Origin of the sequence: Corynebacterium curieae, assembly GCF_027570035.1 — a bacterium.
GTDB classification, from domain to species: domain Bacteria; phylum Actinomycetota; class Actinomycetes; order Mycobacteriales; family Mycobacteriaceae; genus Corynebacterium; species Corynebacterium curieae.
This window is the reverse complement of the sequence record NZ_JAKMUU010000002.1, coordinates 115,344-171,613: the sequence shown is the minus strand read 5'-3', so window position 1 is coordinate 171,613 and position 56,270 is coordinate 115,344. Positions and strand designations below refer to the sequence as shown.

Genomic DNA, 56,270 nt, shown 5'->3' with positions numbered 1-56,270 from the left:
TTCTACTGCGGCAAGTGTGGTGTCGATCGCTTTCTCCGCATCTTCGGCGGTAATTAAACCTGCGGAAGTTGCGGCCGATAGCTCATCGATGTCGAGCACGCAGATGGGGTCTCCGTGCGTGGCTACGAGGTCTACGTAAAGATCGCGGGTGGTCCACACTGCACCATCGCGCTGGATTTCGGCAACGTCGATATAAAAATCCTGCTGGACGTCGATGCCAGGGCGGAAGTGGAAGATATTAGCGCGCAGGTTGAGATCCGGCAGCAGCCACGATTCTAAGTAGCCAAAGCGCGGGTGATCGGCGCCCCGGGCCATGTAGAGGCCAAAGTCGGTTTCGGTGTAGGTATCGACTTCCCGCAGGTACCCCTTGGGGTCGGTATTCGTATAATTCGCGGTATTAAAGGTCTCGCGCTTGACCGGATGGAGATCTACCGCCATCTACTTCACCTCAAGGAAGGCGGCGGTGGGCGCGAAATTGCAGCGCGACTCTGCGGTATTAACAGACCCACTAAGCAGTGCCACAACCGTGCCCTTGCCGGTCTGTGCGGTGCCGGACAAGGTGGTAGGGCCATCATTGTTGATGCCGTTGTTATTGAGTGGGGTAACACCGCTGCGCAGGGTATCGAGGTTGAACCACTGGACATTCATTCCGCCCTGTTCGCGCGCGGCCGGTGGGGTACCGAGAGCGGTGAAGAGGAAAACGGTTTCGCCAGGCTTTGCGCCCGGTGCCGGCATTTCGGTGGGGCCGGGGACAGCGATAGCGGAGCCCATGGCGTCGCTGGTGCCGCCGATGCAGTGGGCGGAGACGGTGGGCCAGTAGAACTGGCGGAAGTTCGGGTTATTGCCCTCCGGTATGGCCACGCCGCCCTTGCTATCACCGCCGCCGACGAAGAAGGCGAGGCCGGACAGGATGGCGTTGCGGGCGTCCTCCGGGATCCAAGGTTGGGCCGCGAAAGCGCGGATGCGGTCCTGGGTTTCTTGGTTCGGGCGGCCCAACTCGTCTAGTGGGCTATGGGAAGACGCCTGCTGCACCAAGGAAGAAAGATCCGGGGCGGAGGCTTGAGCCGGGGCGACGAGAGGGGACGCGAGTCCGATGAGCGCGGCCGTTGCGGCGGCGATATAACCGGTGCGGCCGGACAGGCGCCAGGTGGTTCGGGCGTTGCTCACGATATCAATTCCTTGGGTGCGGTCTCGGGAAGGGCGGTCAAACCCCATTAGTCACATTTGTAACAATACTACCTACAGTAACGATAGTGATGGTTACGGGAGTGTCAAGTGCTTTCGCAATCTATAAGTTTCTTCGCTCGCCCTATAGGACGCGTTACGGGGTAAAGTCATCCCCAATGCTGCACTTGGCCCTTTAAGGGGGTATCGTGGGAGCTCGTTCAAGATCAATTCCGCGCGCGCAAGCGCTGTAGATCCTCCGAAGGAGAACCCCACTAGTGAGTAATACCGAGTTCCGTAATGTTGCCATTGTCGCGCACGTTGACCATGGCAAGACCACCTTGGTCAACGGCATGCTGGAGCAGTCCGGCGCCTTTGGTGAACACGGTGAACACACGGACCGCGTCATGGACTCCAATGACCAGGAGCGCGAGCGCGGCATTACCATTCTGGCCAAGAATACGGCCATCCACCGCAAAGGCCTTGGCAAAGACGGCCAGGACCTCATCATTAACGTCATTGACACCCCAGGCCACGCCGACTTCGGCGGCGAGGTCGAGCGCGGCATTTCCATGGTGGATGGCGTGGTTCTGCTCGTGGATGCCTCCGAGGGTCCGCTGCCGCAGACGCGCTTCGTTCTTACCAAGGCACTAGAGGCCAAGCTGCCGGTTATCATCTGCGTGAACAAGACCGACCGCCCAGATGCCCGCATCGACGAGGTCGTCTCCGAGTCCCAGGACCTGCTGCTGGAAATCGCCGCTGGCCTGGAGGATGAGGAAGCCGCAGCCGCCGCCGAGGAGCTGCTGGATCTGCCGGTACTTTATGCCTCCGGCCGCGCAGGCATTGCTTCCACTGAAAACCCTGGCGATGGCAATGTCCCAGAGGGCGAGGACCTGCAGCCGCTTTTCGACGTCATCTATAACGTCCTTCCTGAGCCTTCCGCGACCGTTGACGCCCCGCTGCAGGCCCACGTCACCAACTTGGACGCTTCCGACTTCCTGGGCCGTATTGCACTGCTGCGCATCTACGCCGGCCGCATTAAGAAGGGCCAGCAGGTTGCGTGGATTCACTACGACGAAGAAGGAAACCAGCACACCAAGACCGTTAAGGTGGCCGAACTGCTGCGCACCGTGGGCTTCGAGCGCCAGCCCGCGGAGGAGGCCATCGCCGGCGATATCGTGGCCATTTCCGGTATCTCCGATGTCATGATTGGTGACACCATCGCCGATCCGGAAAACCCTGAGGCCCTGCCGCGCATCACCGTGGACGAGCCGGCCATCTCCATGACCATCGGCGTCAATACCTCCCCGATGGCAGGCCAGGGCGGTGGCGATAAGCTTACCGCGCGCATGGTCAAGGCCCGCTTGGAGCAGGAGCTTATCGGTAACGTATCCCTGCGCGTGCTGCCTACCGAGCGTCCCGATGCTTGGGAGGTCCAGGGCCGCGGCGAGATGGCGCTATCCGTGCTCATCGAGTCCATGCGCCGCGAGGGCTTCGAGCTGACCATCGGCAAGCCGCAGGTTGTGACCAAGGAAATCGACGGCAAGACCTACGAGCCATACGAGATCCTTACCATTGACTCCCCGTCCGAGCACCAGGGCGCTATCACCCAGCTGCTGGCTGGCCGCAAGGGGCAGATGCAGGCCATGGACGTTCGCGAGGGCGACTGGGTGCGCATGGTCTTCCGCGTTCCTGCTCGCGGTCTCATTGGCTTCCGCACCCAGTTCATGACCGAAACCCGTGGTGCCGGCATTGCCAACTCCATTTCCGACGGCCTGGATGTATGGGCCGGCGAGATCAAGTCGCGCCCGACCGGCTCTCTCGTGGCTGACCGTTCCGGTCAGATCACTCAGTATGCGCTGATGCAGCTGGCGGACCGAGGCAACTTCTTCGTCGAGCCGGGTGCCGAGGCTTATGAGGGCATGGTCGTTGGTGCCAATAACCGCGACGAGGATATTGACATCAACATCACCAAGGAAAAGAAACTGACCAATATGCGCTCAGCTACCGCGGATGCCACGGTCACCCTGGCCAAGGCGCATACCCTCTCCTTGGAAGAAGCACTGGAATTCTGTGGCAACGACGAGTGCGTTGAGGTCGCCCCAGACGTATTGCGCGTGCGCAAGGTTGAGCTTTCCGCTACCGACCGCAAGCGTGCCGCCGCCCGCGCTAAGCAGATGAATAAGTAGCTAGCCCCCTAGGTAGTGGTGATTGCCGCCGATGTGGCAACCACTGCCGCTAGCGCTGCCGCCTCCTCAACTACGGCCTTGACCGCAGAGGAGGCGGCATTGTCATATTCCACCTCTTTCTTGATCTCCTGGATGCGCGCCCGCATCTCGCGGCGCTTCATCCCGTCCGCGTCATTTTTGAGTAGGGTATAGGCACCGCTGACCTCGCGGAGGATATCGAGGATAATGACGTCATTGACCTCGGCTGGCCGCTGCGCCTCTAGGACTGCAACCAACCGTTCGCGCAGTTCCTTTTCCAGCTCCAGGTCCGTCATGATGTAGCGGTCGCCGCTCAACTGCCACCACTTGGCCTTTTCCACATCCAGCTGACCATTCGCATGGAAGTCCAAAGCGATTATCTCCCTTGGGGTAAACCATGAGGCTTCCAATAGGTTCTTCATGCTGGTGACCTTGTGTTGCTGCAGCTCCTCCCAAGCCCATGCCAAGACGGGGTGTCCGGGGCGCTGTGCGGTGGTTTCCACCTTCTTCTTCCCGGAAAGCTCGATGTGCTCACCCAATAACAGGTCAGCGAGCACGGTGGCTCGCAGAGCAGCTTCATTATTGGCTACCCAATCTTCCTTCTTGCCATTGTCTTTGGTCAGTAGCAGGAACATTTCTTGGCAAATAAGCATTGGGGTCTCCCTATAAGATGTAGTGTGCGTACGAGTTTAGCGCCAAAAATCCTCGTTCCGGCGGGGTAGAAGGACTAAAGTAGTGCGCGATGAAAAAGAAACCGGCTAAACCATGGCGCGCGGCGTCGGCAATGGCGGCGGTGCTCAGTGCAGTGAGCATCGCGTTTTTAAGCGCCTGCGCGGCCAACCCCGGCCCACCTCCAGTGGTGGAGGACAATGACTCCGCGCTGCAGGAAGACCAATCCACCACTACCGCAACCCCGGAAGAAGAGGCACCTCAAGACTCCGATTCCGCGCAGCGCCCCACCATCTCAGTCGGTGTGGATCCCCTGCGCGCGGGCCTCAACCCGCACCTAGTGGCAAATAATTCCGAGCTGGTGGACCAAATAGCCGAGCTGGTTTTGCCCTCTGCCTTCCACAACGGACGTATGGATGCCGATATCCTCGAATCCGCCTCCGAGGTAAAGGCACCCAAGGGCGTGGCGCAGCGGGTGCGCTACGTTATCGCCTCGCCGGCGCAGTGGTCCGATGGCACACCTATTTCCGGTGCGGACTTTAGCTACCTGTGGAAGCAGATGACCACTACCGCTGGCGTGCGGGATCCCGCCGGCTACCACGCAATCTCGGCCGTCAATACCTCCGATGGCGGTCGCGAGGTCACGGTGGACTTTTCCCAAAAAGTCAAGGATTGGCACCTGCTTTTCCATAATCTGCTGCCTTCGCACCTGCTGCAAGACGATAATTTCGGCTCCGCCTTGGCCGATAAAATCCCGGCCTCGGCCGGGCGCTTTCTCGTCGATAGCGTAGACCGCGGCCGCGGAGTCATTACCCTGAATCGCAATGACCGATTCTGGGGCGCAAACCCAGCCCAAGTGGACGTCATCCAGCTGCGGGAGGTCCGCGATAGCACCCAAGCGCTGAATATGCTGCGCTCCGGACAGATCGGCTTCGCGGACTTTACCCCAGGTCAGACCTCGGAGGAAGCGTTGGCACTGTTGGGACACGTCTCCCAAAAGACGCTTACCCGCTCGCGCCAGTTGCGGCTGCACATGTCCACCGCTGAAGGCGCATTGGAAGAAAGAGCGGAGCGCCGCGGATTGGCGTCGCTGATTGATACAGACCAGGTAACTCGCCTAGCCACCGGCCGGGCCTCCAATCTGAAGCCCGGAAACAACCCAGTGGGCAAGAATGCCGATCTCACCGCGTTGCGCACCCGCGCTAGCAAGAAACCCATTCGCTTTGCGGTGGATCCCACCAGCCCCACGGCGTTGGCGGCCGCTAATACTCTCTACGACGTCCTCGAGGCCCATGGGATTGATGCCGAGGTAGTCTCCGAGCGCCTGACCACGATTACCTCCAAGCTCCTGCCAGAAGGCGACGTGGATGCGGTAGTGACCTGGGAGGATATTTCTTTAAATTCGATGGCCGCGGCGAATATTTTCAGCTGTGATGATATGCAACCGTTGGCCGGGGATCTTTCCGGCATCTGCCCAGACAATGCAGATGAAATACGCGCGGAAATTCTATCCGGCACCATGAGCCCTAAAGAAGCGCTCGGTCGCATTCGTGACGTCAATTCCAAGGAAGTGCTTTATGTGCCGTTGGTAGATGAGACGCGAGTCCACGCGCTCGGACAGGGTATTGTAGGCCCCGGCCAAAGCATCGATGATTGGGACGATGGTCTTTTCACCGCGCCCCGCTGGAGGATAGATGAAGACTAAAGACTTAACCGGTTACCGCGTCGTGGCGGTGCATGCCCACCCGGATGATGAAACGCTGTTCATGGGTGGCACGCTGGCGACTTTGGCCGCTCTCGGCGCCGAGGTTACCGTCATTACGCTCACCTTGGGTGAGGACGGCGAGGTCATTGGTGAGCCTTACCAAGGCCTAGCTGATCATGATCAATTGGGAGGCTTCCGCGCCCGCGAATTGGCCAATGCCCTCGATGCGCTGGGCGTCAAGGGAGTTCAATTGGGCGGATTCGGGCATTTCCGCGATTCCGGCATGGCGGGTTCTCCCTCGCACGATAACCCCCGTGCGTTGGTCAACCGCATCGATGAGGCCGCTGAATTTCTCAGCGACGAGCTCGAAGCCATCCAACCCCACGCCATCCTCACCTATGGGCCCGATGGCGGTTACGGCCACCCGGACCATGTGGCGGTGCACAAGGCGGTGAGAAAGGCGGCGTCGGCAAGCATGCGCATCTGGTACGGCATTTTTGAGCGCGCTGCCAACTACGCCGGCCTGGACACCCTCGATGCCCCAGCGGGGTGGAGCAAGCCCGGCCAGGCGTACTTGGACAATTTCACCAACGAAGGCGCGGACGTCACCGTCGCTCTTTCCGGCGCCGCCTTGGACGCCAAGCGAGCCGCCATGAGCGCCCACGCTTCCCAAATCTGGTTGGCCGATGGCTCCACCACCCGCACAAACCCCACGGCCGCCGTGGCCGCCCTGCACGAACCGGAACGGGTGCCGGGCGCCTATGGGCTGTCTAACCTGCTGGTCATGCCGCTATTGCGCGCCGAGTACTTCCAGCTGGGCCAGGGTGAGCCCGCCGATGACCTGCTCGGTGGACTGTAATGCGCACGGATTTTAGCCGCGGCGAGCAGGTAACCGGACTGGTGTGGCTGGCCATCGGCGCGCTGCTGTCGGTCTTCCTCGAGGTCATCTACCTCACCGCGCGCATTCCGCTATCCAATGGCGCGAGCGTGGCTTTTCCCATCACTATCCTGCTTGCGTGGTGGTTTAATTCTGTGCTCACCCGCACTGCTCGCCTGTGGAGCCCCGCGCCGGTGGTCGGCGCCATCCCGCTTATCGTATGGAGCTTGGGCTTTTTCGCCTTCCTGCTGATGGTGCCGATGACCGGAGACATGCTCTTGGCCAATAATATTCTCAGCCTGCTCCTGCTTTTGGCGGGGATAGGCGGCGGCGTTTGGCCATTTTTCAAGCAGAAGTGACATACTGTTAAACATCCCAAATCCGAGAAATCAGGAAGCTTCAAGGAATCTCCATGACTTATACGATCGCACAGCCTTGCGTTGACGTAATGGACCGCGGCTGCGTTGAGGAATGCCCTGTTGACTGCATCTACGAGGGCAAGCGCATGCTCTACATCCACCCAGATGAGTGCGTGGACTGCGGCGCCTGCGAGCCCGCATGCCCGGTTGAGGCCATCTTCTACGAGGACGATGTTCCCGATGAGTGGCTGGACTACAACGACGCCAACGCGGCATTCTTCGATGACCTGGGTTCCCCAGGCGGCGCGGCGGCCCTCGGCCCACAGGACTTTGACGTCCCGATGATTGCCGCGCTTCCGCCACAGAATCAGGAGTAAGACATGGCACGCACACCGCTAGGAAAGACGCTTCCAGACTTCCCCTGGGATTCACTGGCTGGCGCCAAGAAGAAGGCCCAGGCCCACCCGGGTGGAATCGTTGACCTCTCGGTGGGCAACCCCGTTGACCCTGTATCCCCAGGCGTGCAGCTCGCGTTGACCGCAGCCGCGCAGAACCCTGGCTACCCGCAGACAGCCGGCACCCCGGAGCTGCGCGAGGCCATCGCCGCCGCGCTAACGCGCCGCTATAACATGCAGGTTGACCTCGTATTGCCGGTGGTCGGCACCAAGGAGGCCATCGCCTGGCTGCCTACGCTTTTGGGCATGCGCGGCGAGACCGTCGCCTTCCCGTCGGTGGCCTATCCCACCTACGAGGTTGGGGCCCTGCTCGCCGGCGCCAAGCCGCTGCGCGCGGATTCTGATTTCCAGGATGCTTCCCTGGTCTTTTTGAACTCGCCGTCCAATCCCACCGGCCGCGTGCTCGGCGTGGAGGAGCTGCGCCGCATCGTGGCGTGGGCGCGCGAGACCGGCGCCATTATCGCCTCCGATGAGTGCTATATGAGCTTGGGGTGGAACGACGATAACCCGCCGGTCTCCATCCTCGATCCGCGCGTGACCGATGGCGATAACACCGGCCTGATCGCTATGCATTCGCTGTCCAAGACTGCGAATATGGCCTCTTACCGCGCCGGCTTCTTCGCGGGCGATAATGACCTCATCGCCGAACTGCTTCAGCTGCGCAAGCACGCCGGACTCATCGTTCCTGGCCCGGTTCAAGCCGCCATGGTCGCTGCTCTTAACGACGACGACACCGAGGCCCTTCAGCGCAACCGCTACGCCTCTCGGCGCGCGGTGCTTATGCACGCGCTTGTCGACGCCGGCTTTACCATCGACCACTCCGATGCCGGCATGTACCTTTGGGCTACCCGAGGCGAGAACTGCCGTGACACCATCGACTGGCTAGCCGAGCGCGGCATCCTCGCCGCTCCCGGTGATTTTTATGGCCCGGCCGGTGAGAAGCACGTGCGCATCGGCCTCAACGGTACCGATGAACGCATCGATGCCGCTGTTGAGCGCCTCGCCGGTGCCTGATTCCGGCAGACCACCCGCCCGCGCGGGTATCTCCCCGCGCAAAACGGTCCTGCGCGGATATGTGCCCGAGGAAGGGGAGTACTTCGCCGCCCGCGCCGGCGATTCTCCCTTTCCGGCTGACACCGTGTTGCCGGCTGGTGCCGCGCTTCCGCGTCCCGTGCCGGCGTGGTACCACCCCACGGTGCCGCCGGAGCGCCCGATTCCTTTCGACTACTCCGTGGTCCACGCCGACCGCGACCTCATCGTGGCCGATAAGCCACACTTCCTGCCCACGACCACCAACGGTCGCCTCCAGCGCGAAACCCTGCAAACCCGCCTGCGCGTGGACTTCGGTGAAGACGATATCGTGCCCTTGCACCGCCTAGACCGCTTGACCGCCGGGCTTGTCATTTGCTCCCGCAATCCCGATACCCGCGCCGCTTACCAGCGCATCTTTTTGGAGGGGAGTGCGGTGAAGAGATATCGGGGCGTCGTCAAGCAACCGCTTGTTATGGACCGAGAAATCGCCCTGCGCATGCACAAGCCCCGCGGGGCGCGCCAGGTGCTCGTAGCTTCCAATGGTGCGCTCACCTCCACGTACGTGCGCGCTGCCGGCCGTGAGGTGACCTTGTGGCCGCGCACCGGTCATACCCACCAGCTGCGGGTGCTACTCAATCACCTCGGCCACCCGCTGCTCGGCGACGATACCTATCCCACCCCGCGTGAGCTTGACCTCTATGACTTCCGCACTCCGCTCGCGCTCCTTCACGAGGCTATAACTTTTATAGATCCTCTATCACATTCCGAGCGTCAATTTTTCAGTTCGCAGGGCTTAAGAACTACAATCGAGTAGTTATTGATTCACTGGCTAGAAAGGCGGCCCATGGCAGACCTCAGCGTCGCGCGCTTTGTGTCCAATTTTGGGCAGTTTCTCAAATTCGGCATCGTCGGCGGTTCCGGTACCGTTGTCAATCTTTTCGTAGTTTACTTGTGCAGAAAGATTACTTGGTGGTCTGGCGGCATTGATGCGGACGATCCATTTATCAACCTCTTTGGTTCCGTTTTTCATATCCGCTGGTATCACGTGTTCCTGACTATTGCCTTCTTGGTCGCGAACACTTGGAACTACCAACTCAACCGAATGTGGACCTTCCGCTCAGTCACGAAAGTGTCCTGGCTGCGTGGATTCTTCCCATTCCTGCTCGCTGGTATTGGAGCTTTCCTCGTAAGCCAAGTCGTGGCGACATTGTTAATGAACCCGACTTCGCCGCTGCATTTGCCTTCAGACATTCTGGATAATTCAACCGGTCTGCGTACAAAGGTGTACTGGGCATCGGCCATTTCCATCATTGTTGCAATGCCGATCAATTTCATTTTGAATAAGCTGTGGACGTTCCGTTCGAAGCCGAAGACGCCGCAGGTTGTCGAGGAGACTGAGCCCGCCTAGCCTGGCCCCTTTGTCAAGGCTCGCCCCACCCCATCGCCCTTCGCGCGCACCAGCGCTCGGCGGTGGGGCTTTTTCTTGCTCTCGGTGAGCGGCAAGGGGGCGTCGGCAAGCAAAGTGTCCTTAGCGGTCACGGGGATGTCTTCGAAGCTGGTAGCTGCGGCTGCCGGTGAGCGCGAAGGGGAAAGAACTTACCGTCGCGCTCACGGCGGGGGTGAAAACGAGAGGACCCGCCCTCCACGGTGAGCGCGAAGGGTGGGTGAGGGGAGCTGGGAGGTGCTTAGTCCTCCAGCTCGGCATCGAGGCGGGCCTGGTCGCGGCGGTGCTGGCGGCGACGAATGAATGGGGTGAGGATGAGTACGGTGATGGCACCGACGGCGGTGCCGATGAGGTAAGCGACGGGGTTGTGGCCGTCGGCAGGCGCGTAGGCGTTATACGCAATGCCAGCGAACATGGCGATGAGTGGGATGAGGTAGACGGCGATAGCCGTCCAGTTGCGGCTCACCAGCGGGGTAGCGACGCGCTTGCGCATCCAAGCCGTGCCGATGGAATTGCCGATGATAGATGGCGCGAGCGCAAGGAAGCACAGCATGCTCATTTGGCCGGGGAGGACCCAAGCAAGGATTGCAGCGACGATGAGCTCGAGGAATGGGATCGGAGTCATGCCGATTGCGCAGGCTTTGAGGCAAGTATCGCGTTCGAATTCATCGCGAGTCGTGCGCTCGATTTCATTGAGGGAGTAGTTGGCAATGGCGTTAATCATGTTGTTCAGCTCCAAAGATTTCTTCGACGGTTTTTCCAAGTTCGTGGCAAATATCCAGCGCGAGGTGGACGGAAGGTGAATAGTTGCCGCGCTCGATATTGGCGATGGTCTGGCGGGAGACGCCGGCTTTTTCGGCGAGCTCGGCTTGCGAAAGTTCGAGCCAGCGGCGCCATTTGCGGACCATGTTGGGGTGCTCGGCCATCTGGTCTCCTTTACTGTATGTCATGCTTGCATGTCCTAGTGTAAAGAATAATTGTCACGTCGGCAAGGGTTATACGCAACGGTGCCATGTCCAGTAGGGCTGAGTTGCCGAGGACGGGAGCTTAGGCTTGCCGCCTTTTACCACGTCAAGCGTGGCTTTGATGAGCAGGATGGCTTGATTGAGGTGGTGGTTGATGTCATCGGCAGTAAAACGCAAGACCGTATAACCGTGGGCCACGGCCGCGTTCTGTTTGGAACGGTCAGCTTGAAATGTAACGCTGTGCTTGTGGTATTCCCAGCCGTCGACTTCTACAACGAGCTTTCCAATCCTTAGATCAAAGCGGTAGCCCGCAATGAGAACATTGTGCTCAGGGTAGATTCCTTCTGCTCGGAGCTGCCGACTCAGCGTGCGCTCCGGTGGGCTATCTGCGCCGATCGCGGCACGTCGAATCGTGTTTTTCAGAGGCTTCGGGACGCGCCGCATGCGTCGACGGTCTCTTTCTAAGCGGCCGGGGCCGTGCTTTCCCCTGTAGTGTTCTTCCAACAGGGGCCTGCACGCACGCGAAATCTTGCGCGCGGCCCACAACGGTTGCACCACCGGTAGGCCGTTTATCTTGCACGTAGCCCGGAGACGCGAGTGCGAAACATGGAAGTTCTTGCCCTTCAAGGTACGTGGTCCCTCCGCTTCCAGCGGAAACGTCAGCTGGCGGCCAAGGTAAATCTCCTGCGCCGTCTTTCCCGTGAAATGGATGCGGCTGAGTCCATGCGCGAGAGCCCGTGCCACCGCGAGTGGCGTCCATTTATCGGTATATATCCCCCGATGCACGCGAAAGAGCTTCCCCTCGCGCACCTTGTGACGAATCGCATTCTTGCTCAAACCCCGCCCGCGAAGTTCCGCGGTAGTCCATTCCCCCATGGCGGTTAAAGTAGACGGTCTCTAGACGATGTGGCCACGCATGCTACAGCAACCTGTGGATAACTCGGGTCTAGGGCACAGTTTTCGGGAGCGCGAAAGGCGTTGCTGTGGATAACTTCCCTTTGCGCTCACGAGCAGTGCTTTCCGACGCCCCATCGACCTCCCCCGTGAGTGCGAAGGGCAGGGGAGCAGGGTGAGTAGGGGCGAGGAGGAGGCGCGGGGCTAGGTGAGGGGCAGCGTCGAGGTGGGGTCGATGCCGCGAACCTTGGAATTGATGACGCCGGCGAAGGCGAGTACCGCGAACATGGCGGCGGCGGAGAGGAGTTGGATGCGGGCGGTGGCGTCGGTAAGCATGAGCACCGCGATGGCCGCAAAGAGGGCGAGGGCAAACCAGGTGAGGTAGGGGAAGGCCCACATGCGGATGGGCAGCGGGTGGAGGGCCTCGAGTTGGCGGCGCAGGCGCAGCTGGCTGACGGCGATGAAGACCCAGACGATGAGCAGGGAGGCGCCGGCGGCGTTAAGCATGAAGGTAAGAAGCCAGCCTGTATCGGCGTAGTTGAGCACGACCATGACGGCCGAGAGGAGGACGGACAGGCCGATGGCGGTGGTGGGAACGCCGTCCTTATTGGTGGAGGTGAAGATGCGCGGGGCCTCGCCGCGGGAAGCGAGGGAATGCATCATGCGGGAGGAGGCGTAGATCTGGGAGTTGAAAGCGGAGAGTAGAGCGAGGACGATGACGATCTCCATAATGCCGGCCGCACCCGGGATGCCGGCGCGTTCGAGAACCATGGTGAAGGGCGATTCTGCGGCCGTGGAGGCGTCTCCCAGGATGGAATAGGGCAAGAGGAACGTGATGACCAGGACAGAGCCTAGGTAGAAAACGGAGATGCGCAAGATGGTGGAGCGCACGGCGTTGACCAGGGACTTCTCTGGGTCCTCGGATTCGGCGGAGGCGATGGCGACCACCTCGATGCCGCCGAAGGCGAAGGCTACTGCGAGCAGGCCAGCCGCGACGCCGCCGAGGCCATTGGGCATGAAGCCGTCCTCAAGGAAGACGGAGGTTCCGATAAAAGAATGGCCGGGCAGGAGGCCAAGGATGAGCAGCGCGCCGATGATGAGGAAGGCTACGATGACGACTACCTTGATGAGCGCGAACCAGTACTCGAATTCGCCGAAGCTGCGCACGCGCAGCAGATTGATGATTCCGAAGAGGACCACGCAGATAGCGGCGGGGATCCACGGCGAGACGTTGAACCAAGAGCCAATGAAGCCGGCCGCGCCGGTGATTTCGGCGCCCAGGACGGCGACGGTGGCCAGCCAATAAATCCAGCCCTGGGTAAAGCCCGCCCAGCGGCCGATGCCGTGTTCGGCGTATTCGGAAAAGGAGCCGGAGGCGGGGATAACGGTGCCCATCTCGCCCAGCATCTGCATCACCAAAATGGCAAGAAAGCCGGCGATGACGTAGGCGAGGAGCACGGCGGGGCCGGCGGCGGAAATGCCGACGCCGGTGCCCAAGAAAAGTCCGGCACCGATGGTGGAGCCTAGCCCCATCATCGTCAGGTGGCGGACTTTCAGGCCAGAACCGAGGGTGGAGGAGTTATCAGTCACCCCTCCATCCTATTTTGCCCGATTGGGCTATAGGAATCGGGGGTGTTAATTCTTGTGCAGCTCGTCGTTGAGCGCCACGGCCTCGGACTTCCACTCCACGGCTTCCACGGCACCAGAGATGGAGTTGCGGCGGAGCAGCATGCCGGAGGCGCCGGAGAGCTGGGAACCCTTGACGTTCTCGCCATTGTCGACGCCCAGTGCTTCCGCAACCTTGCCAAAGACGGCCACCTTGGTGCCGGCGGTGACGTAGAGGCCGGCCTCGACCACGGCGTCGTCGCCAAGCGAAATGCCGATGCCGGAGTTGGCACCAAGGAGGCAGCGCTCGCCAATGGAAATGACTTCCTTGCCGCCGCCGGACAGGGTGCCCATGATGGACGCGCCGCCACCGATATCGGAGCCATCGCCCACGACGACGCCCGCGGAGATGCGGCCTTCAACCATGGAGGCGCCCAAGGTGCCGGCGTTAAAGTTTACAAAGCCTTCGTGCATGACGGTGGTGCCTTCAGCCAGGTGGGCACCCAGGCGCACGCGGTCCGCGTCACCGATGCGCACGCCGGATGGCACAACGTAGTCCACCATGCGAGGGAACTTGTCCACGGAGTAGACAACGACTGGGCCGCGGGAGGCGAGGCGGCCGCGCACCATCTGGAAATCGGATACAGCACAGGGGCCGTAGTTGGTCCAGACCACGTTATTGAGGTGGCCGAAGATGCCATCCATATTCAGGCCGTGCGGCTTGACCGCGCGGTGGGACAGGAGGTGCAGGCGCAGGTAAGCATCGTAGGTATCGACGGGGGCGTCATCCAGATCCTTGATGGAGGTCTCAACGGCGACGCGGGCCACGCCGCGCTCCTCGTCCGGGCCCGCCAGCGCGGAGAACTGCTGAGGGATCTCCTCTAGGCGCTTGGTCTCGGTGGTCTCTACGGTCTTATCGGTATAAACGGCCGGGAACCATACGTCCAAGACGGTGCCGTCATGGGTAATGGTTGCTAGGCCGCGTGCGGATGCAGAAGTCATGCCCGCTAGCTTAGCAACTACTTCTGCGCATCCGCGCGCTGGCCGGTGGGAAGCACAAAGGACAAGACGACGAGCGCCGCGGCGAGGATGAGAACCGAGATGACCTGGTTGCGCGCGGCCGGATCAAAGAGCATGAGCAGGGTGAGCCCGGCCAAGGCCGCGGCCGTAACCCACGGAAGCCAGGGGAAGCCGGGCACGCGGATCTCAGTCAGCTCGCCATTATCGCGCAGCACGGGGTGCAGCTTGATAAAGGAAGCCACGATGAAGGACCAGATGACAAGTAGGCAGCCGCCGACAGCGTTGAAAAGGAACGCTAGAAGCCCCGGAGGGTTCCAGAACTGCAGGCCTACCGAAGCGAAGGCGAAGACCATGGACAAAATGACCGCGTTGATGGGGGAGCCCGCGCGGTTTTGCTTGAGGAAGAATCCCGGGGCGCAGTGGTCCTTGGCCATATCAAAGACCAAGCGGGAGGTAGCGTAAATCTGCGCGTTGAAGGCAGACAGCAGCGCTAGGGCGATAATGGCCTCCATGAAACCGGCCGCAAAAGGAATCTTGGCGGCCGCGAGCACTAGGGTGAAGGGGGAATCGGCCGCGACATCGGCGTCCTGGATGGAGCTAAACGGCAGCGCCATGGTGATCACCACGATGGAGCCGATGTAGAAGATCAAGATGCGCACGATGATGGCGCGCACCGCGGTGGCCACGTTATGCGCTGGGTCCTCGGATTCGGCTGCCGCGATGGTGACCAGCTCGATGCCGCCAAAGGCAAAGGCAACGGCCAGCAATCCGGCGGCGAAGCCCGGCATGCCATTAGGCAAGAAGTTATCGGTGAAATTGGTGCCGGCCAAGGAAAGATCCATGCCCGGCAGGATGCCAAGGGCCATAAGCACGCCGATGACGAGGAAGGCGACAATAACGCCGACCTTGATAATGGCGAACCAGAACTCGAACTCACCAAATCCACCCACGGCCGCGAAGTTGACTACCGCGAAGAACGCCACGGCGAGAAGCGCCGGAATCCACGGGGCAATATCGAACCAGCTGGAGATGATGGCGGCCGCGCCCGTGATTTCGGCGCCCATGACCATGATCAGCATGAACCAGTAGATCCACCCCATGGTAAAGCGCGCCCAGTGGCCGTAGGCCTGGCCGGCGTAGGTGGAAAATGACCCCAAAGAGGGGCGGGCGGCGGCCATTTCACCAAGCATCCACATCACCAGTGCGATGAGCGCGCCGGCCACGGCATAGGAGATGAGCACGGAGGTGCCGGAAATCTGGATGCCGAGGCCGACGCCGAGGAAAAGACCGGCGCCTACGGCAGAGCCGAGGCCCATCATCGTGAGATGACGGGATTTCAATTGTGTGGCTTCGGCCATTGTTATCACCTTACGGGGGACGAATCATTTGCAGTGAAGTGAACTTTACACAATGCGGTGAGCTGCGCGGGGCGCTAGCATGGCGCTTTGTGACTTTAGATCTTTATGCAGACCCCATCGAACTAACCAAAGCACTCGTGGATATTCCGAGTCCCTCCCACCATGAGGAGGCCATCGCAGACGCCATCGAAGAGGCGCTGCGCGGTTTGGACGTCGAGGTTGCCCGCTACGGCAATACCGTGTGCGCCCGCACGAACCGCGGGCTAGATTCCCGCGTGGTGCTCGCCGGCCACATCGATACCGTTCCGTTGGCAGAAAATGTACCGCATCACATGGAAACCTCTGAAGACGGGGTGGAGATTATGTGGGGCTGCGGCACCGTAGACATGAAGTCCGGTATGGCCGTCTACCTCAATGCTTTTGCGCAGCTGCACGAGTCGGACGAGCTAAAGCATGACCTGACCGTCATCGCCTACGAGGGTGAAGAGGTGGCTACTGAATTTAATGGCTTGGGTCACCTGCAAAAGGAGCACCCAGAGTGGCTCGAGGGTGACTTCGCGCTGTTGGGCGAGCCCTCCGGCGCCATGGTGGAGGCCGGCTGCCAAGGCTCCATCCGCCTGCGCGTTACCGCGCACGGCACCCGCGCGCACTCGGCCCGCGCGTGGCTCGGATCCAATGCTGCGCACAAGCTTGCGCCCATTATGACCCGTATCGCCGCTTATGAGTCCCGCGATGTCACTATCGATGGCTGCACCTATCGCGAGGGTCTCAACATCGTCCACCTGGAATCGGGCGTGGCCACCAATACGCTGCCGGATGAGGCGTGGATGTTTGTGAATTTCCGCTTCGCTCCGGACCGCACGAGCGACGAGGCGCTGGAGTACATGAAGTCCATTATCGGCGAGGAAGAAGATGTCACCATCGAAATCGATGACATCGCCCCCGCCGCCCAGCCTGGTTTGGGCCAGCCAGCTGCCAAGGCGCTTATCGACGCCGTCGGGGGCAACGTCCGCGCCAAGTACGGCTGGACCGACGTCGCCCGCTTCTCCGAGATGGGCACCCCAGCCGTGAACTTTGGCGCCGGCGACCCAGGCTTTGCGCATAAGAAGGACGAGCAGGTGCCTACCGCCCAGATCACCGAAGTATCCACCGCCCTCTTAAGCTACCTGAAGGGATAGACCATGACCCCTGAGCAGATGCGCACCCTGCGCGGCCCGATGCTGCTGCGCACCGAAGGCGAGCAATCTTCCACCTTTGACCAGCGGCTCTTGGAATCCGGAGCGGATCATGAGTGGCAGCATGCCGATCCATGGCGCGTCCTGCGCATCCAAGGCGAGTTCGTCGCCGGTTTCGATGCGCTTTCCAAGCTGCCGAAGGCCGTTACCATCTTTGGATCCGCACGCACCACCCCGGAGGATGCGAGTTACCAGCTGGGCGTCGAGGTCGGCCGCAAGCTGGCTGAGCATTCCTATGCTGTGATCACCGGCGGCGGCCCCGGCATCATGGAAGCAGCTAACCGCGGCGCGCACGAAGCCGGCGGCCTCTCCGTGGGCCTCGGCATCGAGCTCCCACACGAGCAGGGGCTTAACGAGTATGTGGATCTGGGCCTAAATTTCCGTTACTTCTTTGCCCGCAAAACCATGTTCTTGAAGTACTCCCAGGCCTTCATCTGTCTACCGGGCGGCATGGGCACGATGGATGAGTTCTTCGAGGTTATGTGTATGGTCCAGACCGGCAAGGTGACCAATTACCCCATCGTGCTCATGGGCACCGAGTACTGGTCCGGCCTGCTGGAATGGATGGAAAACACGCTCGCGGCCAGCGGCTATATCAACGACAAGGACCGGGAGCTTTTCCTGCTTACCGACGACCCCGATGAGGCCATATCCCACATCATCCAGCGCCACCAAGTCATGAGTGATAAGCGCATTAGGGAGCCGCGTTGAGCCTCGCGCGCGTGATGGCGATTGTCAATCGCACCCCGGATTCCTTCTATGACAAGGGGGCTACCTTTGACCTCGACCCGGCGCTGCGCCGCTGCGATGAGGTGATCGAGGCAGGTGCCTCCATCGTCGATATCGGCGGCGTGAAGGCCGGCCCCGGCAAGGCGGTGGACGCGGCGGAAGAGATCGAGCGCGTGGTGCCGACCATCGAGAAGGTCCATCAGCGCCACCCTGATGTGCTTATCTCCGTCGATACCTGGCGCAGTGAAGTGGCAGAGGCAGCCATTGCCGCCGGCGCCGGGCTGGTCAATGACACCTGGGCCGGCTGGGATCCGGAGCTTATTGAGGTCGCCGGCCACCACCGCGTGGGCTACGTGTGCTCGCACACCGGCGGCATTACGCCGCGCACTAGGCCGCACCGCGTGCATTTCGATGATGTGGTGGCCGATGTCATCGCAGAAACCACCCAGCTGGCCGAGCGCGCCGCATCCCTCGGATGCCCGGAAGAGCTCACCTTTATCGATCCCACGCACGACTTTGGCAAAAACACCTTCCACGGACTCGAGTTATTGCGGCGCATCGATGAGGTCGTGGCCACCGGTTGGCCGGTGCTCATGGCGCTATCGAATAAGGACTTTGTGGGCGAGACCCTAGACCGCGGGGTAGGAGAGCGCGTGGCCGGCACCCTAGCCGCCACCGCCTGGTCCGCCGCCCGCGGAGTGGCCGCTTTCCGCGTCCACGAGGTAGCCGAGACCGCCGACGTCATCCGAATGACCGCCGCCATCCAAGGCGAGGCGCCCCCGCTATCGACCACGCGGGGCCTAGCATGAACGTCTCTGTCATCATCCCAGCACTCGACGAGGAGGACACCGTAGCGGACGTCGTGCGCGCCTGCCTCGCCGATGACCCCTTGGAGGTGCTGGTGATCGACGCCGATTCCACCGATGCCACCGCGTCCCGCGCCGCAGCCGCTGGGGCTGATGTACGCAACTGGCGCGATATCCTCGCAGAAGAACCGCGTCCCGGGAAGGGCGAATCCCTCTGGCGCGGAGTTGCTGCGGCGAAAGGCGATATCGTCGTCTTCGTCGATGCCGATCTCGAATCCGCCGCGCCGGGCATGGTCGCTGCCTTGACCGCGCCTTTTGTGGACCCCGGCGTCGACATGGTGAAGGCCCGCTACCAACGCAGCCTCAATGGCCATCCCACTGGCGGCGGCCGCGTTACCGAGCTAACCGCCAAGCCGCTTATCAAGCAGTTCTTTCCCGAGCTCGCCCATATCGACCAGCCGCTCGGCGGCGAATACGCCCTGCGCCGCGACACCGCCTTGGAACTTCCCTTTGTGGAGGGCTATGGGGTAGAAGCGGGGCTATTGGTGGACGTCGGCAAGCAAGGCACAGTGGCGCAGGTGGACTTGGGAACGCGGGTGCATCGCAATCGGCCGCTGCACGAGCTCGCGCCGATGGCCGAGGTGGTTGCCCGCACGCTGCTCGCCCGCGCCGGAGTCATTGCTCCCGTTGCTCAACGACCACCGCTGAAAGGTAAGATTTAAACCATGTTGTCTTGGATTATGCTCCTCGTAGTCCTAATCGCCCTTGTGATAATCGGTACTTGGGTGTGGGGCTCTATCTTCGGCCGCGGCGAGGTCATGCACCCGCTCGATGAGCCGGAAGATGTGCGCAAGAATAATCGCGCCGCCGTCCGTGAAGGTTGTCTTGACAAGGTAAAATTCGAGGTCGTCCCGCGTGGCTACCGCCAGGACCAAGTGGACGATCTCCTCGCGCAACTGGAAGAACAACTATCTTCTGCGCAGAAAAGGTCTAAACTAGAAAGAAAAGAAATAAACTAAAGGAGACTCACTATGGCAGCAATGAAGCCGCGCACTACGGGCGGAGAGATGGAAGCAGTAGAGGAGTCCCGCAAAATCGTCATGCGTATCCCCTCTGATGGTGGCGGACGCATCGTCATCGAGCTGAGCAAAGACGAGGCCGCAGAGCTGGGTTCCCTGTTGACCGAGGTTTCTAGTTAGTCTAGGTACATGCTTTCTCATATCGTCGACATTCTGGCCGATCCTAATGACGGCACCGCGCTTTCTGGTGCCGATGATTTCTCTCGCCTCGTCTCGGAATCCGGTCACTCTTATGATGTGGCTAAGCAGGGCTACGTTACCCTCGCAGCCGGCGCTGGCCTGAAGCATAAGGGCGATGACATGGACATGGTCACCGCCCGTGAGACCTATCTGGCGATGGGCCATTTCGCGCCCTTCGTAGAAGCCGTGACCGGCGCCGTTCAAGACGCGCTGGATTCCGCTTCGCTGGCCGAATCCACCCCTGCTTCCCTTCTCGAGGTAGGCGCTGGCACCGGTTACTACTTGGCCCACACGCTAGATTCCATTGCGGAGTCCCGCGGCGTTGGACTCGACATTTCCCCGCACGCCGCGAAGCACTTGGCCAAGTGCCACCCGCGCGTGGGTGCCGTGGTGGCCGATGTCTGGGAGCGCCTTCCGCTTCGCGATGAGTCCGTCGATGCCATTTCCGTGGTCTTCGCCCCGCGCAATCCCGCCGAATTCCAGCGCGTGCTTGCCCCAGGCGGCCAAGTCATCGTCTTGACCCCCGGTGCCGGACACTTGGACGAGCTGCGCGAGCCGCTCGGCATCCTCGGCGTGGAAGAAGGCAAGGTGGAGCGCATGTACGAGCAGGCCGAGGGGCACCTTGAGCAGGCGGCCGACCCAGTCGATATCTCGTTCCCCATCGAGCTCGATAGGGCCTCCATCGCCGCACAGGTGGGCATGAGCCCGTCCGCGCGCCATATCAGCGCTGGTGAACTCGCCGAACGCATGGCTGCTTTACCACCGACGCTCACGGTCACCGCACGCGCCCGTTTGGATCGCCTCCGCGCCGTCTAGCCTCAGCAGCGTCACCCGCCTTCCACTGCCCTTCGCGCTCACCAGCAGCACGCGGGGCGGTTCTTTTCGTTTCCCGTGAGCGCGAAGGGCGGGTGGCGAGCCGCGCGGGAAGCGGGGCTGCGTTTAGAACCTAGAGGTTTAGAGCTTGGAGCCGGAGCGCTGCCAGTCCTGCTCGATGACGGCGTCGCCGGAGGTCTCGACACGCAGGCCGGAGCATCCGCCCTCGAAGTAGACGCGAGAGGACATGGCGATGAGCCCGCCGTCGACGAATACCTCCACGGTGGAGCCGTCTTGGATGATGGTGAGGGTATCGGAGTCACCTTCGGCAAGCGCAGCGGTGACGGGCTCGGAATCGGCAAAGCAGTGATCAAACGCCTTGTTCATCGAGCGATCGAGGCTGATGTCATCGCCGGAGTGGCGGATGGTGGCGGCGGGGTCTCCGGCGCCGTCGAGAAGAGTGACGGTAACACTGGAGCCGGAGGGAACTTCCATGACGCCGGTCCAGGAACGGGCGTAATCGGAGAGCTTGACGGCATCGGGAAGGCCGCGGGCAGGGGCCTGGTAAAGAACCCCGCCTTCGAGAGTTACCTTGCGCGGCAGGGAGAGGACATTGGCCCAGCCCTCAGCTGCCCAAGAGGCGTGCTTGGTGGCGTCATCGCCGCGTCCGTTGCCGTTGAGCAAGCCAACGATGACGGCGCGCTCGTAGCGCTGCTCTGGGGTGAGCGTGCCGGTGGTCGTATTGGTATTGCGCGGACGAGAGAAGTCGTGGCCAAAGTCCACGCGGCGGAAGCCGGAGGCCACGGTGAAGGTGGTGCCCTCCAGCCGGCCGACAAGGTAGCCGGAGACGTCGCGGCCGCCGCGCTCCAAAGTGACAAAGAGGACGTCGTAGATATTGCCGTCAACCTCGTCGCGCAGGCGTACGAGGCGCGGGGAGACAACCGGCGGAATGGGGGAGGTAGCGGGGACCTCGCCCTCCAAGAAGCCTGGGTCGCCGTCGAATTTGAGGCCGCCGCGCAGCTTCCAGGACACGCCATCGGCGGATTCGAGGATGACGGGAACCGGGGCGTCGGAGTGGCCGGTTAGGGCCAGCATAAGCCAGCCATCGTGGCCGTCATCGCGGTCATCGGTGGCCCAGTCGGGCACAAAGGAGGGGGAGCGGAAATGGTCAAAGTTGCGGGTATTGCCTGCGACTTCGCCGAACCGTACGACGTTCGCGTCGAGAGCCTGTGGGTCATCGGAGACCTCGCAGATTTCGTCCACATTGGCATAGCGGGCAAGATGGACGGCGATACCGGCGGCGGTCACCGAAGTGAAGTAGAGGTGAATATCCTCAGGGCCTTGGGCCACGGAACCGGCGCGCAAGGAGAGCTCGCCGCCGACGGGTGCGAGGACATCGTCGCAGTCCAGCCAGTCAAAGGGGGTCTCTTCGGAGTAGGTGTGGCCCCAGCGAGCTGGAGAGTCAGCGGTGGGGCGGTACTGGTAGAACAGGTGCCAAGTATCGCCATCGCGCAGGATACCGGCGGGGGCGTCGAGGACGCCGTCTTCGGGGACAAAATGCAGTTCGGGGCGGTGAGTTGTCACGGCTATCCTTCCTTAAATCAAGCTGCGGTAGATATCGACGGTCTGGGCGGCAATCGTAGCCCAAGAAAAATCGCGGATGGCGCGTTCGCGGCCGGCGCGGCCGAAGGCGGCGGCGCGATCCTTATTGTCGGCAACGTCGTTGACGGCGGCGGCGAGGTCGGCTTCGAAGGCGGCGGTATCGGTGTCGTCGTAATGCACCAGCACGCCGGTTTCGCCATCGACCACTACCTCTGGGATGCCGCCGACGTTGGAGGCGACAACGGCGGTGCCGCAGGCCATGGCTTCCAAGTTAACGATGCCCAGCGGCTCGTAGATGGAAGGGCAGACAAAAACATCCGCTCCGGAGTAAATCTGCTGGACCTCGTTGCGTTGGAGCATGTCCTTGACCCAGAAAACACCATCGCGCTGGGAGCGAAGCTCCTTCACCAAGGCTTCGGTCTCGGCCGCGATTTCGGGCGTATCGGGGGCGCCAGCGCACAGGACCAGCTGGATTTCTGGGTCGAATTTCTGCGCCGCCTGCAACAGGTGCCTCACGCCTTTCTGCCGGGTAATGCGCCCGACGAAGGCGGCGATGGGGCGCTGCTTGTCCACGCCCAGCTTGTCCAAGACGTCTCCCTCCCGCGGCTGCCATAGCTCGGTGTCGATGCCGTTGAGGACGACGTGGACTTTAGAGGCGTCGATGCGCGGGTAGGCATCCAGGATGGATTCTTTCATGCCGGCGGAGACGGCGATGACGGCGTCGGCGTATTCCATGGCGTTCTTTTCGGACCAGGAAGAGACGTCATAGCCGCCGCCAAGCTGCTCGCGCTTCCACGGGCGGTGCGGCTCCAGCGAGTGGGCGGTGACCACGTGCGGAATATCGTAAAGCCGGGCGGAAAGATGGCCAGCAAGGCCCGTGTACCAGGTATGGGAATGGGCGATGTCGATATCGGACGCAGCATCGGCCATGCGTAGGCCAGTAGACAAGGTCTTGAGCGCGCCATTGGCACCCTCGAGTGCGGGGTCTACGCCGTGGACAAAGACGTCCTTTTCTTCGCGCGGGGAGCCCATGCAGTGCACGGAGACATCGATGATATCGCGCATAAAACGGGTGAGTTCAGCTACGTGAACTCCGGCCCCGCCGTATATTTCCGGCGGGTATTCTTTGGAAAAGATTCCGGCTCTCATGTTCTCCCAGAATACGTATCTCTGGTGCTGCGTGCAGAAATCTGAGATGGGGGTAAAAATGTGCAACTATCTGCTGCGAAATGTGGGATTTGCGGATAGGTTTGAAAACGTGAGAAGCCTGCCGAATGTCCTAGCCATTGTCCTTGCCGGCGGCGAGGGAAAGCGCCTTTTCCCCCTGACCGAAGACCGCGCAAAACCTGCCGTGCCCTTTGGCGGGTCCTACCGCCTCATCGATTTCGTCCTATCCAATCTGGTCAATGCCGGCTATCTCAAGATTGCGGTGCTGACGCAGTATAAGTCCCACTCTTTGGATCGCCACATTTCCCAGGCGTGGAATTTGGCGGGTCCGACTTCGCAGTACATTGCCTCGGTGCCGGCGCAGCAGCGCCGTGGTAAGCGCTGGTACAACGGTTCGGCGGATGCGATTGTGCAGTCGCTCAACCTCATTTATGACGAGAATCCCGATTACGTCATCGTCTTTGGTGCCGACCACGTCTACCGCATGGATCCGGCGCAGATGGTAGAAGAGCACATTGCCACTGGGCTGGACTGTTCGGTGGCGGGCATCCGGGTGCCGCGCTCGGAGGCGACGGCCTTTGGCTGCATCCAAGCTGATGGCATGGGAACCATCACGGAGTTTGTGGAAAAGCCCGCGGACCCGCCGGCGACGCCGGATGACCCGAATATGAGCTATGCGTCCATGGGCAACTACGTCTTTACGGCGCAGGCGCTTATCGACGCCCTATTGGAGGACGAAAAGAACGAGGACTCCGCCCACGATATGGGTGGCGATATTATCCCGTACTTTGTGGAGCGCGGCCAAGCGCACGTCTATGATTTCATGGCTAACGAGGTGCCGGGCTCTACCGAACGCGACCACGGCTACTGGCGTGATGTAGGCACCATCGATTCCTTCTACGAGGCGCACATGGACATGATTTCTGTGCACCCGATCTTTAATCTCTATAACCGGGACTGGCCGATTCACTCCACGGATGACTCCAACTTCCCGCCGGCGAAATTCGTGCAAAATGGCATTGCGCAGTCCTCGATGGTGGCACCCGGGTGCATCGTCTCCGGCGGTACGGTGCGCAATTCCGTGCTGGCGTCTGATGTCCACGTGGCCGATGGCGCCACCGTTGAGGGATCCGTCATTCTGCCGGGCGTGCGCATCGGGCGAGGCGCGGTGGTGCGCCGCGCGATCCTAGATAAGAACGTCGTCGTGAGCGAAGGCGCCATTATCGGCGTGGACCGCGAGCGCGATGAAGAGCGCTTCAAGGTTTCGGACGGCGGCGTGGTTGTCGTCGGCAAAAACCAGAAGGTCTAGAGCTTCGTTACGAGCGTCAGCCCGGAACCCAGCGGCAGGCGGGTAACGCTCGCGCCTTCGAGCTCGCGCAGGTACTCGTCGGCCTCGCGGGCGGCGGCGGTGTCGCGGTCGGTCCGAGAGGCGTCGGCAAGCGTGCCATCGAGCAAAGAGTTAGCCAAGACCAGGGTGCCGTGCTGGTGCAGCAGGGGCCACGCGGCCTTGATGATGGCGGGCAGCTCCAGCGCGGCAACGTCAGCATAGATGACCTGGTAGGCATCGTTTGCTAGCCGGCCCATGACCTCGAGCGGGCGCGACGGCAAGAAGCGGCCGCGGGACGGCGCATAGCCAGCCTCACGGAAGGCTTCCTTGGCGCTGCGCTGGTGCTCGGCTTCTGGGTCGATGCAGGTCAAGATGCCGTTTTCCGGCATACCAGCAAGCAAGTAGAGGCCTACCACGTTGGCAGCCGGGGTAATCGCCACGGCTTGGGGGCGCTCGGTAGAACCTGCGGAGGCGGCGGTCAGGGTGGTAAGCAGCTGGCCGGTAGATTCATCTGGAACCGGTAGCCCGTACTCCTCGGCGTGATCGCGCGCGCCACGCAGGGCCGCGGAGGGCTCGCTGGTGGACTCGATATAAGAACGCAGTGCTTCGTATGCGGTAGTAGTCACGTAATAAACCATAGGGAAAAGTGGCTGCCAATGTGGCAAAAACGCGGCTAGCCAGCAAGGTTGTGGTCGGTGGGGACGATGTGACGGACTCACAGGATATTATCAGCGCTGTGGCTGGAGTTTCTGTGCTGAGTGTAGAAAGATGACAAGCATGACAAAAACGAAGCGCGATGCCGAATCCCTTCAGCCCGCTACCTCAGAAGCGGAGTTGACCGGTACCGCAGCATTCGATGCTGGCGAAGGTGACATGCCCGCTTGGGGTGACCTCGTGGCTGAACATGCCGATGGCGTTTATCGCTTGGCTTATCGCCTTTCTGGCAATCAGCACGACGCCGAGGACCTCACCCAAGAAACCTTTATGCGCGTATTCCGCTCCCTGGATAAATACCAGGCGGGTACGTTTGAAGGTTGGCTGCACCGCATCACTACCAACCTCTTTTTGGATATGGTCCGCCACCGCTCCAAGATCCGCATGGAAGCCCTGCCGGAGGACTACGAGCGTGTGCCTGGTACGGATATGACGCCGGAGCAGGCCTATTCCGTGGCAAACCTTGACCCGGCGCTGCAGTCCGCGCTTGATGGTTTGGCTCCCGATTTCCGCGTGGCCGTGGTGCTGTGTGATGTCGTTGGCATGAGCTATGACGAGATTGCGGAAACCCTCGGTGTGAAGATGGGTACGGTGCGCTCGCGCATCCACCGCGGCCGCTCCCAGCTGCGTGCGGCGCTAGAAAAAGAAGCGCAAACCAATGCGGAAACCCGCATCCTGCTGCGTACGCGCTAGACTCTAAAGAAACTGCATAGTCCCCGCCGCTGGCGGGGACTTTCCGTGTACATGTGGCCGAGCAATTGCTAGAGGAGGGTGTTGATGGATTCGCTGCGGGGACGCCAGATTTTGTCCACGTTGAATGTGCGCGGCGGATTCGACGCCGCCCAGGCGAAGGCCCGCGATAAGGCGAAGGCCAAGGCTCGGCGCAGCGATACTATTGGACACCTTGGCCCCGAGGCGGTTGTCGCCTTTGTAGACGGCGAGATGGAACCGAAATTCATGCACCGCGTGCGCATCCATTTGGTTCACTGCGCCGAGTGCCGCGCGGATGTGCATCAGCAGCGACACGCCTCCGAATGGGTGCGCCATTGTGCTGATTCCGCAGCGGTCAAGGCACCACAATCTTTGCTGGCGAAGCTCGCGGGTATTGCCACCGAAGAGGTGGCGCCGGGCCCCGATGCAGCGACGCCGGCGCACCGGCCGCAGCAAGATTTCCTAGACAAGGTGGAGATGGTGGTACGCGCAATCAAACACAATCAGCGCGGCACCGAGTGAGGGACTAGTATTTAAGCGTGTTTTCTTCCATTGGTTGGCCCGAGATCTTCGTCATCGTGCTCTTGGGCATTATCGTCATCGGCCCGGAGCGCATGCCCGAGGTGATTAAGGACGTGCGCGCGGCCATCTATGCGGCGCGCAAGGCCATCAATAATGCCAAGGCGGAACTCAACGGCGAGATGGGCTCGATTACCTCAGAGTTCGATGATATCCGCGGCCCGCTTACCCAAGCCGCGCAGTGGACGCGCCTCGGCCCGAAGGGCGCTATTACAAAGGCGCTTTTCGACGGCGACGAATCTGCCTGGGATGATTTCAATCCCCAGAAGATGGCAGACGATATCAAGACCAATACCGCGCCAAAGGAGCCGGAGCAGCAGGCACAGCAGCGCCCGACCTTCGACTACTCGCAAGTGTACGCAGAGCAACCGCAACCACAGCAGCGTACCGATGCCCCGCAGCCACAACAGGCCCCGCAGCCACACCAGGCACCGCATCCTCAGCAACCAGCGGAGCAGCCCGCAGCAGAGAAAAAGCCGCCACGCGGTGGGGACGATTCCACCGGCGGCGGCGTGTGGGGCGATGTCACCTAGGCTGCTAATTCACGCCCAAATTCAGGTTCTTGCCCACTAGGGAATCGGAGCGGATGGCCAGCTTATCGGCCACGGCTTGGATCTGTTGGGCGGCAGGGGACTCGGGGGCGTCGATAACGATCGGCGTGCCAGCATCGCCACCGCTGCGCAGGGTTGGATCGAGCGGCACGGAAGCCAAGAGCGGAACCTCGTGGCCCAAGATGACGCCGAGGCGATCGGCAACGATCTGTCCGCCGCCGGTGCCGAAGACATCCATGGTGGAGCCATCCGGCATGACCATGGCACCCATGTTCTCGATAACGCCGGCCACGCGTTGGCGGGTCTGCTGCGAGATGGAGCCTGCGCGCTCTGCCACCTCGGCGGCTGCAGCCTGCGGGGTGGTGACGATAAGCAGCTCGGCGTTGGGGATGAGCTGGGCAACGGACAAGGCGACGTCGCCAGTGCCCGGAGGCAGGTCCAGAAGCAGCACGTCGAGGTCGCCCCAGAAGACATCGGCCAAGAATTGCTGCAATGCGCGGTGGAGCATGGGCCCACGCCAAACCACTGGGGCGTTGCCCTCGACGAACTGCCCGATGGAAATGTGCTTAATGCCATGGGAAATCGGCGGCAATAGCATCTCATCATCGAGGACGGTCGGACCATCGGTGCAGCCCAGCAGGTTAGGCACGGAGTGGCCGTAAATATCGGCATCCACAATGCCAACCTTCAAGCCTTTTTGCACCAGCGCCGCGGCGATATTTACCGTCATAGAGGACTTGCCGACGCCGCCCTTACCAGACGCCACCGCAAAGACCCGTGTGGTGGAATCCGGCTTGGCAAAGGGGATTTCCGGCTCGGCTTGGCCGCCGCGCAGCTTTTTCTTGAGCTCGCGGCGTTGCTCATCGCTCATGGCTTCCATCGTCACGGTGACGTTTCCAACGCCCTCGATATCCTCTACCGCTGCGCGCGTATTGGACTCGATGGTGGACTTCATGGGGCAGCCAGCGATGGTGAGGTAGATTTCTACGGCGACGTCATTGCCGGTGACAGAAACGGATTTCACCATGTTGAGCTCGGTGATGGGACGGCCGATTTCGGGGTCTTCAACGCGGGAGAGTGCCTCGCGTACGGCGGATTCAGTAATAACGCTAGACATAACCCTTGCTATCTTAGTCACGCCGCAACAGGAGGTAAACACACCCTCGGTGTAGAATCAGCTAGACGCTTAAGCGCCGCCTACCCCAAAGGAGACTAGTATCGCCATGCGCAGCTGTGCCCGCCCCGCCCGCGCCATTGCCGGTGTGGTGTTAACAGCAACGCTGCTTTCCGGCTGCTCTTCCCAATTTGATGCGGATCCTTATGCGGATAACTCCAAGCACGCGCCCATCGACATCATGGTAGATGCCAATGAGGCCGACCAGTTGGTACTAGCGGAGATTTTCCGTCAAGAACTGATAGGGCAGGGGCGGGAGGCCTCCATCATGAAGGAAGACATCTTTCAGGAGACCAAAGCGGGGCGCTCCTTGAACCAGCGTGGCAACTTTTATGTCGGCTGCACTGGGGCCTTTCTAGGCGTTCTCAATCCCGGTGAGGCGCGGGAAATCTCCAAGGACTATAGAAAGGCTCAACAGGCCTCCCAGCCCAGCGGCGAGGACTACCTAGCCCGCACGCACATCGCGCTCATGTCATCGCTTCCTAGCGACTTGGGCACAGTGGAGCCTTCCGGCGCCACCGGTTGTGAAGACGCTACGCCAGAGCTTCCGGAGAACTTTGTGGTGCTCTACCAAGACGAACTCTTCGACCGCGAGGAACGCCAATCTGTAGCCTCCCTGACGAAGTTCATCACGCAAAAAGATATTTCTGAGATGGCGGAAAAGGCAGCGCAAAAAGGCGACGTTGAAAAAGTAGTCCGCACGTGGCTGCATGATTCTGGCATCAAAATCCTTGATGAAGAAGGCGACTCCGATTCCTCCGGTGGGTCTGATCTCACCGGTGGTTCCTAAAAGATTTTCTTTGGCAACTTGGAGCAAGTTTCCGGGCATGCCTATAGCTCGGGGACCCCGAGGCTCAGCCGACCGTCGGGGCACACAGCTCCTGAGTCCGTGACCGCCTCCAAGAGCCTTTCTGGCTCGATACAGAGGCCTATGCCGGTGCCAACTCCCTAGCATTTCAGCACGGCTGGGCTCCTGTGCTGCTGTGAGCACGGTTGCCCATAGCAAATTGCATTCTCACTCCCTCCCTTCGCGTTCACCGGGGCGCACTATGCTCGCGGCGGTCACTTTTCCGTGAGCGCGAAGGGAGGGAAGCATGACAGCAAGAACGTGAGAGGCGAAGAGAGCCGAGAACTGTCGCTCTAAGGAACATTGGCACCGGCAAGAGTAAACCCCAGTGAGAAGCTTCTCACTGGGGTTTATGCGGTGCAGAGGCGACTAGATGTCGAAGGCCTCTTCCAGTAGGTTCTTCTGCTCAATCTGGTGCACCTTGGCGTTACCGGTGGCAGTCGAGGACTGCGCACGGCGGGAAACGCGAACCAGTTCCGGCATATCCGGAATCAACCGGCGCAGGTGCTCGTTGTAGAACGGCCATGGGCCCTGGTTGGCCGGCTCGTCCTGAACAAAGCGAACCTGGGTGGCGTTCGGGTAAGCCTCGAATGCCTCGTGCAGACGGTTGAACGGAATCGGGTGCAGCATCTCCACGCGGACGATGGCGATGTCATCGCGGCCGTCGGCCTCGCGTTTCTTGGCCAAGTCCCAGTACAGCTTGCCAGAGACCAACATGATGGTCTTGACCTTGTCGGTATCGCCGACCTTATCGCCGTCGATATCAACGTAGTTCGGGTCATTGATAACGGACTGGAAGCGCTTGACCTCGGTGAAATCTTCCACAGCGGAGGTAGCCGCCTTGTTTCGCAGCATGGACTTCGGAGTGAAGACGACCAGTGGGCGCTTCATCTCGCCGAGTGCCTGGCGGCGCAGCAGGTGGAAGTGGTTAGCCGGGGTGGAAGGCTGTGCCACGGTCATGGAACCCTCAGCGCATAGCTGCAGGTAGCGTTCAATGCGGGCGGAGGAGTGGTCCGGGCCCTGGCCTTCGTAGCCGTGCGGCAAGAGGAGTACCAGGCTGGACAGCTGGCCCCACTTGGCCTCGCCGGAGGAGATGTATTCGTCGATGACGGTCTGAGCGCCATTGGCAAAGTCACCGAACTGTGCCTCCCAGGCAACGAGGGCGTCTGGGTTGCCCACGGTGTAGCCGTATTCGAAGCCCATGCCGGCGTACTCGGTCAGCGCGGAGTTGTAGACCATGAACTTGCCGCCATTGCCCTTGGAGGTGGCGATGGCGTGCATCGGGTTGTACTCGTTGCCATTGCGTGGGTCGAAGGCCACGGCGTGGCGCTGGGTGAAGGTACCGCGGCGGGAATCCTCACCGGCCAGACGGACGACCTTGCCCTCGCCAGCCAGGGAACCGAAGGCGATGAGCTCGCCCCAGCCCCAGTCGATGCCGCCTTCGCGGGAGGACTTCTCGCGCTCCTTGGCTACCTTGGCCACGCGCTTGTGGTACTCGAAGTCCTCTGGTGGGTTGCCGTATGCGGCACCTAGTTCGGCGAGTTCCTCGGCGGTAATCGAGGTATCCAGGCCGCGGGTGAGCTCCTGGGAAGAGGTAATACCGGTCTGTTCCTTTGGACGAGCCTTGCCAGCTTCCTTGTGCTCGGTAAAGACGGATTCCATCTGGTCATGGAAGTCGCGAGCGGCGGCTTCTGCATCCTCGGCGGAGAGGTCACCACGGCCGATGAGATCGTTGGTGTAGTGCTCGCGCACGGCCTTGTGCTCGTCAATGACGGAGTAGAGCTCCGGCTGGGTCATGGACGGGTCATCGGCCTCGTTGTGGCCGCGCAGACGGTAGACCATGAGGTCAATGAATACGTCCTTGCCAAACTGGCGGCGGTACTCGGCGGCCATCTGGCCTACCCAAACAACTGCCTCTGGGTCATCGCCATTGACGTGGAAGACCGGGCAGTCGAAGCCCTTGGCCAAATCGGTGGCGTAGTGGGTGGAGCGGCCGGAGTCCGGGGTGGTGGTGAAGCCTACCTGGTTATTGACCACGATGTGGACGGTGCCGCCGTTGGTGTAACCGCGCAGCTGGGACAGGTTGATGGTCTCTTGGACAACGCCCAGGCCGGTGAAGGAAGCATCGCCGTGGAGCATGACCGGCACAACGGTGTGCCCCCCCGGGCCCTTGTCCAAAATGTCCTGCTTAGCGCGGGCGATGCCCTCCATGACCGGATCGACGGCCTCGAGGTGGGACGGGTTGGCGGCAAGCGTGACCTTGATTTCGCCATCGCCAAACATCTGCAGGTGGTGGCCCTCGGAGCCCAGGTGGTACTTAACGTCACCGGAGCCGCCGAGCTGGCCGCCCTTGTAGTTGCCATCGAACTCGCCGAAGATATCGGCAAGTGGCTTGCCCACGATATTGAACAAGACGTTGAGGCGGCCGCGGTGCGGCATGCCGATGACGACCTCGTCTAGATCCTGGCCGGCGGCAGTATCGATGATGGAATCCAGCAGCGGGATGAGGGTCTCTGCGCCCTCGAGGGAGAAGCGCTTCTGGCCCACGTACTTAGTCTGCAAGAAGTTCTCGAATGCCTCAGCAGCATTGACCTTCTGCAGGATGTACTTCTGCTCCGCGTTGGTGGGCTTCGGCATGCCCGCTTCCAGGCGGTCCTGCAGCCAGCCGCGCTCATCGCGGTCCAGGATGTGGGTGTACTCGGAGCCAACCTTCAAGGTGTAGGCGGCGCGCAGGCGAGACAGGACCTCGCGCAGGGTCATCTGCTCCTTGCCGCCGAAGCCACCGACGTTGAAGGTGCGGTCCAGATCCCAGATGGTCAGGCCGTGGGTGGCGATGTCAAGGTCGCGGTGGTCCGGGTTAGGCAGGCCCGGCTGCACCCAACCCAGCGGGTTGGTATCTGCCAAGAGGTGGCCGCGGGAGCGGTAGGCCTCGATGAGCTGCATGACGCGGGTGTTCTTATCCACGCCGGAGTTTGGCACATCCTGTGCCCAGCGGAATGGCTCATAAGGCACGCCCATGGAGGAGAAGAGGTCGTCCCAAAAGGCGCCGTCGACAAGCAGCTGGCCAATGGTGCGCAAGAATTCGCCGGACTCTGCACCCTGGATGACGCGGTGGTCATAGGTCGAGGTCAGGGTAACCAAGCGGCCCACGCCTAGGTCAGCCAAGCGGTCCGCGGATGCGCCAGCGAACTCGGCCGGATAATCCATGGAGCCCACTCCGATGATGGAGCCGGCGCCCTTGGTCAGGCGGGCGATGGAGTGGCGGGTGCCAATGCCGCCTGGGTTGGTGAGGTTAATGGTTACACCAGAGAAGTCATCCATGGTGAGCTTGTTCTTGCGAGAACGGGAAACGATGTCCTCATAAGCCTCAACAAACTCGGAAAAGGACTTGTTCTCGCACTCCTTGATGGCGGCGACGACCAAAGCGCGGGAGCCATCCTTTTGCGGCAGGTCAATGGCTAGGCCTAGGTTAATGTGCTCGGGCTGGATGACATAAGGCTTGCCATCCTTTTCCTCGTAGCGCACGTTCATATCTGGGTGCAGCTGCACGGCCTTGACCATGGCGTAGCCAATGATGTGGGTAAAGGAGATCTTGCCACCGCGGGTGCGCTTGAGGTGGTCATTGATCATGGAGCGGTTTTCCCACATGAGCTTGACCGGCATATCGCGCACGGTGGTAGCCGTTGGGATTTCTAGAGACTCATCCATGTTCTTGGCAATGGCCTTGAACATGCCCTTGAGCTGGCGCTCCTCGCCGCCCTTGTACTCCGAAATGCGGTCGAGCGGGGACTCGGGCTTCTTTACGGATTGCTTTGCCTTGGCGGTCTTTTCCTGCGCCTTGGCCACGGACTTTTCTACGTTAGTCTCGCGGGCCTCCTGCTTGCGGGCGGTAGTGGTACCCTCAGTCTTCTTTGCGGCAGGCTTAGACGGCTTCGCTGCCTCCTTGGCCGGGGCCTTAGACTTAGGCGCGCCGTTCGCTTCGAAGTATTCGCGCCACTCCTTATCTACGGAGCTAGGGTCCTTGGAGTACTGCTGGAACTGCTCGTCTATCAGCCACGCATTGGGGCCGAAGATATTCGATGTGCTCACGGCAGGTATTCGCCTCATTTCTCTGCTTTAAAATGGTCGTTTATTCGACTTTAGTGCGGCCTTTGGACGAGCGCATAGGCCACTCGCCAAAGAGTCTGCCTACATGATACGGGTCATACCCCTAAACTCACTATGTTAGGGGTATCTATAGCCCCACTTAGCTGTGCCCGGCTACCCCTAGGCTTGGGTGAGCGGCGAAAGCTGCTCGCCGGCGTGCTCAATTACCTGCTTGGCCAGCTTGCGGTTGGCGGTGGTACCCAGCACCGCACCGATGCCCATCGGCATCAGCTTGCTGACCCAAGCCCACTTCAGGCGCTTGGTGATCTGCTTGGTAAAAAGCTTGGTCAGGCGGCCATTAATACCGGAAAGCGTGGGGCCGGAAAAACGGGACAGGGTAGCGGCCGAGCGCATGCCGGATACGCTATTGAGATCGCCCACAAAGGTATCTACCAAGGCTGAGCCCTTTGAACCGGTGAGCACGATAAGTACAAGGGCGCGGCGGCGCTCGGGGGACTTAATATCATCGCCACGCAGGTAGGCGGAGGCCAAGATATACCACGCAGCGGCCTCTAGAAAGACTACGGATTCCCCGGCAATGGTGGCCGCGCCCGTGACCAGGCCGATGCCCGGAATGGCGGCGGAAGCACCCGCCGCGGCGCCGGTGCCGGAGGTGATATTGAGGAAGTGCTTGTCAATAAGCTCCTGCAGTTCCTGCGGGCTAGCATTCTTATTGCGCTTTTTTAGGTTTTCGACGTACTTGATGATGACGCTGGACTGCACGGAAACTGCGCGATCCAGGGAATTGAGCAGCGCCGAGGTAAAGCGATTGCTATCTTCCGGATCGATGTCATAAGTATCGGCGGTGTCCACCTCGGTGGAGTTGTCTTTCTTGTCCTTAGTAAATAAACCCATGTGTCCTTCTCGTTTGCTGGAACTTATTTGAGCCCAGCATAGTAAAGGCACCGTTAATACGCCGCCGTGCAGCGATTAGATCGCCCAGGGCGTGCAGGCGTTCTAAGCTAGTGAGTATGGTTACGCCGCACGAGAACTACCGCGATTCCGGGGATTTCCCTCCGGAGGAGTCCTCCGCGGCGGCGCGCCTGAAAGCGATGCAAGCACATGAGCGCGCCCGCCGCGCCTTTGAGGAGGCGCAAAACGCCTTAGCGGATGAATTGACGGTGCGTACGACCTCCGGGTGGGTGAGGGGTGGCATCGAAGAGGATTTGCGCACCGATCGGCCAATTAGTGCCGGCCCGGTGCTGACGTGGCGCGGTATTCCCTTTGGGGAGACCACCGCGGGGGATAACCGCTTTCGCGCCCCGCAGCCGGCCCCGCCCTGGGAAGGCGTACGCGATTGCAGCCAGTTCGGCCCGCCGGCCCCGCAGCCCACCTATTCGTGGACCGATCGCATCATCGGCTCCGAGGACTGCCTGCACCTAGATATTGTGCGGCCACGCACCGAAGAGAAGCTTCCCGTGGTGGTCTACTTGCACGGCGGCAGCTTCATTATGGGTTCATCCCATATGCTGATGCTCCGCGGCTTTGAGCTGGCCACCCGAATGGATGTGGTTTACGTATCCATTAACTTTCGCCTCAATTCCCTGGGCTATTTGGACCTGCGCAGCTTGGGCGGGGACTGCAGTGCTAACCCGGCCGTGGCCGATCAGATCTTGGCGTTGCAATGGGTCCGAGACAATATTGCGGCCTTTGGCGGCGATCCTGATTCGGTCACCCTCATGGGTGAATCAGCCGGCGGCGCGGCCGTATTGACCTTGATGACGAGCCCGCCCGCGAAGGGCCTATTCCACCGCGCGATCGCCCAGTCCCCGCCGATTGCCATGATTCATTCTCGCGCTCAGTCCACCCTGTGGGCGCGCGAGCTGGTCCACCGCATGGCCTTGCCGCGGCGAAGTTCGGTGGAAGATTTGCGGCAGGAAAACTACGCCGATTTGGTGCGGTCCGGCCAGTCCATGATGTGGCGTGCCGGGGAGCTAATCCACCTCAACTCCTGTTATGCGCCCACGGTGGATGATGAGCTCATTCCGGAGCACCCCATCGCCGCTTTTGAGAACGGCCACCAGCATCAGGTGCCGCTGCTTATAGGAACCAATTCGGACGAGGCGAGCTTTGGCAAATTCCTCTTTCAGCGCCAAAGCTCCCGCGAGCGCGCCGCTTTGCGCCTTTTAGCTTCCTTCGATCCCCAGCACGCTCCGGAGGTCGTTGCCGCCTATGACGGTGCGGTGGCCAGGGAGGATTTTGCGCACTTGCTTGCCGACGCCCTCTTTTGGGCACCCTCCACCCGCATCGCCAGCGCCCATGCGCAGGCGGCACCAACGTGGATGTACCGCTTCGACTACGCCTCTGCGGTGCTCAAGTGGTTAGGGCTGGGTGCGATGCACTCGATGGAGCTGGGCAATGTCTTCGGTGATCCCTACTCCTCGCGCGCGTCTTTCCTGACCAATTGGGGCTCGCGTGCGGAAATGGAGGAGCTTACCGCTACCATGCAGCAACACTGGTCCGCCTTCATCCACGGCGGCCGCCCAGAGACGAGTTGGCCGCGCTATGGCGTGGACCAACGCGCCACCATGATCTTCGATGCGGAGGCCTATATCGAGCACGCCCCGCACGAACTGAAGCGCCAGGCCTGGGAGGGCTACCACATGTTGGAGTGGGGGAGCGGGCGTCCGGAGCTTGTGAGATCTTTGGGCTTCCAACCATCCGGGTGGGAATGACGGTAGACTCCACAGTGACCGCGGGCGGCGGCTTGCCTACCGTGGGAACCTCTGCTTCCGAAGGATGGATTTTAAACCACCATGAGCTTTTTCGAAGATATTGCTTCTGCATTGGATGCCGAGGGCATCGAGTCCCGCGTCAATGATGACGTCATGTTCGTTCCGATCACCTCTGATCTGGAAATCCAATTTATTGAAATCGATCCGCTCCTCCCCGCGGCGAATGTTTATATCGCCGCGGCGGACGTTGATGAAGACGATGAGGAATTTGAGGCGGTCCTTGTCTCCGTCGCCTTCTCTGTAGACGATGCCGTGGAAGCGGTATCCCGCCACATCGCCACCGACCAAGTAGTCACCGTCCTGCGCGATCTCCTAGAGGGCACCGATGAGCGCATCGCGGAACTGGAATTTGCCCAAGACGAGCTCAACCCGCACTTAGTCGTCGCAGAAGTTGCCAATGACTCGGAGCTGCGCGTTCTGGTGGAAACTATCGATGGCGTCCCGTCCGCCATTGTCCGCTTCCTCGCCTTCGACTTTGATGAGGATGACCTAGATGACATTGAGGACGAAGCAGTTGCTCAGGCCTGGGAAGTAGATGAAGAGGACGAAGATCTTGATGAGGCTGACCGCATCGCCCTCTTTGATAACGCCGACTTCGATGAGGTTCCCATCGTAGAGGTTCCCGCTGAGGCCCTCGAGCTCGGAACCTATACCGACTTTGATCGCCTCTTCGATGTCCTCGGCCTCGTTTCTGAGCAGGCCCTGGATTGGGAGGCACAGCTGGTGTCCTTTGATGATGAGGACTACGAAGAGCCGGATGTCTACGATATCTTCGGCGAAGATGACGAAGATGAAGACTTCTTTGACGGCGAGGAAAGCGACTTCGAGGACGAAACAGACGAAGACAACGAGAAGTAGCCCCCACTTCTCATAGCCCAGCCAGCCGCATCTTCTTGCGACCTAGGCTGGGCTTTCGCGTTGCTATTTTCGCGCACCCCAAATTAGGCTTTGTATGATTCCCATACCCTTAGCCCAGCCTTACGAGGAGGAAAACCATGGCCTCGACCCGCGATACTACCTGGCGATACGTACTCGTCATTGTCGCAGTGGCTCTCTCGCTTGCCGCTTGGTTTTGCACCGTCCTTGGCCTTTATTCCACGGTCAACGTGACCTTTGAAAGCTACCTAACCGCAAGCGTTTGGGTTCTTCTCTTTGTGGCTTCTGTGCTGTTGTACACCTCGCAGCACGGCTTGGTTCCTAACTGTATCCTCTTTTATCCGGTATTCGGTGCTTCGTTCAACCTGTTACTGAGCTCGTTGACGGTGCGCTCGCAATTGCCTTTGTTCTTCGATTGCATCGGCACCGCCATTGTGGCAATCATCGCCGGCCCAGTGCTTGGAGTGGCTACCGGCTTGACCACCACTGTGCTGAGCGGAGTGTACTTTGCCTATGATCTTGCTTTTGCCCCGGTGGGCATCTTTATTGGCGCTGCAGTGGGGTTATTGGCTAGGCGAGGGGCGTTTAAGAAGCTATCGTGGACCATTTTTTCTGGACTGGGTATGGGACTCGGTGCCGGGGTTATTAGCGTGTACGTGCTCATCTTTTCCTTCAGCGGCCGCCCACGGAAGGGGCCAGAAAACCTCACCAAATTCTATGAGTTGATTTTCCAAGACGAGCGCGTCGCCATCATCTCGCAGGGGCTTACCTCAGATGTCTTAGATAAAGTCTTTACCGTCCTTATCGCGTGCCTCGTCCTACGTTTTATGCCAAGGGCCCTGGCGCGGCACTATACAGTGACCTTCAATAGCGAGGTGCTACGCAAGGTCCTTGATGCGCCTGATCCGCGTGTAGAATCAGACGCATCGGCCACGCCCGCGAGGGCAGCCAAACAACACGCGTCCGCTTAAGCGGCTTGGCTAAAGCCTGCGAAAAGTGACTCGGGGGAGTGGACCGGCTGATAGGAGCTATCCACGAGCCACACGTAGGTGGCATTCGGTCCGCGGGAAACCTCGTGGACGGCGTCGACCAACTCTGCTGGCACGAGTGTGCGCACCCAGCCTTCGGCTACAGCGGGTTCGACCGGCTGGCCAAAGTTCTCGGTGATGCGGATGGTAATGAGGTAGGCCGGAATTCGGTCTTGGCCAAAGCCGCGCACGCGAGCCTTAACCCGCGCACCCACGCGGTGGCGGGTGATGCTCATGCAGTATTCGCCGCCTGGTCCACCGACGAGAGTGGGAAGCTGCTTTATCGGTGGGCGCCAGGTGGGAGTGGGCCGTGCTAGGGACCGCGGGTGGTGCATGATGGCCGCGATGGACTTGATGGTGTCGTATTCGTGATAGAGCAAGTCTGCGGCAACCTCGCTGGCGGATTGCGGCAGGGACATCGGGGTGTGCTGGGAAAAGTTCTTCTGTACGTTGTGCATGCTCATCACACTAGAACCCGACCCGGACATCACCCTACGTTAATAAAACAGGTGTTCGAACGATAATCGAAAATGGCTTTCCACCACGCCAAGGATTAGAGTTGCAGCCGATATGATGAATACACACAGCGGGGAAGTAGAACACGGGGAAGCACCAAAGATCCCACGCGAAATCTGGGTCATGGTCACCGCTGCCTTTATTATCGCTTTAGGCTATGGTCTCATCGCCCCACTTTTGCCGCAGTTCGTGGTGAGCTTCGATGTCTCCATGGCCGCGGCGGGCCTTGTGGTATCCATCTTCGCCGCCTCTCGCCTTATCTTTGCGCCCATGTCCGGCTCGCTGGTAGATCGCGTCGGCTCGCGCCGTGTCTACCTCGTTGGGCTTATGACCGTTGCGGTTACTACGGGCTTAGTCTCGATCGCCCAAAGCTACTGGCATATCGTGGCCCTGCGTGCTATAGCCGGCATCGGCTCGACCATGTTCACCGTTTCTGCCATGGGCCTTATTGTGCGCATGTCCCCGCCGACGATTCGCGGCAAGTGCTCTGCCACCTACGCCACGGCCTTCCTTTTAGGCAACGTCGCCGGCCCAGTACTCGGCGCTAGCCTCTCCTTTCTGGGATTCCGCTGGCCATTTTTCATCTACGGCGCGGGTGTCGCGCTCGCCGCATTCGTCGTCTGGTGGCAAATGCCCCGCGTCAACCACAAGCAGGCCAGCAAGGACAAGCTACCGCCGATGCGCCTGCAGGAGGCCTGGGACGATACTGCCTACCGTGCGGTGCTGACCTCCAACTTTGCCCATAGCTGGATCAACATGGGCGTGCGCGTATCCGTCCTTCCGCTTTTTGCCGCTTCCATCTTCCACAATGGCGCGGCTGCTTCCGGTCTTGCGCTTGCCGTTTTTGCTGCTGGCAACGCTATCGTCTTGCAGTTTTCCGGCAGGTGGTCCGATATCCACGGCCGCAAGCCGCTCATCCTCATCGGCCTCGTCGGCTCAGCCATCTTTATGGTGCTCATGGGCATGGCCACCAGCGTGTGGTTCCTTCTGCTCATCTCCGCTTTCGCCGGCGCTTCTTCCGGGCTTATCAACCCCTCCCAGCAGGCCGCGGTGGGCGATATCGTGGGCAATGACCGCTCCGGCGGCAAGGTGCTTTCTACCTTCCAGATGGCAGGAGACTTCGGCCAGATCTTGGGACCTATGCTTATTGGCCTGCTTGCCGACGCCTGCGGCTTCCCCCTCGCCTTCACCGTCTGCGGCGCCATCGCACTTATCGGCATCATTGCTTGGATCTTCGGCCGAGACCCGCACGCCGGGGTGGGGAATAAGCCGATGCGAGTGCCGCAAGAAAAGTAAGTATTTGTGTTTCGGCTAAAAAATTTCAGCCAATTGGGAAACGCATAGATAAACGAAGGCAACGGAAATAATCGCCATCAACGTGTTGACGATCCAGCCGTTTCTCCATTGCTTTGGGGTGTGTTTGGTATTCAGCAGGACCAAAAGCGTAAGGCCTAAGAACGGCATAAACAAAGCGCCCAGGACTCCGTAGGCGATGATAAGGCCGGTTGGTTTTCCAAGGAGCAAAAGCAGCATTGGTGGGAAGGTTAGCCAGATGAGGTAAGCGCGGTAGTACTTTCCACCTGTACTGGTTCGGGGATCGCCTTGCGGGATCTTTTTGAGGTGACCGATGTAGTCGGCAAACATTAGAGACACGCCGTTCCAAACACCAAGGCAGGAAGAGAATGCGGCAGAGAAGAACCCGACAATGAACAATTTGGACATGAAAGTTCCGTAGCGGTCCTCGAGAACGTCTGCCATATCGACGAGGCCCTGGTCATTATCGGAGACCGCGACGTTGGCGCTGTAGAGGAGCTCAGCACCCAGTGCGAGTGTAGCCAGAACAAAAATACCGGTAACTGAGTAAGCCACCGCATTGTCCATGCGCATAACCTGTATCCATTTCGGCGTGTACCATTCCTTTTCACGCAGCCAGTAACCGTAGGCAGCAAGAGTAATTGTGCCGCCCACTCCGCCGGCGATGGACAGTACGTACACGAAGGAGCCATCCGGAATCCGCGGTACTAAACCTCCGATGACTTCGGGAAGGTTCGGAGCTGTAATGGCGGCGATACCCACCACGGTGACAAACATGATTCCGACCAAAATGGCTGATAGCTTCTCAAAGAGTTGATACCGGCCAAGCCAAGTCAGAACAAAACAGACTATTCCGGAAATAATTGCCCACATCTCGAGGCTGGTTCCTGGGAAAAGGGCGCTGAGGGCGAGACCAGCTCCGGATATCGATGCAGCGCCATAAACAAGTCCCCAAATAACGATATAGGGGGGCAAAATACCAGGAAGTCCATCGACCTAACTCGCGCCAGCCATGGAACATTGTGTTTCCGGTAGCAAGGCTATACCGCCCGACACCTTCGACCAGCACAATCTTCATTATCGTACCGATAATGACCGCCCACAGGAGAGCGTAGCCATAGCGTTGGCCGGCAATCATAGTGGCAACTAGGTCGGCTGCGCCGACACCTGTCGCTGCGGCAACTAGTCCCGGACCGACTAAGGTCCACTTCACTCTGGCCTGGTCGGTTGTTCCAGTGTCGTGCATGTCCTCTGCAGGCCGGGCGGAACTCGATTCGCTGGTCTGACTCATAGCACCCTCTCGATTGATTGTGTTTCTAATCACTATAGGGAGAGTGGTGCTTGTTATCAGTAAAACGGGTATTTCAATTTCTCGGTTGGATTTCTAGGCCACCGTTCGTCCCGCAGCATAGAGTGCCTTGGGCATTGCCCTTTGGAGCTTCCATTCGAACTGGATCGGCTTTTCCCCATGGTGGGATACATAATCTACTGCACCGAGATAGGTATATGCGCTCGCTGTCCCGACTTCGTTCTTCTTGGTAAAGCGCGAGGCAATGAGAATTTTTCCATCGCGCTCTTGATGGCCGATGTATCGCCTAGCCGCCTTCGATTTCAAGGTCGTTGTTGATTGAGATTCCCAGTGCAAAAGATCGGGCGAAATTGGATAGTCTCGGTAATTCGTGGAGGCACTTACTTGTTCGTCCTTTTGAAACGTCACCAAGAAAAGATCTGTGTTGATATCGGGAAAGTATTTCACGCCCTCTCGAGGCAGGTTCGCAAGCTGCTGAAGGCTTCCCGACTCTAAAGCGCCGATAAGTTCGGCCAGCGAGTAATCCGCATGTGTTTCTAGAACGGAATTATCGCTATGCTGCGGGATGATGCGCGAGGAGTCACTTCTCAGTTTCATAACCTGCTCTAATTCCCAAGCAACTTGCGGATGCTGGCGCAAGACGGTGAGAGCTGCGTCAAAGGAACCAGGATGCTGAGAATTTGAATTCGCCCAGAATCCGAGTACGAGCATTCGGGTGAAAGCTTGGTCGGATGGTTCCATGTCGGCGTAGCGAAGACTTGGGGTGGAAAGGATACGCAGATAGGCATCGATTCGGTGTGGATCGTTGACATGGAGGAAGACCCGAATTCGGTTAAGTAGAAATGATTCGGTTTTGTCGGAGTTCTGCCTAAGCAGGCCTTCCTCTCGAAGCAGTCGCGTCCACGAATACTTTGATGGGCGGTAAATGTCCTCTAGTTGCAGGTTCGAATCCTCAAGGAACTCTTTGAGATTTGTGGTTCGAATTTCAGAGAGCAATGCGCGCACATTACGTAGGGAATTTCGTGAGATCTTCTTGACATTGCGGAGAACCTGCTCGGCTGTCGTTTCATCGAACTGAATATGTGAACCCGGTGGAGTGGTGGGAAAGCCCTGTTCAATTTCTTCAGCTAAGAGTTTGCCTCGCTTCCGGGTTAAGGCATGGAACTTTCGCTCGAAATCAAAATCAACATGCTGCTGGCCAATGAAATCGAAAATGACACAGGAGTCTTTTCCTGGAGACAGACGGAGACCACGACCCAGTTGCTGCAGAAAGATCACCGGGCTTTGCGTTGGGCGGAGCAAAAGTAGGGTGTTAACAGCAGGAATATCTACGCCCTCATTAAATATATCTACGGAGAACAGGACTTTGACCTTGCCAGTCTCCAGATCTTTAATGGCTTGGGCTCGCTCCGTAGCGGGGAGATCGCTTGTGACGGCTCGCGCTGGGATTCCAAATTGCTGGAATTGCTGCGCCATATATTCTGCGTGGGCAATAGTGACGCAAAACCCGATAGCCTTCATCTGGGAAAGATCGAAAATGCGTCGGTTTAGCTCGTTGATGATGAAGCGGGTGCGCTTTTCGCCTGACTTGATGTAGAACTCGGAGAGCTCTTTGGAGTTGTAGTCCTTTTTACCTCGGCTCCAAGTCAACGAGGAAAGATCCGTGCCATCAGCTATCCCATAGTAATGCATAGGAACTAAGAGCTGTAGGCGCAAAGCATCCCAAAGGCGCAGTTCATGAGCTACGCGATAGTCAAAGTATTTCTGAACGTTTTCGCCATCACCGCGTTCCGGAGTAGCCGTTAAGCCTAAGAGTTCTTGTGGCTGAAAGTGGTCCAAAAGTGCCCTATATGTGGGAGCTTGTGCGTGATGGAACTCGTCGATTACTACGACATCAAAACGCTTGGGATTTAGCTTTTTTAGTCGGGAAGCGCTAAGAGATTGCACACTGGCGAAAACATAATCCCAGCGGCGAGGCTCAGCGCCGTCGACTAGCAGCTCACCGAAGTCGGCGTCTTTGAGTACTTCCTGGAATGTCCGTCGGGCTTGGTGAAGAATTTCCTTCCGGTGAGCTACGAAGAGCAAGCGGGGACGTCGCTTCCATTGTTCGCATAGGTTTCGGTAATCCAGTGCGGCAACTACGGTTTTTCCTGTTCCTGTGGCAGCCACCAGGACGTTTCGATGTCGAGCTTTTACCTCTCGCTCTGCCCGCAGCGCCTCGAGCATCTCTTCTTGGTAGGGGTAGGGTGTTACCTCTAGGCCAGATAACTCCAGTTGGCGAAGCGCTCCGGGAACTTCACTGCCCTTGGCAATGCGGAGAGACTGCTCGAGCCGCTCCATGTCGATATTAGGATCGAAAGTCTTGAAGTGACTGTCGTGCCAGTAGCTATCGAAAGTCTTAATGAACTTGTCGATGACTTCCGGGGTTGCGGTGTTGGACCCGCGAACATTCCATTCCCAGCCATCGACGAGAGCGGACTTTGACAGGTTGGAACTACCAATAAAAGCCGCGTCGAAACCGGATTTTCGGCGGAAGAGCCAAGCTTTGGCGTGAAGACGAGTCGATTTGTGTTCATAGCAAATCTTCACGTCAGCCTGATACTTCTCAATCAATCGTTTGAGCGCGGCTGCGTCAGACGCACCGCAGTAGGTAGAAGTGAGAAGACGGAATGGGATCTTTTTATCCCGAAGGTACTCGAGCTGTCTATCGAGGACGCTAATGCCGGAGTTCTTGATGAAAGCACAAAGCAGATCTACAGAATCAGCAGTTTGTATTTCTCTCTCGATTTCGCTGGTTAAACTCGACTCTCCCTGAGCATTGGTAAACAGGGCACTTTTGGTGAGCGATACGTCCGGAAGAATGGGAGGTTCCGCCAACCCGGAGTTATAAACAGCGTAGAGGAGCTCCTCGGAATCGATTCCTTCATCCTCGTCTAGCAGAAGTGCAATCTTATTGATTAAGGCAATTCGATCTTCAGGGGACTTCAAACTGTAGAGACGGTGCTCAAGAAGTGATCCGATGTGTTGAGAAACCGCTGAGGCATAGCGGCCATGAGCTTCTTGATCGGAACTTCTTCCTATACCAAATCCTGCGGCAGGATAATTGTTTAGCGTGTCGTCCATGCGCTCGCGAACTCGGTACGTAATTGGGGTCTCGTACACACCGAAAGGTAGGGAAGAGTCGGGTCTAGTGCTCATAATGACCAAATTTTAAAGGCTCTGGAGTTTCAATTGGCGCATTCGAGGATTAGCCAAATAAATTTTCTCCGGAGGGTACTGCCCTCCGGTGCTTTTTAATTGCTGCATTTCCCAGAGAGTTTGAACTCGTTAAAAGGGCAAAGCCAGCATTCTAAACCTGTATTCCCTTTCGATTGGAGATTGGATTGAGAAGCCCAAAATGGCTACGCGATGAGATTCTTCTGGTGGCTGAGATAGGCATCCGCTTAGGTTGGCCAACTACGGGGCCTTAGGAAGAAATATCTAGAGTTTCTAACCTGCTGGCTAGTGGTGTTATGTATGGTGAAGCATTTCAGCCAGGTCCCAAATTCAGGAATGTAAATGGCGTCGGGCGGAAATATTCTGATCTCTATTCTGCGCGCCCGTCATATGAAGGACTAACGACCAACGGAGGAAAGGCAACGCAGGAAATCGCAGTGTTGGCGGAATCTGATCCACAATTGGTATTGCGTTTAGCGGGGGATATCCGCCGAATGCTGGCAGAAGGTTGCTACGAAAGGAAGACTCTTCCTTTTCTTAACTGTGACTAGAACTTAGTGCTTTTACCGCTGGAATGTCAGCGGGAGCCCAAGTTAGATTGTCAGCCTCTGTGGGGGTAACCCATTTTGTAGCGTCGTGATCGGTCAGGCGTAGGTCGCCGTCGACAAGTGTGCAATAAAATGTGGTTAGCTCAATGGTCGCGAATTCGTACCTGTAGGTGGTTGTCGTAACTTTTGGTCCCACTTCGGCTTTGAGGCCTAGCTCTTCGTGTATTTCTCGAGCTAGAGCTTGTTCGGGGGTTTCGCCAGGCTCAATTTTTCCACCTGGGAATTCCCAGTGGCCTTCTAATGGTTTGCCCGGTTTCTTGCGGCAGGCTAGAAAACGCTCGCCATCGTGGAAGACGGCACCGACGACGCGAATGGGTTCACTCATGTCTCTATTGTGCCTTGGATCTCGAAAACGTCTAGACAGTGAGCTGTTACTTAGATAACATATCTCCAATGTTCGCGTAAGGCTGTCACGCGGGCTTGAATTTTGTATGCAAGCTTGAGGGGACGGTTTTACTGTGACTTCTACCGAATCGGTCTATTCCTCCATTCAGAGCCATGACGGGGAAATCCCGCAGCCTGGCGGACGGTGGAAACTCTTTTTATATAGCGCCATTGGCGCGTTTGTATTCTTCCTGCCGGTGACTTATCAGGATAAGCGTTCCATTCCTTTGGACCACATGGTCACCATGGTGCGCGAGGGGATTCCAGCGGCGGTGCCGTGGATTATCTTTGCCCTTGCCGTCTATGGCACGGTGCGCAGCTTTACCACCGGCGCGTTTAAAGAAAGCGTATTGCAGGCGGTCTTTGCGGTGCTCAATATCGTGGGTGCGGTGATCTCGTTCCTTATGGTTATCGATGCGCTGCCGTGGGTGCTCGGTGATGAGGACCTAGTGCCGTTCCTGTGGAACTCCATCGCGATTCCGGTAGGCCTCATTGTGCCTATCGGTGGTGCGTTCCTGGCATTTCTCATTGGTTTTGGCCTGCTGGAATTTGTTGGCGTGCTCATGCAGCCCATCATGCGGCCGTTGTGGAAGACACCAGGGCGCTCAGCCATTGACGCGGTGGCCTCGTTCGTGGGCTCCTATTCGCTAGGCATTTTGGTCACGGACCGCGTCTACCAAAAGGGCGGCTATACCGGCCGCGAGGCGGCGATCATTGCCACCGGCTTTTCGACGGTCTCTGCGGCCTTCATGGTCATCGTGGCTAAGCAGCTTGACCTGATGAAGGTATGGGGCACCTACTTCATTGTCACCCTCATCGTGACCTTTGTGGTTACGGCCATTACCGTGCGCATTCCGCCGCTGCGCACCATTCCAGACGAGTACTTTGCAGATGCGCACCCAGACCCAGAAAAGCCAGTTGAAGGCTCGCGCTTCAAAAATGCGTGGCGCGAGGCCATGCTGGCGCTGCAGCGCGCGCCGTCCTTGTGGGAATCCATCTGGGAGAACCTGCGCGATGGCGTGCGCATGGCAGCGGCCATCGTGCCCTCGATTATGTCGGTGGGTCTTATTGGCCTATTGCTCGCGCGCTTTACGCCTATCTTTGAGTGGCTGGGCTACTTGTTCTACCCGTTCGCGTGGCTAGTGCAGCTGCCCGAGCCGGTACAGGCAGGCAAGGGTGCGGCCATGGGCATTGCAGAGATGTTCCTGCCTGCCACCGCGGTGGCAGGCAGCGACAACATGGTGGTCAAGTTTGTTATCGGCGTGGTGGCGGTTTCCGCCATCATCTTCTTCTCCGCGCTGGTGCCGTGCATCTTGGCTACCAAGATTCCGGTGAAGCTAACCCACCTGGTCATCATCTGGTTTGAGCGCGTGGCGCTGACCATCCTTATCGCCACCCCGATTGCGCACCTGCTGTTTTGAGAAAGTGGCTAGGCCTCTAGGTGGGCCGTTACGATGTCGTCGATAAGCCGCGCCGCTGCCTTAGCGGTGCGGTTATCTATGTCAAAGGTGGGGTTGAGCTCGACGACGTCCACTAGGGCCAGCTTTCCAGTCCGCGCAATAGCTACGGCCATGGCGCGGATGCGCTCATAAGATACGCCTAGGGACGCTGGGGCGGATACGCCCGGCGCGGTCGAGGCGGGCAATACGTCTAGGTCGATGGAGAGGTGGACCTTGTCCTTGCCCTCGGTGGCACGGGCGGCGAGCTCGCCGCACTCGGCCGGGGTGAGGTTGACCAGCTCCTCATCCAAGGTGATGGCTACACCGAGGGATTCGGCCTCATCAAAGAGCACCTTGGTGTTATTGGGGCGGGAAATGCCCAACACTGTGTAATCGAAGTCATCGGTGAGCTCCGAAATCTGCTTGAACGGGGTGCCGGAGGTCGCTTGATCGGCGCGGCGCAGATCGAAGTGGGCGTCCAGATTAATGATCTTGGTGGCGCCTACCGCGCGGTAGAGGCCGCGGTGGGAGCCAAAGGCAGTCTCGTGCCCGCCGCCGAGGATAACGGGGAGGGTGCCGGCCTGGACGAGTTCCTGCACCTTATCGGAAAGAGCATTGTGAGCACCATCGAGGTCATCGGCCTGGGTGGTGATCGTGCCGGCGTCGGCAAGCGCGTGCTCATGGTGCACCGCCAAGGAGCCAAGCGCGGAACGCAGCGCGGCGGGGCCCGCCGCGGCACCTTGGCGGCCGCCATTGCGCAGCACGCCTTCATCAGAAGCAAAGCCCAGGAGGGTTACTGGGGCGGGGGATTCGGTGGACTGATTGATAACGCTATGCCAGCGGGCATGCTCTGGGCCTGGGCCATCGGAGCGGCCGGACCATTCGGGGGCGGGGGTGAAAAGTTCAGCTTGTTCAGTGTTCATGGTTATCGATGGTAGGTAAGACCGCGGGATATGGCAGGAAACTCTGCCTACAATCACTAAATGTGAGTACTAATCGAGTTCCAGCGGCCCGTCATGCGTTAGAGATTCTTAAGTTGCTATCGACGATTGACGTGCCAATTTCTGCTGCCAGGATACAAGGCGAACTGGGGCTGCCACGGTCTTCTACTTACCATTTGTTGGCAGAGATGGTTGACGCTGGCTTTGTCGTCCACTTGCCTGAGCATAAAACCTACGGTTTAGGTTTAGCTGCGTATTCGATGGCTTCAGCATATGTGACGCAACAGCCGTTAGTCCGTATGGCAACCCGAGATTTGGAACATTGTGCAGGGTTGGTAGGCGGTTCAGGACACCTTTCCCGTATGGCAGGTTCGGAAATTTTGTACCTGCAAGAAGTTCGTGCACCGGGCGCTACATATTTGGTCACTGAGGTCGGTGTTCGCCTGCAGGCCCACAAAACAGCCTCTGGGCGAGCGATGCTGGCCTTTCTACCTGCGTCGGAAGTGCGTGCTGCCTTTGATACCTCCGGTGGATGCGGTTTTACAGAATTGAAGAAGCGGCTGCGCTTAGTGGCTGCGCGAGGCTGGGATCAGGAGGTGGAAGAGATTACCCGCGGCCAAGCTTCGGTAGCCGCACCGATACTGGACCACTTGGACCGGCCAGCAGCGGCGTTGGCAGTAACTTATCCGGTGGGGACTCCTGAAGGCCGAGTTGATGACGTTATACGTGCTCTGATGGCAGCAACTGACAAAGTGGCGGAAAAGATGTATCGCAAACGGAATAAGTGAGGTAGCATACATCTATCGCGTTGGGCTGTCGCGCGACACATTATTAGCTATTGATCCGGAACAAGGAGATTGTCATGCCTAACGCCTATCCAACCACCGTCACCGTAAATGTCGGTGCGTTGAGCATTGAGGATGTCGTGGCTGTTGCCCGCTTTGGGGCGACGGTGGAGATTGCGCCCGAAGCCTTAGAAGAGGTGGCCGCCACCCGCGAGCGCGTAGAAGAACTGGCGCAGGATCCCACCCCGGTGTATGGCATTTCCACCGGCTTTGGCGCGCTGGCTCGCCGTCAGATCCCGGAGGAGATGCGAGCCCAGTTGCAGCTTTCCCTTGTGCGTTCGCACGCTGCGGGCACCGGCCCGGAGGTGGAAGAAGAAGTCATCCGTGCGCTGATGCTGCTGCGCCTGTCCACCCTGTGCACCGGCCGTACCGGTGTGCGCCCCGTAGTGGTAGAAACCTACGCCAAGGCGCTTAACGCCGGTATCGTTCCGGTGGTGCGCGAGTACGGCTCGCTGGGCTGCTCCGGTGACTTGGCGCCGCTGGCTCACTGCGCGCTGGCCCTACTGGGCGAGGGCGAGGTGCGCGTAAACGGCGAGTTGCAGGATGCAGCCTTGGCCCTTGCCGCAGCCGGCATCGAACCGCTGCAGCTGCGCGAGAAGGAAGGCCTTGCGCTTATCAACGGCACCGATGGCATGCTCGGCCAGCTTTGCCTGGCCATTACGGATCTACGCGCGGCTGCCAAGACCGCCGATATCGCCACCGCTATGACCGTAGAAGGCCTCCTAGGCACCCTCGTGGTCTTTGCTGATGACCTGCAGCAGCTGCGCCCGCACCCAGGCCAGGCTGCTGCTGCTGCGAATATCCTCCAGGTGGCGGAAGGCTCGCAGATCTTGGAAGCCGCGCTAGAAGATTTCAAAAAGAACCAGGTGCAAGATGCCTACTCTGTGCGTTGTGCCCCGCAGGTGGCCGGAGGTTTCCGCGATACCTTGGCGCATACCACCCAGGTGGCGGAGCGCGAGCTCGCCGCCGCGGTGGACAACCCGGTGGTGGCCAAGGATGGCCGTGTGGTCTCTAATGGCAACTTCCACGGCGCGCCGGTGGCCTATGCGCTCGATTTCCTCGCCATCGTCACTGCGGACTTAGCTTCTATTTCTGAGCGCCGTACGGACCGCTTCTTGGACCCGGCGCGCAACCGCGGGCTGAATGCCTTTCTTGCTGATGACCCCGGTGTCGACTCCGGCCACATGATTGCCCAATATGCTCAGGCCGGCATCGTCAGCGAGCTAAAGCGCCTAGCTAATCCCTCCTCGGCCGATTCCATTCCGTCTTCGGCCATGCAGGAAGACCATGTGTCCATGGGCTGGTCCGCAGCCCGCAAGCTGCGCAAGGCCGTCGATGGGCTGCAGCGGGTACTCGCTGTGGAGATCCTCACCGCCGCCCGCGCCATTGACATGCGCGAAGGTGCCCCGGCCAAGGGCACTGGTGCGGTGATTGCGAAGCTGCGCGAGACCGTCGAGGGCCCAGGAGTGGACCGCTACCTCTTCCCGGAAATCGAAGAGACCGTGCGCCTAGTAAAGGACGGCGTCTTACTAGAGGCCGTCGAAACTGCAATTGGAAAGCTGCGTGATTAATATGTCAAACATCTCTTGGCACCCGCAATCTGAACCTAACCCCTTGCCATTTTCGCCGTTTAAGGCGAGCACGGTTCCGCGGCCCATTGGTTGGCTGTCTAGTGTTGATGGCCAAGGTCGCGAAAACATCGCTCCCTATAGCCAGTGGCAAAATCTCACCTTCGATCCACCCATGGTGATGTTCTCGGCTAACCAGTACCCGGATGGTCGCCGCAAGGATACGGTTCTCAATGCGGAAGAAACCGGCTGGTTCGTATGGAATATGGCCACCTATGACCTGCGCGAGGAAGTCAACAAGTCGGCCCAGGTGCTCGACTATGGCGAAAGCGAATGGGATCGCCTTTCCGTGACCAAGGAATATGCGGACAACCACCGCATTCCCATGGTGAAGGAATCGCCGGTGAAGTTCGAGTGCCAGTACAAGACCACCTTGCGCGTGCCCGGAAATTCCAAGGTGGGCACCATCGACCTCGTGGTGGCGGATGTCAAGACGATTCACATTGATGAATCCGTCATTGATGAGGACGGCAAGCTCGATATTCTCAAGATTAAGCCCATTGCGCGCATGGGTTACTTTGACTACACCGTGGTCACGGAGCGGTTCGAGATGCGCGTTCCCGGCTCTGACGACGCCGCGCGCGCCGGGTTAGAGGGCAGCGCGTAGCGCCTCGGCCATGGCCTGCTGGCCCGCGTGGGTGGGGTGCATGGGAAAGGAATTGGTCTCCTTGCCCGTAAAATCCACCCATGGGGAGGGCGAGCAGGCGGTGTGGTCTAAGGCGGAGTCGGCAAGCACGTAAGTAGCCCCATGGCGCACGGCGGCCTCGCGCACCGCTTGGTTGATGCGCTCGATGGACTCTGCCAACCACTCCCGGTCACTGGCCGGGATTTTTTCTATGAAGGGGCAGGTCTCCCCGTGCTTGATAAGGGGGAGGTAGCCGGTGGCGAGGACCTTCGCATTGGGGGAGCGGTGGTGGATTTCCGCATAGACCTTGTCGAGCCGGCGGGGGAGATCGCGAATTTCCATGTCTATCTGCGGGCCGGATTCCGTCTGGCAAATATCGTCTGTGGCGCATTGGGTAAGCCGCACAAAGCTGGCGTCATTGCCGCCGACGGACAGGCTGACCAGGTCGGTGTCCTCCCGCAGGGCATCGACCTGGGCGGGGTGCTCGCCGGCAGACGAGAGTACATCGAGGGTGCTTGCGCCCTGGCAGGCGACGTTGGTGAGCTCTGCGCCCATGTCTTTAGCTGCGAGCTCGGGGTAGGAGTCTTGTGCGCGCACGCAGGTATTGGGCGGATCGAGCGGCAGTGTGGTCGAGCCCATGGCCGCATAGGAATCTCCCAGCGCCACATAGTGGGGTGGCTGTGGCTCCTCGGCGGGGGTGGAACAAGCGGCGAGGAGGGCCACGGAAAGGAGGGGGATGAACCTACGCATGCAGGCCATCCTAGATCATTGTGGGGTTGTCTCATATACGAGACAGTTAGGGTTTGTGTGGCATGGTACACAGAGCTGGGTCACAGTACCTTATGACATGTGACGCCGAGCAAGTCCTCGGGGACAGCCCCGGGAAACCGGCCTAGGGGGGCTTGGGAGGGCGTCGAAAAAGCACGACGAAAGGAAGCCATGTCTCAACCACGCGAAGTACGCGCGCCGCGCGGAACCGAATTGTCCGCCAAGTCCTGGCAGACCGAAGCGCCCCTGCGCATGCTCATGAATAACCTCGACCCCGAGGTTGCGGAGCGCCCCGAGGACCTCGTGGTCTACGGCGGCACCGGCCGTGCAGCACGCAGCTGGGAAGCATTTGATGCCATCGTAGAATCCCTCAAAGACCTCGAGTCCGATGAGACGCTGTTGGTGCAGTCCGGCAAGCCGGTGGGCATCTGGAAGACCAATGAGTGGGCACCGCGCGTGCTTATTGCTAACTCCAACCTTGTAGGCGATTGGGCTAATTGGGAGCACTTCCGCAAGCTCGAAGATGAGGGCCTCATGATGTACGGCCAGATGACGGCCGGTTCCTGGATTTACATCGCCACCCAGGGCATCCTGCAGGGCACCTTCGAGACCTTCGCGGCAGTAGCTAAGAAGCGCTTTGGCGGCAGCCTGGACGGCACCTTTACCCTGACCGGTGGCTGCGGTGGCATGGGCGGCGCTCAGCCGCTGTCTGTCACCCTCAACGGCGGTGCCTGCCTCATCGTGGACGTGGACGAGACCCGCCTCAAGCGCCGCCAGCACAAGCGCTACCTGGACGAGGTTGTCACCGACCTCGACGAGGCCCTCAAGCTGGTCCTCGAGGCAAAGGAAAACAAGAAGCCGCTATCGGTTGGCTTAGTAGCCAACGCCGCCGAGGTCTTCCCAGAGGTTCTGCGCCGCCAGCGCGCCGGGGAATTTACCGTAGACATCGTCACGGACCAGACCTCCGCACACGACCCGCTGTCCTACCTGCCTTCTGAAATTACCGTGGATGACTGGCACAACGAAGCCAAGGCAGACCCAACCACCTTTACCAAGAAGGCCCGCGAATCCATGGCCGCTCAGGTCCAGGCAATGGTCGAATTCCAAGATGAGGGCGCCGAGGTCTTTGACTACGGCAACTCCATCCGCGATGAGGCCCGCAAGGCCGGTTACCAGCGTGCCTTCGAGTTCCCGGGCTTCGTTCCGGCTTATATCCGCCCGCTCTTCTGCGAGGGCTTGGGCCCCTTCCGCTGGGCCGCGCTTTCCGGTGACCCGGAGGACATCAAGGTCACCGACCAAGCGCTCAAGGAGCTCTTCCCAGACAACGAGCACCTACACAACTGGCTCGACGCCGCCGAAGAGTACGTCGAATTCGAGGGCCTGCCGGCACGCATTTGCTGGCTGGGCTACAACGAGCGCCACAAGGCCGGCCTGCTCTTCAACGACCTCGTGCGCGAGGGCAAGATCAAGGCGCCGATTGTCATCGGCCGCGACCACCTGGATTCTGGCTCCGTGGCCTCCCCGTACCGCGAGACCGAGGCCATGCTCGATGGCACCGATGCCGTGGCAGACTGGCCATTGCTCAACGCCATGACCGCCGTATCCTCGGGCGCTACCTGGGTCTCCCTGCACCACGGCGGTGGCGTGGGCATGGGCCGCTCCATCCACGCAGGCCAGGTCACCGTTGCCGACGGCACCGAGCTCGCCGCAGCCAAGCTGCGTGCGGTGCTTACCAATGACCCAGGCATGGGCGTTATCCGCCACGTCGATTCCGGCTACACTCGCGCAAAGGAGGTCGCCGATGAGCGCGGCGTCCGCATTCCGATGGAATTCAAGGCAAGGGACTAGATGAGCACACTTTTTACCGGCATTTCAGAACTCCGTACGGTCAGCGAGCGCGGCACGCTTAGCGACGCCGCCATTATCGCCGAATCCGGCACCATCTCCTGGATCGGCCCAGCCTCCGATGCTCCGGCCGCCGATGAGAAGGTCGACTTGGGTGGCCGCGCCGTCCTGCCCGGCTGGGTAGATTCACATACGCACATGGTCTTTGACGGTGATCGCTCCGCCGAATTCGAGGCCCGTATCTCCGGCGGTTCCTATGAGGCAGGCGGCATCGCCGTGACCATGGACGCAACCCGCCAGGCCGGCACTGACCGCTTGGATAAGCTGGTAGCGGACCGTGTGGCCGCCGGCCGCCGCGGAGGCACCACCACCTTCGAGACCAAGACGGGCTACGGCCTTAATACCGAGTCCGAGGTGGAGGCCGCCAAGGTTGCCTCCCGCCACGTCGATGACGTGACCTTCTTGGGCGCGCACCTGGTTCCACCGGGAGCAGACGCGGAGGAGTACCTCGATGAGGTCGTTGGCCCCATGCTCGAGGGCGTTGCTCCCTACGTGCAGTGGATTGACGTCTTCTGTGAGCGCGGCGCGTTCAACGAGGAGCAATCCCGCCGTGTGCTGGAAGCCGGTAAAAAGTTGGGCCTCGGCCTGCGCGTGCACGGCAACCAGTTGGGAGAGGGTCCGGGTGTTTCCCTCGCCGTCGAATTGGGCGCGGCTTCAGTAGACCACGTCAATCACTTGAGCGACGAGGACGTGGAGCTGCTGGCCAATTCCGATACCGTGGCCACCATGCTGCCAGCCTGCGACCTATCCACCCGCGAGCCGCTCGCCCCAGGCCGCAAGCTTCTCGACGCCGGCGCCACCCTCGCTATCGCCTCCAACCTCAACCCCGGCACGTCCTATACCTCCTCGATGAACTACTGCGTGACCACCGCGGTCCTGCAGCAGCACCTCTCCGTCGACGAGGCTATCCACGCCGCCACCACCGGCGGTGCGACCGCCCTGCGCCGCCACAATGTTGGCAATGGCCTCGATCCACAGGGCCGCCCCGCCAAGGGCACCATTGTGGAGGGTGCCGCCGCTGATTTGCACGTGCTCGACGCCCCCAGCGCCGTGCACTTGGCCTACCGTCCAGGTATGCCGCTGAGCTACCGCACCTTCGTCGCGGGAGCCTAGCGCTCCTCCGAATGGCCGCCGCTATTTGAAATAGCGGGCGGCCTTTTTGTTCTCGAACTACATCGAACATTGCAGGAAGCCTTGGCCAAGTATGCCGTGGAGCTGCGCAATGGAGTTTGGGGCTGCAATCGCGTAGGGTTGGTGAAGCAATGAGCATTACCGATAACGCCACCGGCGGCGTCAACGAGCCGGAAGATTTTAATAAGTCGGAATCTCAGGACAACTCGCAAGGTGTCACCAAGGACACCAGGGCTGCGAATACTTCTGAGGACACCGGCGCTGAGTCCCAAGACTCGGCCAACGACAACTCCCAGGGGTTCGCGCATCTTGGCCTGCCAGAGAAAATTCTGGAGGCCGTTGCGAAAGTAGGCTTTACCAAGCCGTCCCCCATTCAGGAAGAAACCATCCCGATCTTGATGGAAGGCCGCGACGTAGTCGGCCTCGCCCAGACCGGTACCGGCAAGACCGCGGCCTTTGCGCTGCCTGTCCTGTCGCAAATTGACGCCAAGGCCCGCCATCCGCAGGCACTCGTGCTCGCACCAACCCGCGAGCTGGCCCTGCAGGTAGCGGACTCCTTCCAGTCCTTCGCCGAATCCCTCAAGGGCGTCGAGGTCCTGCCTATTTACGGCGGCCAAGCCTACGGCATTCAGTTGTCGGGTCTGCGCCGTGGTGCCCAGGTCATCGTGGGTACCCCAGGTCGCGTTATCGACCACCTAGAGAAGGGCTCGCTGGATCTGTCCCAGCTGCAATTCCTCGTCCTTGATGAGGCCGATGAGATGCTGAACATGGGCTTCCAAGAGGACGTCGAGCGCATCTTGGAAGACACCCCGGACCGCAAGCAGGTGGCGCTTTTCTCGGCCACCATGCCGAACGCTATCCGGCGCCTTTCTAAGCAGTACCTCGACAACCCCGCCGAGGTCACGGTGAAGTCCGAGCGCCGCACCAATGACAACATCACCCAGCGCTTCCTCCTCATTCCGCACCGCGCGAAGATGGATGCCTTCACCCGCATCCTTGAGGTCATCAATTACGATGCCATCATCGTCTTCTGCCGGACCAAGCATGAGACCGAAGAAGTGGCCGAGACCCTGCGTGACCGTGGCTTTAGCGCCGCCGCCATCAACGGTGATATTGCACAGGCGCAGCGTGAGCGCACCGTCGATCAGCTCAAGGATGGCCGCCTAGACATCCTCGTGGCTACCGACGTCGCCGCCCGTGGCCTCGACGTTGAGCGCATCACCCACGTGGTCAACTTCGATATCCCGAACGATACCGAGTCCTACGTGCACCGCATCGGCCGTACCGGCCGCGCGGGACGCTCCGGCGAAGCCATCTTGTTTGTCACCCCGCGCGAGCGCCGCATGTTGCGCTCTATCGAGCGCGTGACCAACGCCCGCTTGGAAGAGATGGAACTGCCGTCCGTCGATGAGGTCAATGAAAAGCGCAAGGAAAAGTTTGCGCAGTCCATTACCAACTCCATGGACAATAAGCAGGCGGATTTCTTCCGCACCTTGGTGCGTAAGTACTCCGAGGACAATAACGCGGCCATGGATGACATCGCTGCAGCCCTCGCTGTCATGCTGCAGGGTGGCAAGAACTTCCTAAT

53 protein-coding genes and 1 pseudogene (2 of these 54 cut by a window edge) are annotated in these 56,270 nt (G+C 59.8%); 31 read left to right on the top strand and 23 right to left on the bottom strand.

The window, feature by feature from the left end; genetic code table 11:
• Together L8V01_RS05010 and L8V01_RS05005 are read right to left on the bottom strand one after the other, a co-directional pair.
• Positions 1 to 438 carry the 5' portion of a ribonuclease FAU-1 family protein gene (locus L8V01_RS05010; protein ID WP_269946045.1) on the bottom strand. It extends 99 nt beyond the left edge of the window, so the window shows 438 of its 537 coding nt (coding positions 1–438); the start codon lies at positions 436 to 438; its stop codon lies beyond the left edge, outside the window.
• Positions 439 to 1,215 (bottom strand): Rv1157c family protein, encoded by a 777-nt coding sequence (locus tag L8V01_RS05005; RefSeq protein ID WP_269946044.1) that lies wholly within the window; start codon positions 1,213 to 1,215, stop codon positions 439 to 441. It abuts the gene before it with no gap.
• 227 nt (positions 1,216 to 1,442) lie between these two features.
• Between L8V01_RS05005 and typA the strand changes: the two genes are divergently transcribed.
• Positions 1,443 to 3,353, top strand: coding sequence for a translational GTPase TypA (gene typA, locus L8V01_RS05000; protein ID WP_269946043.1), 1,911 nt, complete (start codon positions 1,443 to 1,445; stop codon positions 3,351 to 3,353).
• A gap of 8 nt (positions 3,354 to 3,361) precedes the next feature.
• On the opposite strand, the gene L8V01_RS04995 is transcribed toward typA, so the two are convergent.
• Complete coding sequence (locus L8V01_RS04995) at positions 3,362 to 4,024, bottom strand: GOLPH3/VPS74 family protein (RefSeq protein ID WP_269946042.1); 663 nt, start codon at positions 4,022 to 4,024, stop codon at positions 3,362 to 3,364.
• A gap of 89 nt (positions 4,025 to 4,113) precedes the next feature.
• Here L8V01_RS04995 and L8V01_RS04990 point away from each other — a divergent pair, with 89 nt between their 5' ends.
• From L8V01_RS04990 to L8V01_RS04960, 7 genes are read left to right on the top strand one after another with little or no spacing between them, the layout of a single operon-like run.
• The gene (locus L8V01_RS04990) at positions 4,114 to 5,745 is read left to right on the top strand and encodes an ABC transporter family substrate-binding protein (protein ID WP_269946041.1); all 1,632 of its coding nucleotides are present in this window, start codon (positions 4,114 to 4,116) and stop codon (positions 5,743 to 5,745) included.
• Complete coding sequence (locus tag L8V01_RS04985; protein ID WP_269946040.1) at positions 5,735 to 6,604, top strand: PIG-L family deacetylase; 870 nt, start codon at positions 5,735 to 5,737, stop codon at positions 6,602 to 6,604. The genes L8V01_RS04990 and L8V01_RS04985 overlap by 11 nt, the downstream gene beginning before the upstream one ends.
• Entirely contained in the window at positions 6,604 to 6,981 is a 378-nt protein-coding gene (locus L8V01_RS04980; RefSeq protein ID WP_269946039.1) for a hypothetical protein, read from the top strand. The genes L8V01_RS04985 and L8V01_RS04980 overlap by 1 nt, the downstream gene beginning before the upstream one ends.
• A gap of 53 nt (positions 6,982 to 7,034) precedes the next feature.
• A complete protein-coding gene (gene fdxA, locus L8V01_RS04975) occupies positions 7,035 to 7,358 on the top strand; it encodes a ferredoxin (RefSeq protein WP_005327491.1) in 324 nt (107 codons plus the stop codon).
• 3 nt (positions 7,359 to 7,361) lie between these two features.
• A complete protein-coding gene (dapC, locus tag L8V01_RS04970) occupies positions 7,362 to 8,450 on the top strand; it encodes a succinyldiaminopimelate transaminase (protein ID WP_269946038.1) in 1,089 nt (362 codons plus the stop codon).
• A complete protein-coding gene (locus tag L8V01_RS04965; RefSeq protein WP_269946037.1) occupies positions 8,407 to 9,282 on the top strand; it encodes a pseudouridine synthase in 876 nt (291 codons plus the stop codon). Before dapC ends, L8V01_RS04965 begins: the two co-directional genes overlap by 44 nt.
• 30 nt (positions 9,283 to 9,312) lie before the next feature.
• On the top strand, positions 9,313 to 9,876 hold the full coding sequence (locus L8V01_RS04960) for a GtrA family protein (RefSeq protein WP_269946036.1): 564 nt from the start codon (positions 9,313 to 9,315) through the stop codon (positions 9,874 to 9,876).
• Here the strand turns inward: L8V01_RS04960 and L8V01_RS04955 are convergent.
• The 7 genes from L8V01_RS04955 to L8V01_RS04925 all read right to left on the bottom strand — a co-directional run bounded on the left by L8V01_RS04955 (position 9,873) and on the right by L8V01_RS04925 (position 15,754).
• Entirely contained in the window at positions 9,873 to 10,007 is a 135-nt protein-coding gene (locus L8V01_RS04955; protein ID WP_269946035.1) for a hypothetical protein, read from the bottom strand. The two genes, L8V01_RS04960 and L8V01_RS04955, sit on opposite strands and share 4 nt — an antisense overlap.
• Before the next feature lie 146 nt (positions 10,008 to 10,153).
• The gene (locus L8V01_RS04950; RefSeq protein WP_269946034.1) at positions 10,154 to 10,636 is read right to left on the bottom strand and encodes a SoxR reducing system RseC family protein; all 483 of its coding nucleotides are present in this window, start codon (positions 10,634 to 10,636) and stop codon (positions 10,154 to 10,156) included.
• A complete protein-coding gene (locus L8V01_RS04945) occupies positions 10,629 to 10,838 on the bottom strand; it encodes a helix-turn-helix transcriptional regulator (protein ID WP_239206842.1) in 210 nt (69 codons plus the stop codon). Before L8V01_RS04945 ends, L8V01_RS04950 begins: the two co-directional genes overlap by 8 nt.
• Before the next feature lie 69 nt (positions 10,839 to 10,907).
• Complete coding sequence (locus tag L8V01_RS04940) at positions 10,908 to 11,753, bottom strand: type IV toxin-antitoxin system AbiEi family antitoxin domain-containing protein (protein ID WP_269946033.1); 846 nt, start codon at positions 11,751 to 11,753, stop codon at positions 10,908 to 10,910.
• Between the two features lie 222 nt (positions 11,754 to 11,975).
• Positions 11,976 to 13,307 carry an amino acid permease gene (locus tag L8V01_RS04935; protein ID WP_338081041.1) on the bottom strand — a complete coding sequence of 444 codons (1,332 nt, stop codon included), beginning with the start codon at positions 13,305 to 13,307 and terminating at the stop codon, positions 11,976 to 11,978.
• A 99-nt stretch (positions 13,308 to 13,406) separates the two neighbouring features.
• Positions 13,407 to 14,378, bottom strand: a complete 972-nt coding sequence (gene dapD / locus L8V01_RS04930) for a 2,3,4,5-tetrahydropyridine-2,6-dicarboxylate N-succinyltransferase (protein ID WP_269946031.1) — start codon at positions 14,376 to 14,378, stop codon at positions 13,407 to 13,409.
• Between the two features lie 17 nt (positions 14,379 to 14,395).
• On the bottom strand, positions 14,396 to 15,754 hold the full coding sequence (locus L8V01_RS04925; protein ID WP_269946030.1) for an amino acid permease: 1,359 nt from the start codon (positions 15,752 to 15,754) through the stop codon (positions 14,396 to 14,398).
• An 89-nt stretch (positions 15,755 to 15,843) separates the two neighbouring features.
• On the opposite strand from L8V01_RS04925, the gene dapE reads away from it, so the two are divergent.
• From dapE to L8V01_RS04890, 7 genes are read left to right on the top strand one after another with little or no spacing between them, the layout of a single operon-like run.
• Positions 15,844 to 16,932 carry a succinyl-diaminopimelate desuccinylase gene (gene dapE, locus L8V01_RS04920; RefSeq protein WP_269946029.1) on the top strand — a complete coding sequence of 363 codons (1,089 nt, stop codon included), beginning with the start codon at positions 15,844 to 15,846 and terminating at the stop codon, positions 16,930 to 16,932.
• A 3-nt stretch (positions 16,933 to 16,935) separates the two neighbouring features.
• The gene (locus L8V01_RS04915; RefSeq protein ID WP_269946028.1) at positions 16,936 to 17,700 is read left to right on the top strand and encodes an LOG family protein; all 765 of its coding nucleotides are present in this window, start codon (positions 16,936 to 16,938) and stop codon (positions 17,698 to 17,700) included.
• Positions 17,701 to 17,714: 14 nt separating this feature from the next.
• Positions 17,715 to 18,527 carry a dihydropteroate synthase gene (folP, locus tag L8V01_RS04910; RefSeq protein WP_269946213.1) on the top strand — a complete coding sequence of 271 codons (813 nt, stop codon included), beginning with the start codon at positions 17,715 to 17,717 and terminating at the stop codon, positions 18,525 to 18,527.
• Positions 18,524 to 19,246 (top strand): glucosyl-3-phosphoglycerate synthase, encoded by a 723-nt coding sequence (locus tag L8V01_RS04905; RefSeq protein WP_269946027.1) that lies wholly within the window; start codon positions 18,524 to 18,526, stop codon positions 19,244 to 19,246. The genes folP and L8V01_RS04905 overlap by 4 nt, the downstream gene beginning before the upstream one ends.
• 3 nt (positions 19,247 to 19,249) lie before the next feature.
• Positions 19,250 to 19,543 (top strand): DivIVA domain-containing protein, encoded by a 294-nt coding sequence (locus L8V01_RS04900; protein WP_269946026.1) that lies wholly within the window; start codon positions 19,250 to 19,252, stop codon positions 19,541 to 19,543.
• Between the two features lie 12 nt (positions 19,544 to 19,555).
• Positions 19,556 to 19,723 carry a DUF3117 domain-containing protein gene (locus L8V01_RS04895; RefSeq protein ID WP_005323535.1) on the top strand — a complete coding sequence of 56 codons (168 nt, stop codon included), beginning with the start codon at positions 19,556 to 19,558 and terminating at the stop codon, positions 19,721 to 19,723.
• 9 nt (positions 19,724 to 19,732) lie between these two features.
• Positions 19,733 to 20,599 carry a methyltransferase domain-containing protein gene (locus tag L8V01_RS04890; RefSeq protein WP_269946025.1) on the top strand — a complete coding sequence of 289 codons (867 nt, stop codon included), beginning with the start codon at positions 19,733 to 19,735 and terminating at the stop codon, positions 20,597 to 20,599.
• Positions 20,600 to 20,737: 138 nt separating this feature from the next.
• Here L8V01_RS04890 and L8V01_RS04885 read toward each other — a convergent pair whose 3' ends face one another.
• Together L8V01_RS04885 and glgA are read right to left on the bottom strand one after the other, a co-directional pair.
• Positions 20,738 to 22,180 carry a GH32 C-terminal domain-containing protein gene (locus L8V01_RS04885; RefSeq protein ID WP_269946024.1) on the bottom strand — a complete coding sequence of 481 codons (1,443 nt, stop codon included), beginning with the start codon at positions 22,178 to 22,180 and terminating at the stop codon, positions 20,738 to 20,740.
• 12 nt (positions 22,181 to 22,192) lie between these two features.
• Complete coding sequence (glgA, locus tag L8V01_RS04880; RefSeq protein ID WP_269946023.1) at positions 22,193 to 23,347, bottom strand: glycogen synthase; 1,155 nt, start codon at positions 23,345 to 23,347, stop codon at positions 22,193 to 22,195.
• Positions 23,348 to 23,456: 109 nt separating this feature from the next.
• Between glgA and glgC the strand changes: the two genes are divergently transcribed.
• Complete coding sequence (gene glgC / locus L8V01_RS04875) at positions 23,457 to 24,674, top strand: glucose-1-phosphate adenylyltransferase (protein WP_269946212.1); 1,218 nt, start codon at positions 23,457 to 23,459, stop codon at positions 24,672 to 24,674.
• On the opposite strand, the gene L8V01_RS04870 is transcribed toward glgC, so the two are convergent.
• The gene (locus tag L8V01_RS04870; protein ID WP_269946022.1) at positions 24,671 to 25,318 is read right to left on the bottom strand and encodes an O-methyltransferase; all 648 of its coding nucleotides are present in this window, start codon (positions 25,316 to 25,318) and stop codon (positions 24,671 to 24,673) included. The two genes, glgC and L8V01_RS04870, sit on opposite strands and share 4 nt — an antisense overlap.
• A gap of 151 nt (positions 25,319 to 25,469) precedes the next feature.
• Here L8V01_RS04870 and sigE point away from each other — a divergent pair, with 151 nt between their 5' ends.
• From sigE to L8V01_RS04855, 3 genes are all read left to right on the top strand, one after another.
• Positions 25,470 to 26,099, top strand: a complete 630-nt coding sequence (sigE, locus tag L8V01_RS04865) for an RNA polymerase sigma factor SigE (protein WP_269946021.1) — start codon at positions 25,470 to 25,472, stop codon at positions 26,097 to 26,099.
• Between the two features lie 84 nt (positions 26,100 to 26,183).
• Positions 26,184 to 26,639 carry an anti-sigma factor family protein gene (locus tag L8V01_RS04860; protein ID WP_269946020.1) on the top strand — a complete coding sequence of 152 codons (456 nt, stop codon included), beginning with the start codon at positions 26,184 to 26,186 and terminating at the stop codon, positions 26,637 to 26,639.
• Positions 26,640 to 26,656: 17 nt separating this feature from the next.
• Positions 26,657 to 27,229, top strand: coding sequence for a twin-arginine translocase TatA/TatE family subunit (locus tag L8V01_RS04855; protein WP_269946019.1), 573 nt, complete (start codon positions 26,657 to 26,659; stop codon positions 27,227 to 27,229).
• Positions 27,230 to 27,233: 4 nt separating this feature from the next.
• Here L8V01_RS04855 and L8V01_RS04850 read toward each other — a convergent pair whose 3' ends face one another.
• Positions 27,234 to 28,364 carry an Mrp/NBP35 family ATP-binding protein gene (locus tag L8V01_RS04850; RefSeq protein WP_269946018.1) on the bottom strand — a complete coding sequence of 377 codons (1,131 nt, stop codon included), beginning with the start codon at positions 28,362 to 28,364 and terminating at the stop codon, positions 27,234 to 27,236.
• Between the two features lie 106 nt (positions 28,365 to 28,470).
• Between L8V01_RS04850 and L8V01_RS04845 the strand changes: the two genes are divergently transcribed.
• Positions 28,471 to 29,211 carry a hypothetical protein gene (locus L8V01_RS04845; RefSeq protein WP_269946017.1) on the top strand — a complete coding sequence of 247 codons (741 nt, stop codon included), beginning with the start codon at positions 28,471 to 28,473 and terminating at the stop codon, positions 29,209 to 29,211.
• A gap of 426 nt (positions 29,212 to 29,637) precedes the next feature.
• Here L8V01_RS04845 and L8V01_RS04840 read toward each other — a convergent pair whose 3' ends face one another.
• Together L8V01_RS04840 and L8V01_RS04835 are read right to left on the bottom strand one after the other, a co-directional pair.
• Positions 29,638 to 33,357 (bottom strand): multifunctional oxoglutarate decarboxylase/oxoglutarate dehydrogenase thiamine pyrophosphate-binding subunit/dihydrolipoyllysine-residue succinyltransferase subunit, encoded by a 3,720-nt coding sequence (locus L8V01_RS04840; protein ID WP_269946016.1) that lies wholly within the window; start codon positions 33,355 to 33,357, stop codon positions 29,638 to 29,640.
• A gap of 177 nt (positions 33,358 to 33,534) precedes the next feature.
• The gene (locus L8V01_RS04835; protein WP_269946015.1) at positions 33,535 to 34,269 is read right to left on the bottom strand and encodes a hypothetical protein; all 735 of its coding nucleotides are present in this window, start codon (positions 34,267 to 34,269) and stop codon (positions 33,535 to 33,537) included.
• Between the two features lie 116 nt (positions 34,270 to 34,385).
• On the opposite strand from L8V01_RS04835, the gene L8V01_RS04830 reads away from it, so the two are divergent.
• The 3 genes from L8V01_RS04830 (at position 34,386) to L8V01_RS04820 (ending at position 37,996) form a co-directional block, all read left to right on the top strand.
• Positions 34,386 to 36,089, top strand: a complete 1,704-nt coding sequence (locus L8V01_RS04830; protein ID WP_269946014.1) for a carboxylesterase/lipase family protein — start codon at positions 34,386 to 34,388, stop codon at positions 36,087 to 36,089.
• A gap of 81 nt (positions 36,090 to 36,170) precedes the next feature.
• On the top strand, positions 36,171 to 37,007 hold the full coding sequence (locus L8V01_RS04825) for a DNA primase (RefSeq protein WP_269946013.1): 837 nt from the start codon (positions 36,171 to 36,173) through the stop codon (positions 37,005 to 37,007).
• 137 nt (positions 37,008 to 37,144) lie between these two features.
• Complete coding sequence (locus tag L8V01_RS04820; protein WP_269946012.1) at positions 37,145 to 37,996, top strand: hypothetical protein; 852 nt, start codon at positions 37,145 to 37,147, stop codon at positions 37,994 to 37,996.
• Here the strand turns inward: L8V01_RS04820 and L8V01_RS04815 are convergent.
• Positions 37,993 to 38,511, bottom strand: coding sequence for a hypothetical protein (locus L8V01_RS04815; RefSeq protein WP_269946011.1), 519 nt, complete (start codon positions 38,509 to 38,511; stop codon positions 37,993 to 37,995). The genes L8V01_RS04820 and L8V01_RS04815 overlap by 4 nt on opposite strands.
• 112 nt (positions 38,512 to 38,623) lie before the next feature.
• Between L8V01_RS04815 and L8V01_RS04810 the strand changes: the two genes are divergently transcribed.
• Positions 38,624 to 39,865, top strand: a complete 1,242-nt coding sequence (locus L8V01_RS04810; protein ID WP_269946010.1) for an MFS transporter — start codon at positions 38,624 to 38,626, stop codon at positions 39,863 to 39,865.
• A 15-nt stretch (positions 39,866 to 39,880) separates the two neighbouring features.
• On the opposite strand, the gene L8V01_RS04805 is transcribed toward L8V01_RS04810, so the two are convergent.
• From L8V01_RS04805 to L8V01_RS04790, 4 genes and pseudogenes are all read right to left on the bottom strand, one after another.
• The gene (locus L8V01_RS04805; RefSeq protein ID WP_269946009.1) at positions 39,881 to 40,858 is read right to left on the bottom strand and encodes an Nramp family divalent metal transporter; all 978 of its coding nucleotides are present in this window, start codon (positions 40,856 to 40,858) and stop codon (positions 39,881 to 39,883) included.
• A gap of 55 nt (positions 40,859 to 40,913) precedes the next feature.
• A pseudogene (locus L8V01_RS04800) lies at positions 40,914 to 41,021 on the bottom strand (Nramp family divalent metal transporter); the annotation flags it as partial.
• Between the two features lie 246 nt (positions 41,022 to 41,267).
• Positions 41,268 to 44,390, bottom strand: coding sequence for a DUF3427 domain-containing protein (locus L8V01_RS04795; protein WP_269946008.1), 3,123 nt, complete (start codon positions 44,388 to 44,390; stop codon positions 41,268 to 41,270).
• A 555-nt stretch (positions 44,391 to 44,945) separates the two neighbouring features.
• Entirely contained in the window at positions 44,946 to 45,341 is a 396-nt protein-coding gene (locus L8V01_RS04790; protein WP_269946007.1) for a (deoxy)nucleoside triphosphate pyrophosphohydrolase, read from the bottom strand.
• Between the two features lie 133 nt (positions 45,342 to 45,474).
• On the opposite strand from L8V01_RS04790, the gene L8V01_RS04785 reads away from it, so the two are divergent.
• Positions 45,475 to 46,821, top strand: coding sequence for a YjiH family protein (locus L8V01_RS04785; RefSeq protein ID WP_269946006.1), 1,347 nt, complete (start codon positions 45,475 to 45,477; stop codon positions 46,819 to 46,821).
• An 8-nt stretch (positions 46,822 to 46,829) separates the two neighbouring features.
• On the opposite strand, the gene hutG is transcribed toward L8V01_RS04785, so the two are convergent.
• Entirely contained in the window at positions 46,830 to 47,762 is a 933-nt protein-coding gene (gene hutG / locus L8V01_RS04780) for a formimidoylglutamase (protein WP_269946005.1), read from the bottom strand.
• 62 nt (positions 47,763 to 47,824) lie between these two features.
• Here hutG and L8V01_RS04775 point away from each other — a divergent pair, with 62 nt between their 5' ends.
• From L8V01_RS04775 to L8V01_RS04765, 3 genes are all read left to right on the top strand, one after another.
• A complete protein-coding gene (locus L8V01_RS04775) occupies positions 47,825 to 48,568 on the top strand; it encodes an IclR family transcriptional regulator (RefSeq protein ID WP_269946004.1) in 744 nt (247 codons plus the stop codon).
• 74 nt (positions 48,569 to 48,642) lie between these two features.
• Entirely contained in the window at positions 48,643 to 50,196 is a 1,554-nt protein-coding gene (gene hutH, locus L8V01_RS04770) for a histidine ammonia-lyase (protein WP_269946003.1), read from the top strand.
• Between the two features lies 1 nt (position 50,197).
• The gene (locus L8V01_RS04765) at positions 50,198 to 50,860 is read left to right on the top strand and encodes a flavin reductase family protein (RefSeq protein WP_269946002.1); all 663 of its coding nucleotides are present in this window, start codon (positions 50,198 to 50,200) and stop codon (positions 50,858 to 50,860) included.
• Here L8V01_RS04765 and L8V01_RS04760 read toward each other — a convergent pair.
• Positions 50,843 to 51,628 carry an SGNH/GDSL hydrolase family protein gene (locus L8V01_RS04760; protein ID WP_269946001.1) on the bottom strand — a complete coding sequence of 262 codons (786 nt, stop codon included), beginning with the start codon at positions 51,626 to 51,628 and terminating at the stop codon, positions 50,843 to 50,845. The two genes, L8V01_RS04765 and L8V01_RS04760, sit on opposite strands and share 18 nt — an antisense overlap.
• A 189-nt stretch (positions 51,629 to 51,817) precedes the next feature.
• On the opposite strand from L8V01_RS04760, the gene hutU reads away from it, so the two are divergent.
• From hutU to L8V01_RS04745, 3 genes are all read left to right on the top strand, one after another.
• Complete coding sequence (hutU, locus tag L8V01_RS04755) at positions 51,818 to 53,494, top strand: urocanate hydratase (protein ID WP_269946000.1); 1,677 nt, start codon at positions 51,818 to 51,820, stop codon at positions 53,492 to 53,494.
• Positions 53,495 to 54,664: an imidazolonepropionase gene (hutI, locus tag L8V01_RS04750; RefSeq protein WP_269945999.1), complete on the top strand. Its 1,170-nt coding sequence runs from the start codon at positions 53,495 to 53,497 to the stop codon at positions 54,662 to 54,664.
• 149 nt (positions 54,665 to 54,813) lie between these two features.
• A protein-coding gene (locus L8V01_RS04745; protein ID WP_269945998.1) for a DEAD/DEAH box helicase crosses the window boundary here: on the top strand, positions 54,814 to 56,270 show its 5' portion. 409 nt of this gene lie beyond the right edge of the window; the window shows 1,457 of its 1,866 coding nt (coding positions 1–1,457); the start codon lies at positions 54,814 to 54,816; the stop codon falls past the right edge of the window.

Bases quoted from the DNA above. Each gene is read 5' to 3' on its own strand.
- L8V01_RS04835 (WP_269946015.1), bottom strand. From the start codon at position 34,269: ATGGGTTTATTTACTAAGGACAAGAAAGACAACTCCACCGAGGTGGAC.
- fdxA (WP_005327491.1), top strand. From the start codon at position 7,035: ATGACTTATACGATCGCACAGCCTTGCGTTGACGTAATGGACCGCGGC.
- L8V01_RS04940 (WP_269946033.1), bottom strand. From the start codon at position 11,753: ATGGGGGAATGGACTACCGCGGAACTTCGCGGGCGGGGTTTGAGCAAG.
- L8V01_RS04900 (WP_269946026.1), top strand. From the start codon at position 19,250: ATGTTGTCTTGGATTATGCTCCTCGTAGTCCTAATCGCCCTTGTGATA.
- L8V01_RS04945 (WP_239206842.1), bottom strand. From the start codon at position 10,838: ATGGCCGAGCACCCCAACATGGTCCGCAAATGGCGCCGCTGGCTCGAA.
- L8V01_RS04825 (WP_269946013.1), top strand. From the start codon at position 36,171: ATGAGCTTTTTCGAAGATATTGCTTCTGCATTGGATGCCGAGGGCATC.
- L8V01_RS04980 (WP_269946039.1), top strand. From the start codon at position 6,604: ATGCGCACGGATTTTAGCCGCGGCGAGCAGGTAACCGGACTGGTGTGG.
- sigE (WP_269946021.1), top strand. From the start codon at position 25,470: ATGACAAAAACGAAGCGCGATGCCGAATCCCTTCAGCCCGCTACCTCA.
- L8V01_RS04795 (WP_269946008.1), bottom strand. From the start codon at position 44,390: ATGAGCACTAGACCCGACTCTTCCCTACCTTTCGGTGTGTACGAGACC.
- hutG (WP_269946005.1), bottom strand. From the start codon at position 47,762: ATGAACACTGAACAAGCTGAACTTTTCACCCCCGCCCCCGAATGGTCC.
- L8V01_RS04905 (WP_269946027.1), top strand. From the start codon at position 18,524: ATGAACGTCTCTGTCATCATCCCAGCACTCGACGAGGAGGACACCGTA.
- L8V01_RS04820 (WP_269946012.1), top strand. From the start codon at position 37,145: ATGGCCTCGACCCGCGATACTACCTGGCGATACGTACTCGTCATTGTC.
- L8V01_RS04790 (WP_269946007.1), bottom strand. From the start codon at position 45,341: ATGAGTGAACCCATTCGCGTCGTCGGTGCCGTCTTCCACGATGGCGAG.
- L8V01_RS04860 (WP_269946020.1), top strand. From the start codon at position 26,184: ATGGATTCGCTGCGGGGACGCCAGATTTTGTCCACGTTGAATGTGCGC.
- L8V01_RS04850 (WP_269946018.1), bottom strand. From the start codon at position 28,364: ATGTCTAGCGTTATTACTGAATCCGCCGTACGCGAGGCACTCTCCCGC.
- L8V01_RS04810 (WP_269946010.1), top strand. From the start codon at position 38,624: ATGATGAATACACACAGCGGGGAAGTAGAACACGGGGAAGCACCAAAG.
- folP (WP_269946213.1), top strand. From the start codon at position 17,715: ATGGCGATTGTCAATCGCACCCCGGATTCCTTCTATGACAAGGGGGCT.
- L8V01_RS05005 (WP_269946044.1), bottom strand. From the start codon at position 1,215: ATGGGGTTTGACCGCCCTTCCCGAGACCGCACCCAAGGAATTGATATC.
- hutI (WP_269945999.1), top strand. From the start codon at position 53,495: ATGAGCACACTTTTTACCGGCATTTCAGAACTCCGTACGGTCAGCGAG.
- L8V01_RS04815 (WP_269946011.1), bottom strand. From the start codon at position 38,511: ATGCACAACGTACAGAAGAACTTTTCCCAGCACACCCCGATGTCCCTG.
- L8V01_RS04925 (WP_269946030.1), bottom strand. From the start codon at position 15,754: ATGGCCGAAGCCACACAATTGAAATCCCGTCATCTCACGATGATGGGC.
- L8V01_RS04965 (WP_269946037.1), top strand. From the start codon at position 8,407: ATGAACGCATCGATGCCGCTGTTGAGCGCCTCGCCGGTGCCTGATTCC.
- L8V01_RS04990 (WP_269946041.1), top strand. From the start codon at position 4,114: ATGAAAAAGAAACCGGCTAAACCATGGCGCGCGGCGTCGGCAATGGCG.
- L8V01_RS04915 (WP_269946028.1), top strand. From the start codon at position 16,936: ATGACCCCTGAGCAGATGCGCACCCTGCGCGGCCCGATGCTGCTGCGC.
- L8V01_RS04995 (WP_269946042.1), bottom strand. From the start codon at position 4,024: ATGCTTATTTGCCAAGAAATGTTCCTGCTACTGACCAAAGACAATGGC.
- L8V01_RS04760 (WP_269946001.1), bottom strand. From the start codon at position 51,628: ATGCGTAGGTTCATCCCCCTCCTTTCCGTGGCCCTCCTCGCCGCTTGT.
- L8V01_RS04845 (WP_269946017.1), top strand. From the start codon at position 28,471: ATGCGCAGCTGTGCCCGCCCCGCCCGCGCCATTGCCGGTGTGGTGTTA.
- L8V01_RS04960 (WP_269946036.1), top strand. From the start codon at position 9,313: ATGGCAGACCTCAGCGTCGCGCGCTTTGTGTCCAATTTTGGGCAGTTT.
- L8V01_RS04830 (WP_269946014.1), top strand. From the start codon at position 34,386: ATGGTTACGCCGCACGAGAACTACCGCGATTCCGGGGATTTCCCTCCG.
- L8V01_RS04950 (WP_269946034.1), bottom strand. From the start codon at position 10,636: ATGATTAACGCCATTGCCAACTACTCCCTCAATGAAATCGAGCGCACG.
- dapC (WP_269946038.1), top strand. From the start codon at position 7,362: ATGGCACGCACACCGCTAGGAAAGACGCTTCCAGACTTCCCCTGGGAT.
- dapD (WP_269946031.1), bottom strand. From the start codon at position 14,378: ATGACTTCTGCATCCGCACGCGGCCTAGCAACCATTACCCATGACGGC.
- L8V01_RS04985 (WP_269946040.1), top strand. From the start codon at position 5,735: ATGAAGACTAAAGACTTAACCGGTTACCGCGTCGTGGCGGTGCATGCC.
- glgA (WP_269946023.1), bottom strand. From the start codon at position 23,347: ATGAGAGCCGGAATCTTTTCCAAAGAATACCCGCCGGAAATATACGGC.
- L8V01_RS04890 (WP_269946025.1), top strand. From the start codon at position 19,733: ATGCTTTCTCATATCGTCGACATTCTGGCCGATCCTAATGACGGCACC.
- L8V01_RS04935 (WP_338081041.1), bottom strand. From the start codon at position 13,307: ATGATGGGGCTAGGCTCCACCATCGGTGCCGGACTTTTCTTGGGCACC.
- L8V01_RS04895 (WP_005323535.1), top strand. From the start codon at position 19,556: ATGGCAGCAATGAAGCCGCGCACTACGGGCGGAGAGATGGAAGCAGTA.
- hutH (WP_269946003.1), top strand. From the start codon at position 48,643: ATGCCTAACGCCTATCCAACCACCGTCACCGTAAATGTCGGTGCGTTG.
- hutU (WP_269946000.1), top strand. From the start codon at position 51,818: ATGTCTCAACCACGCGAAGTACGCGCGCCGCGCGGAACCGAATTGTCC.
- L8V01_RS04765 (WP_269946002.1), top strand. From the start codon at position 50,198: ATGTCAAACATCTCTTGGCACCCGCAATCTGAACCTAACCCCTTGCCA.